Here is a 57,671-nt window from a genome sequence, read left to right as displayed (position 1 = left end):
ACTGGCCACGAGTCGAATCAAAATCGACGGTTTTTTCAAACGTCGTCGAGTTAATCAATTCAGCCTTCAATAGAATAGATGCATAGGATTCATATTTGGGTGTCATCATTAACACAGGCGGAATAGCCAACCCTGTCATGAACACAGAGAAAAGCGCAATTTTCCACCAATTTGTTTTAATGGCTTTAAACAAGCGGGAAAAATCAATAATGCTTTCCAACTTACTTCCGTCTTCCACAAATAATGAATTCATTTAAACAACCTGATTTAGAAAAAACTCTGCCCAACAATGACGACATCACCAGGATATATCACTTCGGTTTCAGTCACATCTTCCAGTAATGTGCCATTAGCACGACGAACATTGATATCATCCCTATCCGCTCGGTCAGTGAAGCCACCTGCTACCGCAATGGTTTTTTCAAGAGTAAATCCCGGTTGATATTCATAACTACCCGGTGTTTTGACTTCCCCTGAAACATAAATTGGCCCAAATTCCAACATGGTTACCGTCACCATAGGATTATTTATATAACCATCTTTTAAGCGCTTTTGGATTTCATTCGCCACCTGCGTGGGTGTTTTACCTTCTAATTGCAACTCACCAATTAGGGGATACATAATCTTACCGCTTTCATCAATTCGCAGCTTGATCGACAAATCGGCCTCATTATAAACGAGAATTTGGATCTGGTCGCCCATACCTAGTAGGTAGTGATTACTATCATTTTTTGTCTCTTCCGCAAGAGCAACGTTAGTCATAAAACTCATCACAAGCACGCTAAGCAAAAGGTATATTTTCTTCATATTAAATTCCCACTTTAAGTGATAACGACACTTCATTTTGCTCATAACCTAAGTCCCTTTTATACTCAGATCCCGCCATATACACTGGATCGGTACGGTCATCACTTGTGAACAATGCGTAACGGTATAAAAGGCTTAACTCCACATTGGGCCGAAATAAGTACCCTAAGCGAAAATCTAAGTAGTCATATTGTTCTTTATTATCTTTAATCTGATATTCATCATTTATATGATTATACGTAATATCACTCGATACGTGACCAAGGAACTCATGCTTCCAAGTCACACTATTTTGGTAAGATTGAATATAATCACCAGTATTATCATTCTCTTTTGCTTCACTCGATGATTTTACGATAAAAGTTGAGTAGTCTACTGGCTTCCATTGGTACATCAAACTCCAGTTAACGCTAGAACTACTGCTGCTTGCCAATTTATTCTCTAGGTAATAAACCCTAGCCTCTAACTTAGATTTCCCTGTGAACTCACTGATAAGAGAAAAAAGAGCGATGTATTCGTCGTTATCACGTTCAGGATCGAGATAATCAAATGTCTTATACATTAGGGTGTAGTCAAGTCGGGTATGCCCTGTTACTTGATGGCGAAAATCAATACTTGCTCTCGTTTCGACTGAATCTTCATTTTTTAAATAATCCTGAAATACCGGATCGTAACTATCCAATATATCGTAATCCAACTCACTTCTTTGAAGCCCAAATATCAAATTTCCTTTCGCGCCTTTTGCCCCATAAGTATATTGGGCGGAAAAATTGCTGCTCTGCGTACCTAGTTCATGAGTAATATTAAAATCACTAAAGGTAGCCTGCTTGTCAGAGGAACCATCTGAGTAAAAATAGAACCCCTTAGTCGCACCGGAACCGCGAGCTTCATGACCCAACTTATAACTTGCACTTAAACTAAGGTGATGGCGGATCCCTAACTCCCAGTCAAAAGCACCATAGACAAAATGGTCATTGTAACTATCGTCTTCAACTTGCTGCTCATTATACTGTCGGTAATCACCTTGATAAAACAGATAAAAATCTTTGGTGTTGCGTTTACCGGCAATCGATAGTTCCGGTTTTAACGCAACATAATCCGAACCAATGACTTGGTTATGCTCTTGATAAAGCACATTATCATTGTACCCATATTCGGCCGCTAGGTTACTTTGGTACTCCAAACCTAGCCAATCAATATGAGTGTTCGAGGAAAACTCAGCAAACGATGGAATAGCAAAAAAAAGCAGTAGTAGTACATACCATTGCTTTTTCTGTAATAAAGCGATGCTACTATTCAACCGCATAGCAAGCCTTTAGTAAGCCGTTTCGCTGACAAAACCTTTAAAAATCGTCAAAAAGATAATTTTAAAGTCATAAATTGGCGTCCAATTTTGCATATAGCGAATATCATACTCAACACGTTTTACCATCTTATCGACCGTATCCGTTTCACCTCGATAGCCTTTGATTTGCGCAAGTCCAGTAATGCCCGGTTTCACTTTGTGGCGAATCATATAGTTATCAACGATTTTTCGATACTCTTCATTATGAGAAACCGCATGTGGTCTAGGGCCGACGATCGACATCGTCCCTTGTAGAACATTAAAAAATTGAGGTAATTCATCTAGAGAAGTTCGGCGAATAAATGAGCCAAATTTCGTCACCCGAGGATCACCTTTGGTGGCTTGAGTCACAACGGCATCATTTTCCATCACTTTCATCGAACGGAATTTCCAAACTTTGATCTTTTTGCCACCTAAGCCATATCTATCCTGCTTAAATAATACAGGGCCAGGAGAACTTAATTTCACCCCTAGAGCAATGACTGCCATCACGGGTAATATCATCAGAGTAATCAAACTACCAACGACGATATCAATGACTCTTTTAATAATGCCACCTAAGCCTTCAAATGGAGAAGCAAACACACTAAAAGACTGTATACCACCGACGTCTCTTAGCTGAGCACTCGATAAATGATAACTATATAAATCAGGGACTATCATTATATCAACCGTACTATCAGATAAAATACGTAAGAAATTTCTAATCCGATCTCGAGCGACCATAGGCAAGGCGATATAAATCTCATCTACTTCATTATTTTTCGCAATAGTAAGCAGATCATCAATCGTGCCTTGATGACTTCCTCTTGTTATATATCCAAATCGACTCTCTGCTCTTTCATCAAAATAAGAGATATTATTTACGATAGAAGAACCATATTTCGCCACTAAACCTTTTTCAACCGATAAGCCAATCGGCGTCATTCCAAGAATCGCAATTTTAGGTTTTGATACTTGTATCTTGGTTAAAACAATACGGCTAGCTAGGATAATGAGATAAGACCATAAAAACTCACTATGGACGATGCTTTCTCTTGCCAACACCTCAATCATCCCTGGGAGAGTTTCAAGTGCATGGCGTAAAGCCCACAGAATGGAAACTAAGCAAACGGAATTAAAAGTCAGTTTAAGTAATATTTTTCTTTTTTTATCATGAATAGAGAGATCATAGAAACCGGTAAAGATCCCTATTGATAAAAACATAAAAGCAATCACCAAAGCGACAGCAATATCCAAAATAGAAATAGTTTGATCGCTAATACATAACAAACCTATATAAGTTAAATTTATAACAGCAAAATCAAACAGCCTCATCACGGTGGTGAAGCTATCTTTATAAACCTTAACAACGTTACGATTCATTATTTCCCACCAAAATAAAATCCCCTATTCTTATAATTATTTAAAGTTGAATCATTCAATATCGACATTCATCAATCGATACCAGTTATTATTATTTTCATTATCAATCGCAATTTTTATTTTAGCATTTCGCGATCCTTGGCTTACCAAACCAACTTCTAGCTGGAATTTTCCAGGCTTAAGGTTTGTTGGTAACCTGAATTTATTCGCTAAGCTATAGACCGTAGGAGCATCGCCATTATACTCTGCCGGTAGCCATTGAGTTATATCATTATTGGCTTCAAAATAAGCAACCGCATTATTCTGACTATCAACTAAACGCCACACTACTGGGTAGTTAGTATAACTTGGTGCACTACCTTTATTGACCCAATTAGACTGGATAGAAATAAAACTACCCGCTCTAAATTTACTTTGTACTGTGAGGTTTTTTAGCACCAATCTATAACCAAGTTTCTTTCTAAACTCATCAAGTGCTTGTTGATATATAGGTGGGATCTCACTTGATTTAAGATTAAGAAGTGAGGCGTGTAAATCAAGTGCAGTATCAAATGTTTGTTGAACCTTTTGCTGAGTGTAAACCTCTGGCTGCTGCGCCCACTCTTGCATGGTATAACAAATCTCAAAATCGACCGGTGCTTGTTTCCAACGAGATAAAATCAAAGGATCGGAAGAATTTTCGATATGTGATAACGCTTGAGGGTAAGCATCTTGCATATGGTTCCAACCGGGCGTCCAATCACCAATACAATCCGCACGCCAACCTAAGCCTTGGCTTGTGGCTGCGCCAGAAAAATCGTCATCAGTGGTGCCCAAATCAATAGTCAACATTTTATCTGGGAACGCTGACTTCATCATATCAATATAAACTTGCAAGTTTTCCGAGGTGTAACCATTCGTACCCAAAGTTGAAGCGTTATCGGGTGCGTGGGAGTACAAGTGCCACTCGCCCCAAGTGCCGACTAGGCCAACATCTAAACGCAACAAATTAGGGTTCGAGTTATATCGAGCGCCCATCGCTTGAAGAAATCGATTTAAATGATCTTGAAAAATAGGGTCATTATAATCAGGGACAAAACTATTATCATCGGCACAAACATCTTGAGTCTCTGGGTCTAATTGTTTCTTCAGCCAGCATGGAATACCGAGTACCTTTTTATATTGCAGTGGTGCTCCGGCATAGTAAGTTTCATCTTTGCCAGCCAGAGTCATAAAGCGAATAACCACTTTTTTATTCAATTTTGCGGCATCTTGAATAGTTTGATCGATAAGCTGGAAATTATATTCCCCTTTTTCTGGTTCTAACTCTTCCCAATACCAGCGAAAATACACAACAGAAGTTTCGGGGTAACTTGGAACATTCCAATAAGGATTATCTTTAATATTGATCGTTTGATGATCAACGATCCCCATATCTGGGTTGACTAAGATTTGATCACTTTCAGTTGGGGAGTAGTCAATTGAACTGGCACAAGCGGTATTAAAAAACAAAAAAGCAGAAGACGAAATAAGGGTAATTAATACCTTTTTCATAGGCAAGCTAAATAGGTTCATCGTAGTACCATTGACCAAACAGATTGTTGAACAGGAATGTGCAACTTGTGCTCAATATTATAGTCTATTTCTGGTCATCATGAAACGCTATTTAACAAGATAACGCCTGATAAACTCTCGTTTTGTAGGCATTATTTACCCTCATAACATAGATTAATACTTATTCTAAAGTGTACAATGATAGCCACACTTAATTAGTCCTCCCTAGGCAAAGGATCCTGTTTTGAAATCATTATTAAGCAAATTTACAACTCAAGACTTTTGGCGAATTGGATTAATACAACACAATCCGATATCCATCATTGAGCACGGCCTGAAAGAATTTGATATCCAATGGTTTAACTTTACCGAAAAAGATTTCGAGGCCGACCCATTCATTTTCATGCTTGGTGAAAAACACTTTATTGCTTATGAAATTTTTGATTACTCTCATGGCAATGGAAAAATTGAATGTGTAGATTTAAAAGGCAAGCGCTATCCTTTTTTTGATGACATCAATACCATCACAGGCCATAAATCATACCCATTCATCTTTGAAGAAGCCGGTGACATTTATTGCATTGTCGAAACGTCCGATTTAAATGAAATCACGCTCTACCAATTTAATGGCTCAAAGTTCGTTAAGCATAAAACGTTACTTAGCGATGGAAAATATATCGACTCCAATATCAAAAAAATAAACCATGTTTTCTATTTGTTTACTTCTACCGCTGATGACCCTTTCAAACAGTTGCTGTTCTACTCGGATACACTACTCGGAGGGTATCAATTACACCCAGCATCGCCTATCGCAAATGATATTAAGAATGGTCGCAACGGCGGTCCAATCATCGAAGACAATGGTCAGTACTACCGTGTAGGACAAAACTGCCAACATACTTATGGTGGTAGTTTGCAAGTAATGAAGATAACGACTATCTCAAACACTGAATACCAAGAGCAGCACTTTAAAGACTTGATGCCTGTTGAACCTTTTTCCGATGGTATTCATACGCTCTCTTATTGGGGTAATACGACGGTGATAGATTCTAAGAATATTTTAGTGAAATACTCTAATATTTATCGAAAGATAAAGTATTTATTCATGGTGAAGCTTGGCATTGAAAAACCTTTTTTTGATAAATAATAAGATAACTAAAGGCAAGCGCTGTGCTATACTCCGCCCTCGCGTAATTTGACGCAATCCACTGATTTAATTTTAGAGTATATGGTGAACACATGAGCCAACAAAACGAACTACAACAACTGAATAATCGACTCGATAAGTGCCGCCATAAACTTGAAGCTGCTCAAAAGCGAGCAGATAAAGCGATGATTTATCAATTTGAAACTGAAATTAATCAACTCAGCAAAAAAGTGGCTCAGCTTAATCACAAAAAAAGCTACGACTTAAACAAAGAACGTAAAGCGTTACTGGAGATGCCATTTAGCCGCGCATTAACCAAAGACGAAAAAGCTGACCAAGGCAAACTGAAAAAATCAGTGAAAGGCCTTGTTATCGTGCACCCTTTAACCAAAATTGGTAAAGAGTTAAAATTAGAAGAAATGACAGGCTTTGCTCCTAAAGAGTTTTAAGCGAGTCACATCACTGACTGTCGAAGGATGATACTACTCACGTTTATCATCCTTTTTTGTGCCTTAATTTTATATATACCCAAGCAAGAAAATCACTATGAACAAAAGCTTTATCACTAACCTTATTTCAATTGTTTTATTAGCGATTGGTTATCAAACTCAAAACACCATTGTGCTCTATGCTGGCTTATTTGCTTTTTCAGGTGCGGTAACCAATTGGCTCGCCATTCACATGCTGTTTGAAAAAGTGCCGGGCTTATATGGCTCGGGCATCATCCCTGCTCGTTTTGAAGAATTTAAAACCGCAATTAAAAATCTCATGATGATGCAGTTTTTTACTAGCCAAAACATCGACAAGTTCTTAAACCAAGAATTAGCAAGCAACGCCTCGTTAGATTTAAAGCCTGTCATCCAGAAAATCGATTTAGAGCCGAGTTTTGATTCTTTAGTAGAAGTGATCACCCATTCTTCTTTTGGTGGAATGCTAGCAATGTTAGGTGGCGCGGAAGCACTTCAACCGCTAAAACAGCCTTTTATTGAAAAGATGCAAGAATCAATGATTGAAATCAGCCAAAGCGATCAGGTGAAACAAGCCTTAAAAGAGCAGCTAGAACAACCGTCAATGATGGATGATATCCAAGCCAATATTGAAAATATTATTGATCAGCGATTGAACGAATTAACCCCTAAGATGGTCAAAGAAATCGTTAAGACTATGATTCAGCAGCATTTAGGTTGGCTTGTTGTATGGGGCGGCGTGTTTGGTGGCCTTATTGGTGTTATTTCAGCTATCGTTAGCGCGGCTTAACAAAAACAGCATCTTGCGTATAGATAATAAAAACAAACTGGATAAGTTATGAAAAAATTTGAATTAAGCGACACCTTAATGGAGTACGAATATGTTGGGTTTTGGTCGCGTGTTGGGGCCAGCATTATTGATAATATTCTTTATTCCTTTGCCTTAGTGCTCATTGCGCTACCGGGGCTAGAGTCTTATCAACAAAGCTTTACTACTCAAACCGAACACTACTCTTATTCTTCTTACTCCACTTCATGGGCTGGTAGTATGCTGTCGGATACTTGGTGGAGCTACATTCCGCTGCTTATCATCACTGTACTATTTTGGAAGTTCCGCGGCGCAACACCGGGTAAAATGCTGATCAAAGCACAAGTAGTCGATGCGAAAACCGGACAACGTTTAACTACCGTTCAGTCAATTATTCGTTACCTAGGCTACTTTGTATCGACGTTCTTATTTATGTTGGGCTTCATCTGGGTCGGCTTTGATAGCAAGAAACAAGGCTTCCATGACAAGATTGCCGGCACTGTGGTGATTCGTCCAAAAGCCGATACTTTCACACCTAGTGCATTTAAAGACTAGATTGATAGATACACACCTAAGCAGCCACTTCATATAAGCGAGCACTCATGGACGAGATAAAATACCAACCTATCGCTTGCTCACAATACGATGAGTTTGAAGTGGCATGTATGCATCATGATAAGCTTGAGATTCATTTACATGACAATCGCACGCTTATCGCTTCAGCCATCAATGTCTATTCAGAAAAAGAAACCGGAGAATGGCTCGAAGTAGAACTGGTCGATAAAAATAAAACGAGACAACGGATCCGCTTAGATCACATTGCCTCGTTCAAGAAAATTTAGACGTCAATTATTTTTCCGCTACCTCACTTCCCCACTTAAAGCGACACACTTCATTACCCGGCTTCGGCATACGCGGAATATTACAAGATAAAATCAACGATACCGCCGCCATCGCAGCACCAATATAAAATACCGCGGCCGGTGAATGCAGCCACAACAAACCAAATGTCACCGGAATCACTACTGCTGCAATATGATTGATGGTAAATGAAACCCCAGCGGTAGAGGCCATATCTTGTGGATCGGCGATTTTCTGCAAATAAGTTTTAACCGCTAATGCTAGTGCGAAGAATAAATGATCGACCACGTACAAACCCGCAGCAATATGTGAATTTTCGACTAGCGCGTAACCAACAAACACACCAATTAAGCCACAATACTCAAAAATCAGCGCCTTTCTCTCACCTACTATGCCAATGAATTGACCGATTTTCTTAGCAAATAAGAAGTTAAACGCATAGTTGATTAAAAACAGTAATGTAATGTCTGCCGCCGAATAGTGAAATTTCTCCACCATCAAAAAGCCCGCAAATACAGTAAAGATTTGACGTCTAGCGCCACTCATAAAAGTAAGCGCGTAATACAGCCAATAGCGCTTTCTTAAGATCAGGTTTTTATGCTGAATGGTTGTCGCTTCAAATTGCGGGAATGCTAACCACATAAAGACTGTAACACCTAAGGCTAAGCTGCCAGTGATTAAATACACATGCCAATAATCAAACTTCAAGATTTCCAGCATGACCCACAGTGCGCCGTAAGTCAGTAATGATGCAAGCGCTCCTACCGAGATTAACTTTCCTAGAAACTCTGGCGCTTCTTCTTTACTCAGCCATTGTAAAGATAAGGATTGCTTTAAGGTTTCAAAGTAGTGGAAGCCTATCGACATCAATAAAGTCGTCATTAGCAAGCCAAGTACCGAAGGGAAAAAGCCGGTGATCGCTACGCCAATCGAGAGCATGGCAAGCGCGACGAGCATAAACTTTTGCTCACGGATGAACAGCAGTACGAAGACGACGGTGAAGGCTAAGAAGCCGGGAATTTCACGCACACTTTGTAGCAAGCCGATATCTGCACCAGTGAAAGCCGCTTTTTCTACCACGAAGTTATTTAATAACGCCATCCAACTAGCAAAGGCAATCGGCACCACGATCGAAATGAGCATCAAAAAGGTTTGTGGTGTTTTCCAAGTTTGAGGTTGCTTAATTTCAAGATTATCTTCTTGAGTGTTTTCTACATGATTCATCTATCATCCCTGATTCAATAACCTCAACGGCGGTTATATATAATAAAAAAGAGCAAGTGCGAAAACACTTACTCTTTAGTCAATGAAACAATTCTATTATTAGATACGATTAATTACTAGCAATAGTTTGTTTGTCAGAGTTCTTCATCGCGACTTGTTCAAACTGCGCATCAACCGCTTTAACTTGTTCTTCAAACGCCGCTTTATCTTCTTTAGAAATCGATGTTGCCATCGGGATCTTAGCGGTTAAGAAGTTCACAGGACGGTTACGAATGATGAATTCATAATGCAAATGTGGCCCGGTTACACGACCTGTAGCACCAGATTTCGCAATCACTTGTCCACGATGAACCGCTTGGCCTTGGCGCACTAAAATTTTGCTCAAGTGTAAGTAGCGAGTTCGGTAAGTAGAACCATGTTGAACCACGACATATTTACCCGCGTAAGGGTGGTTGGTGGTTAGCGTCACGATACCATCACCGGTTGCTAGAACATCAGTCCCAGTAGGAGAAGCGATATCTGCGCCATTATGAGGAGCATGACGATGAGTCACAGGATGTAAACGATTCGCATCAAATGGAGAGCTAATACGGAAGTGCTGTTTCGTCGGCCAACGTAAAAATGCACGCTGCAAGCTATCGCCATTACTATCGTAGTATTGACCATCGCTATGCAGATAAGCACTGATCACGTTACCGCGGTTATAAATACGGATCGCATCAATCTCACGATTCCCGGTTGCGACACCATCGATAAACTGGCGTTTATGCAAAATTTCGAACTTATCACCGGCACGTAAGTCTCGCACAAAATTCAGCTTATCTTTTAATAACTGAGTAATTTGTGCCGTTTCCGCACCCGAAATACCGTATTTATAAACGGATGTGGAGAAACTACCCTGGATTTCACCTACTAGTGGATAAGTTTTCCATACGCCCGGTAGATTCACTTCTTGGAAGGTATAACTTTCATCGTCGTTGCGAGTAAATACCACGCGATCCGCTAGCGTAAATTCAACTTCTAATTTGGTTAAATGTTCTAGATCTTCATCCATCCAAATTTTTAAGGTATCGCCCGGTCTTAAGGTATCAAGTGTTAGGTGGTTTTGGTCGGTATCCATAACGCTGAGCATGTCACCATACGGAACGCCAAGACGAACAAAGATACTACTTAAATTGTCACCATCTTGAATTTCGTATGAATAAAGCGGAACGTTTTCATCCACATGAACAGGCTTGGTAGCGGCAACCGCTTTCGCTTCGTCTGCTAAAATTTTGTCCATATCCATAGGAACTGATTTGCGTCCATCACCAGATTCGGCAATTAAAACAATAATAAATAACACGACAAAAGCCACGCCAATTTTAAGCATCAATGGAAACTTAGGATGCTGGCGAAGTTCTGCAAATTTTTGTTTAGACATAAGGTTTAGTTTCTATAGTTCCCAGCGTAGGGAGTTGTGTGAATCGACCTCAAGAGCCGGCTAAATATCAACTTGATAGAATTGATATGTTATAACAGACCATTTGAAATTGAAAAGTTCAAAAATGTGGCGGCAAATGTAACGTAATATTTCATAAAAAGCGAATTTAACCCGTGAATTAAAACCGCTATCTACTCTATATTTGCTATAAATCAATCAATTAGATAGTTAGAAGCCTAATAACTGATTAACAATAAAAAAGCTTAGCAGCCAAATCGCCACTAAGCTTAGTTTTTATCCAATCTTTACTGCAAGTTAACCGGATTAATATTTCGGCTTCAACATGCCTTCAGTGATAATGAAATCGATAATAGTATCGAGCCCAACACTCTCTTTTAAATTGGTAAATACATAAGGTTTGGTTGGGCGCATGCGCTGAGTATCCGATTCCATTACCTCTAATGACGCGCCAACATACGGTGCTAAGTCAATTTTGTTAATCACTAACAAGTCAGAACGAGTGATACCCGGGCCGCCTTTACGCGGGATTTTTTCCCCTTCAGCTACATCAATGACATAAATAGTTAAATCGGCAAGTTCAGGGCTAAAGGTAGCACTTAAATTATCGCCACCACTTTCAACAAACACCACATCTAGGTTTTTATGGCGCTTAGCGAGCTCTTCAACTGCCGCAAGGTTCATTGAAGCATCTTCACGTATTGCTGTATGTGGACAGCCGCCAGTTTCGACGCCAATAATACGGTCAGCATCTAACGCTTCTGCGCGAGTGAGTATTTTGGCATCTTCTTGGGTGTAAATATCATTGGTCACTACCGCAATATTCAAGCGTTCACGGATAGCTTTACACAAAACTTCTAGTAACGCAGTTTTGCCTGATCCAACCGGACCGCCAACTCCAATACGTAATGGTTGTTTATAGCTTTCATTTTGATTACTTGCTTGAGACATTTTATCTTCCTTGTTTTGTCGGGTTTCGTTCTATTACTGGTGAAAATTAAGAACGAAATAACCTTGTATATTGAATTTCATGACGACTACTGGCAATGGCCACTGCGGGCGTAAAACTACCGATATCGTCATCTTGAATTTGATTGGCTTTGTCTATCGCTTGAGGCAACCATTCTGACAGCGCAATTAAGGTTTTTTGGCCAGCAGTTTGACCAAGTGGCACTAACTTTACCCCTGCCATCACAATGTTTTCCGCCCAGCTCCATAAGTACCCTTGTTGCAAGCTATGCAGTGAAATACCCCACGCTTTTGCTGCGACACAAAATCCTAGCAATTGATTCTGAGTCGCCGCTTTCGGATCATCTTCGGGTTGCCATTCGCTTTTAACGGGTAAATCGAGCTGTTTTAATAAAGTAAAAAGCGCCTTACCTCGTTGCAGCTCTTCTGCGCGTAGCTCACTGGTTTCTCGACACGAATATAAATACTGACTCCAATATTCAATACTCGCATCATCATCACTTTCTAGTGCTTGATAAAACTTCGCCAAGATCGGCAGCTCTAACGTCACTAAGCTGTTATTGAGCATCATTTCAAGCCATTCTATTAACTTAGCTTGATTACTCACCCAACCAGCCTCAACCGCCCACTCCAAACCTTGTGAGTAGGTAAAACCACCAATGGGTAGTGAAGGGCTAATTAACTGAAACAGACGAAAGCAAGCTACCTCAGAAGCACCATGCGGTGACGATGCGACTGAGTTGAGAGCTGAGCTAGATATAGAGTCTATGTCTCTCATATCATTCATAAGCGATTAAGACGCCATCATTAGCGCGGCGCCAGAAGCTGCAATGCCCGCTCCAAGCCACTTATTTGCGAAGAACTTTGTTGATAAGAACTGGGTTGATAAGAAATGCGCCACACGCTCACCGGTAAACATGATGCCAAATGCTGCGACTAGCATACCTGCGCCAAAACCAAATAATCCGCCCGTTGCTTCTACGCCATGAGCAAAACCATGGAAGAACACCAAACCAACAGAAGCGACAACCAAACCTTGAGTCAAAGATTCACGCGCTGAAAATGCATTCCAAATCCCTAATGCAACCACAAAAATTGATGCGGCAATCATTAGCTCTACCCCACTAATCGCACCAAATAAGCTTCCTGCGGCAAGGCCAACCGTTAAGCTAACAAGGGCTGCAATAATCAAAGTAGGCTTAGCTACTGAGCTTGATTTACTTGCCGTAAAATGACTAATCAGCATACCTAGACCAAGGAGCATCACTAAATGATCCAGTCCAGTTAATGGGTGTACAAAACCTTCAAAAAACGCATTGCTTGAGCCGTGATCATGCATATGACCAACATGTGCAAACGCCGCTGGCGCAGCAAAAACAGAAGCAAGTGTGAGTAAGCGAACTAATTTCATGGCAAATATCCTTTTTGTTTTTTCTATTTTTGAATTCAATTTCAAGTTGTCATTAATGAGAGTGATCATGCGAATGATCGTGATGATGGTGCCCCCCTGAACGGCCGCCGTACGCCCCATCTTCAGGTTCAAATTCGGCTTGTTCTACCGTCACTTTGGCACCTAGCCCCACCACCATGTCATCTAATACATGGTCATGCTGATAACGCACCCAACCATCTGCAATTTGTAGAGGAACGTGACGATTACCTAGATGATAAGTCACTCGGTTTAGCAATAACGCATCGTCGCAATACACACTAGAAACGGTTTCCGGTGCTGCGGTCACTTCGATCAATAACCCGCATTCACTTTGCAATAACTGACCACCGCGCAAAATATTGCCGCGAGGTAAAAACAACCCCGCATCACGTCCATCTTCAAGTGATACTTTTAAACGACTTTTGATACGGCTATTAATAGGAAGGCTCAATACACCATCCACATTTCGCTCAGCAATTTGAGTGCTATCTGTGACTATTTTTGTAATTTCAATCATGATTTTTTATCCAATTATTCGTGTCTCGTGTCTCGTGTCTCGTGTCTCGTGTCTCGTGTCTCGAAGGCAAGATTTTAAGAACGTTGATTAATACAAGCTTTTTCGAGCAACGAGAGCGAAGCGTCCGAGCCTTCAAGCTACGTTAACTAAAACAGAAAATACCTTTGCGCCATTGGCAATACTTCCGCAGGTTCACAAGTGAGGAGTTCCCCATCCGCTTTTACTTCATAGGTTTGAGAATCGACTTCAATCTTAGGCTGCCAATCATTGAGTTTCATATCGGCTTTTGAAATGGTGCGGCAGTTTTTGGCTACACCAATTAAGCTGCCAAGCCCTAATTGACCTGCAATGTCTTTGTCTTTAGCCAATTGAGAAACGAATAACATTGAAGTCTTTTTCGAGGCTTTGCCGTAACTACCAAACATAGAACGATAATGAACAGGTTGAGGCGTTGGAATAGACGCATTCGGATCGCCCATTGGGGCCATTGCGATCATGCCACCTTTGATAATCGCGCTTGGTTTTACGCCAAAGAAAGCCGGTTTCCATAAGACAAGATCGGCTAATTTACCTACCTCTACCGAACCCACTTCATGTCCAATACCATGCGTGATGGCTGGATTTATCGTGTATTTCGCAACATATCGACGCAAACGGAAGTTGTCACTTGGCGCTTCATGGCCAAACTTCTCCGCTTGAGCATCAAACGCTTGTTGGTCTTCTTTTAATGAGCCACGTTGTACTTTCATTTTATGAGCGGTTTGCCATGTCCGTAGGATCACTTCACCGACTCGTCCCATCGCTTGCGAGTCCGATGAAATCATCGAGAAAGCCCCGAGATCATGCAAAATATCTTCCGCGGCAATGGTTTCACGACGAATGCGCGATTCAGCAAACGCCACATCTTCGGCAATCGACGGGGATAAGTGGTGGCATACCATCAACATATCTAAATGCTCATCGACGGTATTAATTGTGTAAGGGCGAGTTGGGTTGGTCGAAGACGGTAGAATATTCGATTCACCACAAGCGCGGATAATATCTGGCGCATGACCGCCACCCGCGCCTTCGGTGTGATAAGTGTGGATCACGCGGTCGCCAATCGCTTCAAGCGTCGATTCCACAAAACCCGACTCATTCAAGGTATCGGTATGAATCGCCACTTGAATATCAGTTTGATCGGCAACGGTTAAACACATATCAATGGAAGCTGGCGTCGTCCCCCAGTCTTCATGAAGTTTTAATCCAATGGCACCGGCTTCCACCTGCTCAATTAAGCCTTCAGGCAAGCTGGCGTTGCCTTTACCGAGTAAGCCAAAGTTCATTGGAAATTCATCCAACGCTTCTAACATTCGATGCATATTCCAAGGGCCCGGAGTACAGGTTGTCGCATTGGTTCCGGTTGCAGGGCCGGTTCCACCGCCGATCATGGTCGTCACACCAGAGGTCAACGCTTCTTCAATTTGTTGCGGGCAGATATAGTGAATATGTGAATCAATGCCACCAGCGGTTACTATCGAACCTTCTGCAGCAATCACTTCGGTTCCCGGTCCAATGATAATATCAACATTCGGCTGCACATCAGGGTTACCGGCTTTACCTATGCCACAAATACGGCCATCTTTGACACCGATATCCGCTTTCACTACGCCCCAATGATCTAAGATCACCGCATTGGTTAAAACAAGATCAGGCGTAAATTCAGACGCCAGTTGGCTTTGCCCCATGCCATCACGAATTACTTTACCGCCACCGAATTTCACTTCATCGCCGTAAACCGTGTAATCTTTTTCTACCTCGAGCCATAGCTCAGTATCAGCAAGTCGTAATCTATCGCCAGTCGTTGGCCCAAACATCTCGGCGTAGGCTCTTTTTGAAATTTTTGCCATGCTATTAAATCCTTTTAGCGAACCGTTTATTTTTCAATATCAATCAAGAGAACCCATTACTCGGCCTTTAAAACCATACACTTCTCGTTTACCTGCATACTCCACCAGTTCAACGGTACGTGACTGTCCAGGTTCAAAACGAGTCGCGGTGCCTGCGGGAATATTGAGCCTAAAGCCTTTGGCCGATTCTCGATCAAAATTCAAAGCATCGTTAACTTCATAAAAGTGATAATGAGAGCCAATTTGAACAGGGCGATCGCCTAAGTTTTCGACTTTAATTTTGATGGTTTCACGGCCGACATTCAGCTCAATCTCACCCTTTCCAGAAACAAGCTGACCGGGGATAAAAGCGTTAGGATTGGCATTACTAGTTTTCATGTTTTCTCCTTACACTATCGGATCATGTACGGTGACAAGCTTGGTGCCATCAGGAAATGTGGCTTCGACTTGAACATCAGGAATCATCGACGGCACGCCTTCCATCACATCATCAACCGATAAAATGGTGCGACCAAAATTCATCAATTCAGCAACCGTTTTACCTTCACGCGCGCCTTCTAAAATCGCACTACTGATCAACGCCACTGATTCTGGGTAGTTGAGTTTTAAGCCTTTATCTTTACGCTGCTGCGCTAACATGCCAGCACAAAAGATCAGCAATTTGTCTTTTTCTCTTGGGGTTAGTTCCATCTACATTCGATCCTCGGGTCTCGGGCACTTCGTTTTTCGTCTCTCGAAATGCCCCGTTTAACTCATTAGTATTGATCTGGTTGTCTTTTTCGTAATACGAGCAGCAAAGCGCCCTAGTCGCGCAGCGAGCCGAGCAACGTATTAAGTTGCCCAAATCCTCGGCGGCTCTGGTACATAACCAAACCATTGATGGCGAAATTGTTGCCAAATCAATGCGAACGCTTCCAACATTGGCTCGGTCCATTTGCCTAATGCTCGAACTACGATTAGCTGTTCTATTTGAGTCGCGCCAACCACTAATTCATCATTTGGTGCAAAGTCACGAAGCAAATCCTGTACCATTTCAAGGTCATCTTCCGATTGCGCGGTAATAAACAAACTCCCCATCATGGGGAAAGACTGTAAGCCACTGTTTAGTATTGATTTATCTCCTCCGATCAATTGCACGTTTTCGGTGAGAATATTCTTTCCATCAACAAAAACTTGCGTCTTACCCCACACTTTACCTGCATAGAAGCACTCATTTAGTGCAGGTCGACCAAAACAGTGCATCTCCCAGCCCATAAATAGTGCATCGGTTTCAAGGTGAATTTCGGTATCGACACGCACTTGTCCGGTAGGAAAGAAAATGTTCTCTTGCGGGAGCCATTCCAAACAGCTTCCTGACTTGGCGGTTAAGATTTGTTTTTGACGGGCGATCTTGCCTTCTGAGCGATAAAACTTGGTCGCGCCGGGTGTGGTAACTAAAGCATGCGCTCCAGGATAAGTCGTGGCTTTAATTAACAGCTCATCTCCGCCAACTACCCCGCCAGGAGGGTGAAGCAGGTAGGTATGGCAAACATCGCCTTCAGGATAAAGTGGCCTTTGAATCGCCAACGGTCCTAGTTGAGTTTTGTGTCCAACTACGGTTTTGTCGCCTCGGTCAGTAAAGCCCAAGGTTAATTCTGCTTTCCAGCCACCGCCGCGATTCAATGTGTCTATTGCCGGTGTAGCGACTCCCGCCATATTTAATTCTTCTAGCGCTTCCATTCGTGTTTCTTCCATTTATTGCCGTCTACTATTACTAAAGCAATAACTATGCCGCCTAATGATTTAACTATCAGGAAGTAATTATTTAACTCGGGAATAGTTATCTATACTGAAAGCACGATTGAAAACGAATAAGGAAAGAAAAATGCAGGGACATTGCTTATGCGGCAGCGTGACGCTGACTACCGAGGATAAACAAAGCTTTGAGGCATGCCATTGCGGAATGTGTAGACGCTGGGGTGGCGGACCTTTTATGGGCTTTCATTGTGAAAATGGAGTGCAAATTGAAGGCGGTGAATTTATCCAAACCTTTAAGTCTTCAGATTGGGCGGAACGTGGCTTTTGCAAACAATGCGGTACTCACTTGTACTACAAACTCATTCACGCCAATTTATACACACTACCTATTGGGCTATTTCAAGATCTCGAAAATTTAACCTTTAATGAGCAAATCTTTATTGATAAAAAACCGACATTTTATAGCTTTGCAGAACACACTACTGAAATGACAGAGCAAGAAGTATTCGAAAAATATGCGCCTTAATAAGGTAGTGCTTTCATCGCAAACCTACCCTATTCACTTAAGCTGAACTAGTGCTGTGACCAACAGAGAACATTTAATAGCAAACGATACTACCATTCGCCATTTCATAACTTTTTTGGCCAGCAGCGGCACAATCATGATGAGCCTCTGTTGATTCAGCATTGGTTTGAGAACTTGCTTGAGAATCGTCTTCCGTACTTGCACACCCACTTAGAAATAACGCAGTCGCTAACACAATAAACAATGATTTCCGGCTCGGCATAATAACTCCCTTAATTATTCTTAACGTTAGTTTTAGATAATATTCATTTATGTAAACAATATCGTTCATTCTAGGTCATAAACACGTCAGTTATGTTATAGGATTTGTTATATGTGATAAAAAAACGCCTAAAGACCATAATGGCTTTAGACGTCAATCTTCATATTGCCAATAAGAAAATTAACAGCACCTCTACACCGTCAAATGCTCCTTAATTAACTGCTCATTTAAGGCTTCCATTTGCCCTTTAGCGACCGCTTTACCTCGGTCAAGCAAACAAAAGTTATGACCGACTTTACGAGCAAATGGCAGTTTTTGTTCCACCAGCAATACCGTTAAACCATGCTTATCATTGAGTAGTTTAATAATATCGCCAATCTCTTGAACGATATTCGGTTGAATGCCTTCGGTTGGTTCATCCAAAATTAATAAATCCGGCTCGACGACTAATGCTCGGCCAATCGATAATTGCTGTTGTTGACCACCGGATAAATCACCACCGCGGCGATGCAGCATTTCTTTTAATACTGGGAACAATTCGAAAATAAAATCAGGGATCTTGCGATCGCCACGCTTACGGATAGGCAAGCCGATTTCTAAGTTTTCTTGCACCGTTAGCATCGGGAAAATTTGTCGGCCTTGTGGAACATAGCCGATGCCTAGATGAGGGCGTTGCTCGGTTGAAGCTTTCTTAATGCTTTCACCTTTAAACACGATATCGCCGCTTTTGATCGGATTTAACCCCATAATGCACTTCAGCAATGTGGTTTTGCCTACCCCATTACGCCCCATCAACACAGTACATTTGCCTTTTTCTACCTCAACATCGAGATCCCACAAGATATGACTTTCGCCGTAGAATTGGTTTACGCCTTGTACTTTTAACATCCTTATTCTCCCAAGTAGACGCGTTTTACTTCTGGATGCGACTGGATTTGATCCATATTGCCTTCCGCCAACACATGGCCTTGATGCAGCACGGTGACTTGATCGGCAATCGAGCGTACAAATTCCATATCATGCTCAACCACGACTACTGAATGCTTGCCAGCCAGAGATTTCAATAATTCCGCAGTGCGATCCATTTCTTGATGAGTCATGCCAGTAACCGGTTCATCCACTAACAAAAGCTTTGGTTTTTGCATCAATAACATGCCGATTTCTAGCCATTGTTTTTGACCGTGAGAAAGCACACCAGCTAACAGGTTTCGACATTGCTCAAGACCAATCAAAGATAAAACACCGTCGATCTCATCACTTTGCTCGCCCGTTAATTTAGCGGTAAAAGTTGACCAAACCGAACGAGTGCCGGTCATCGCCAGTTCCAAATTATTCCACACCGTTAAGCTTTCAAATACCGTAGGCTGCTGAAATTTACGCCCCACACCCGCGTTGGCGATTTCCGCTTCGGACATACTCAACAAGTTGGTCTTTGAACCTAACCACACCTTGCCCTGATCCGGACGAGTCTTGCCCGTAATGATGTCCATCATGGTGGTTTTTCCTGCGCCGTTTGGCCCGATGATGCATCGCAACTCTCCTTGTTTGATATACAGATTTAAGTCGTTAATCGCTTTAAAACCATCGAAAGAAACCGATACGCCTTCCATGTACAGCATGATGTTGTGGCGAGTATCAATCAATGGATGATTAACTGGTTTAAGAAAATCGAACACTTCATCTCGACGAGTAAACTTCTCAAAGCCTTCGCCCACTTTTCTGATTGGTGTGACGACTGATTCTAATGCGCTCATGAGCGGCTCTCCTGTGTCGATGATTCATCTTGTTGGCTCGATTTTTTTGCCCATTTTTCTGATAAAGCGCCCATCACGCCTTTTGGTAAATACATGGTGGCAAGAACAAAAATTCCCCCTAATGCAAATAACCAAACCTCTGGGAATTCGACGGTAAACCAACTCTTGGCGTAGTTAATAATTAATGCCCCTACAATTGCGCCAAACAAGGTGGCTCGACCGCCTAAAGCAACCCAAACTACAATTTCAATTGAGTTAATTGGCGCAAACTGAGCCGCACTCGTACTACCAGCTTGCGTCACGTATAACGCACCAGCAATGCCGGCTAGTACAGCAGAAAGCACAAACACCCACAGCTTAATGCTATCGACATCATAGCCAGTGAAACGAGTACGTAATTCTGCATCACGAATCGCCATGGCTACTCGACCTAAACGGCTTGCCACCACTAAACGACAAATCAAATACCCGATGATCAGCGCAGCAATCGTGGTCACTAACAAACCTACTTTGGTAGTGTCTTGCTCTAGGCTAAAACCAAGTACATCTTTAAAGCCCGTCAAACCACTACTGCCGCCAAAACCCATTTCATTACGTGAGAATGCCAGCATTAACGCGTAGGTCAGTGCTTGAGTCATAATAGAAAGGTAAACACCGGAAACACGGGAGCGGAACGCCAGATAACCAAACACAAATGCCAATACGCCCGGCACTAACATGATCATCATTGCGGCAAAAGCAAAGTTATCAAAACCTTGCCAAAACCAAGGCAGTTCTTGCCAGTTAAGCGATACCATAAAATCTGGTAATAATGGGTTACCGTAAACGCCGCGGTCGCCAATTTCACGAGTCAGGTACATCCCCATCGCATAACCGCCTAACGCAAAGAAAGCACCATGCCCTAAACTTAAAATGCCTAAATAGCCCCAGATAAGATCAACCGCCAACGCCACCAACGCATAAGACAGATATTTACCCATTTGAGTCACGGTAAATGAGCTCACATGAAAGGGGTTACTTTCAGGTACCACTAGGTTTAAAAATGGCACCACAATCGCCAGAGCCAATAAAAATACAATCGTGATTTTTCCGCCTGTATCTGAGGCGATAAAAGAACGACGGCTTGCAAAGTTCGACGTACTACTCATTGAATTAGTTGCTACTACACTCGTCATAACGCCTCCTTATTCTGCCGCGCGGCCACGTTGAGGGAACAAACCTTTCGGGCGCTTTTGAATAAATAAAATAATGAAAACCAGAACTAAGATTTTGGCGAGAACCGCGCCAGCCCAAGGCTCTAAGATCTTATTGAATAGACCTAAACTTAACCCTGCCACTAGTGTGCCCCACAAGTTGCCGACCCCACCAAAGACCACCACCATAAAGGAGTCGATAATGTAGTTTTGTCCCATGTTTGGACCTACGTTGGTTAACTGAGATAAGGCTACACCAGCAACGCCAGCAATACCGGAGCCTAAACCAAAGGTCATAGCATCAACACGTTCCGAGCGAACTCCCATAGAACGTGCCATAGCTCGGTTTTGCGACACTGCACGCACCTGTAAACCTAGCGGTGTTTTTTTGAGAATGGCGACTAAGCCAAGAAAAACCATGAAGCAAAAAATGATGATGTATAGGCGGTTATAGGTCAGAGATAACATAGGGTTGAGTTCTAACGCGCCGGCCATCCAATCTGGTGTGCTGACTGAGCGGTTTAAAGGAGAGAAAATACTGCGAACCGCTTGTTGTAAAATAAGGCTGATACCAAAAGTAGCAAGAAGTGTTTCAAGCGGACGACCATACAAACGACGAATAACCGTACGTTCAATCGCGATACCCACTAACCCTGATACAGCAAAAGCCGCTGGAATAGAAAGAAGCAACGCGGCCCCAATATTATTCGGCATTAATTGTTGAATCACATAAGTGGTATAAGCGCCGATCATGATCAACTCACCATGCGCCATATTGATCACACCCATTACACCAAAGGTGATCGCAAGACCAATCCCCGCCAGTACTAACACAGAGCCTAAACTTAAACCAAAGAAGACGGTTTCCATGCCACCGTAAAAACTTTGGGTTTGTTTATACTGATTTAACGCCAGTTGCGCCGCTTCAATCACTTTCTCATCAGCATCACTATTAATCACTTGAGAGAGTGCGCCGTAAACCTCTTGTTGTTTAGACTCACTAATTACTTCAATGGCATCAATTTGTTCAGCCGCATTGGTACTGGTTTTGAGTTGCTGCATTGCTAATGCCAACTCTAAACTGTTTCGAACATCCCGATCGCTTTCTACTTGTAACTGTTGAGTGATTTTTTCGATGGTTTTGGGGCTTGTGGTACCCAGTAAACTATTCACCGCCGACAAACGTACATCCGCATTACTCGACGAAATATCAATACGCGCCAATACATCACGAATATCAGAACGCAGTGAGTTGTTGGTTCTTACCTTTGCAAAATCACGCTTGCCTTCGATAGTCACCACTTGCTCAGAAAGTAATCCATGAGCTTGCCTACCTTCGTCTAAATCCGTGATAACAAATAAAGCATCATCGGATTTTTGATAATATAAATTCCCTTCTAACCAAGGCGTTAATACGGCCTTAGCGACTTCTGCATCAGAAGATTGTGATAACCACTCAATCGCGTCTTGTTTTACCGAACTTTTGTTCGATAATAATGCCACCTGCACATCAGCAAGCGATTGAATAGAAGAAGTTTGCGCAAGCGAAGGCGCACTAAATAAGCTCAAATACAGCATCAGCATAAAACCGATGAATGATGATATTTGAGACGGTAATTGGTTATGTAGATATTGTTTTATTTTCATTATGTCTCATCCCTGACAATCAAAAGCATGGCAGTCAAATATCCGTTATTTTTGAAACGGTTCTTTCTATTAACCCGTGAAGAACTAAAACCCGCGAAAAACTAAAACTCGCTAAGAACCGAAAAAAGCCCCATTGAGTGTATAAAACTCAATGAGGCTAATCGGTTTATTTGGCTTCACCACCTAAACATGCTTTCGTTTGCGTGTTGTAGCTGCCACACATAATTGGCGCCGTCCAATCAGACACTAGGTGCTCAGAAGTTGGTAGGAAATCAGACCATGCATCGCCTTTTACTTCTTGTTCGGTTTCCCAAACCACATCAAATTGACCATCGTCTTGGATCTCACCAATCACAACTGGTTTAGTAATGTGATGGTTAGCTAGCATCGTCGCATTACCACCCGTTAAGTTTGGAACAGACAGACCCACAATCGCATCGCTGACTTTAGACGTATCAGTAGTACCGGCTTTCTCAACCGCTTTTACCCATAAGTTGAAACCAATATAAGTCGCTTCCATTGGATCGTTCGTTACGCGAGAATCATCTTTAATGTACTTATGCCATGTATCAATGAAGGTATCGTTCGCTTCAGAATCAACACTCATGAAGTAGTTCCAAGCCGCTAAGTGACCCACTAATGCTGATGTATCCATGCCAGAAAGCTCTTCTTCACCAACAGAGAAGGCAATCACTGGAATATCTTCAGAAGACATACCTTGCGCCGCTAACTCTTTATAAAACGGAACGTTAGCATCACCATTGATGGTCGAAACGACCGCTGTTTTCTTACCTTCAGAACCGAATTTCTTGATATTAGAAACGATCGACTGCCAATCAGAATGACCAAATGGCGTGTAGTTCACCATCACATCGGCATCCGCTACACCTTTGCTTTTAAGGTAAGCCGCTAAGATTTTATTGGTGGTACGTGGGTAAACATAATCGGTACCGGCAAGGACAAAGCGTTGTACGCCAAGCTCATCAATTAGGTAATCAACCGCAGGAATCGCTTGCTGGTTTGGCGCAGCGCCAGTGTAGAAGATGTTTTTCGAAGACTCTTGGCCTTCATATTGCACTGGGTAGAACAAGATGCTGTCGTTTTGCTCAAACACCGGCAACATGGCTTTACGAGAAGCAGAAGTCCAGCCACCAAACGTGACCGCTACTTTGTCTTTCTCAATTAGCTCACGCGCTTTTTCAGCGTACATTGGCCAGTTTGATGCTGGATCAACCACGACTGGCTCAAGCTGCTTACCTAGTACACCGCCTTTCTTGTTCTGTTCTTCAATCAGCATTAAAACAGTATCTTTTAAAGTGGTTTCGCTGATCGCCATAGTGCCAGAAAGCGAGTGCAGAACACCGACTTTAATTGTATCGGCCGCTTGTACGGTAAAGGCACAGGCACTAATTGCCGCAGTACCCGCCAACAGTTTAAGACGGGTTTTAAGGGATTTGTTATGCGTTTTGTTTTGCATGATAGATATCACTCCTTGATAAATAACCAATTAGGTATTGGTGGTATTATCAATAGAGCAAAGAGCGTGCCAGACAAATAAACACCTTACTTTACAAGCAAATAAAGGTATCAGCACAAATGAGAAGCAGACAAACGATCAATAATAGTGCGAAACATTCCACCGATTCACCAAAAAAGTGATATTGCTCGGAAGGCTTATGAAAGCGTTGAAATTACGCACTAGATTGGTGAAAGAGATCGTTAAATTAGATAAATCCACAGCACTATAAAATAAAATCACTCCATCAGTGCTCATCATTAATCGCAACGCAACAATATAAACATGGCATAATGCCGGATAAATATTACCGATAAGACTAACATCATGACTGAGCTCACTCTCACGCCCCAACAGCAAGCCATCGCCACTTTTAAAGCTAACCTTCACCTACCTAATGGTGGATTTCATAAGTTAATCGTTGAGCTGGCACGTGAGTACTTACTTCCATTCCAAGCGGTGCGAAAGGTGTTAAAGCAGTCTCAAAAAGTCGTTGAGAAGAAAATTAAGCACCAATTTAATGAAGTATCCGATTTCGACCTTACACAAGAAAACTGGCTCAATCTCATCCATGCTTCTCTTGCAGAACAGGCAAAAAGCAACCTGCCTGTGATGGAAAAATTACAACAAAGCCAGCTTTATCAAGATGCCATTCAAGCACTTTCGCAACCTATAGAGAATCAAGATCAGCGCGAAGCCGTACACGAACAATTAGCGATGACCTATGAAATAGAAGTGTATAAGCCTCTAGCCGAAATGCTGTATACCTCGATTTTATATTGGAAGTTGCCGGATGACTTATACCAAATGACACCCGAAAAGCAGCAAGAGTTTGACGGATACCCACAACACATGGAAGCGGTTAGGCATTTATTGGGGTTGAGTGAAAAAGTTAGCCTAAACTAGATAGCCTAGGCTTTTAGTTTCCTATATGTTTAGGAAACTAAGAACCCCCAATATTAATTGCTGAACGACTAGGAAGCAGTTCATAATAGCACTTTGATGCTTTTCTATTTATTTACCAATTTTCTTTATTTGTTTTACCGAATCATACCAACCAAATATTCAAACGCTGCGTTTGGTTTTCTGAGGTTTCAATGCTGTCTGATATCGAAATTTGTCAACAAACTCCACTTAAACCGATTAGTGAAATTGCTCTGCAAGCTGGCTTACAACCACATGAATTTACTACCTATGGCACGTATAAGGCCAAAGTATCGCTAGCAGCAACGCAACGATTAGCTGAACAGCCAGATGGTAAACTTGTAGTAGTCACAGCAATCACCCCAACTCCGCTCGGTGAAGGTAAAACCGTGACTACGCTTGGTTTAGCACAAGGTTTGGCAAAGTTGCAGCAATCGGTGATGGCTTGTATTCGTCAGCCATCAATGGGCCCTGTGTTTGGCGTAAAAGGTGGCGCGGCTGGCGGTGGCTATTCTCAAGTAGCTCCAATGGATGAGTTAAACCTGCATTTAACCGGTGATATTCATGCCGTGACGGCCGCACATAATCTGGCAGCGGCAGCCATTGATGCCAGAATCTACCATGAGCAGCGCCAAGGCTATGAAAACTTTGAACAGCGCACTCAACTGAAAGCATTGCGAATAGACAGCTCGCGCATCGTTTGGAAACGAGTGATGGATCATAATGATCGCGCGTTGCGAATGATCACGGTAGGACAAAACGAAGCAGGCAAAACCATTAACGGCTTTGAGCGCCAAGATGGTTTCGATATTTCTGCTGCTTCTGAATTAATGGCGATTTTAGCGCTGAGCCAAGATTTACACGATTTACGTCGCTGCATTGGAAACATTGTGTTGGCTTATGATCTTGATGGTCAGCCGGTAACAGCGGAAGATCTACAAGTAGCAGGCGCGATGGCCGTAACCTTAAAAGAAGCGGTTGAGCCTACCTTGATGCAAACTCTAGAAGGTGTGCCGACCTTAATCCACGCAGGTCCCTTTGCCAATATTGCCCACGGTAACTCTTCAATCATTGCCGATAATATTGCTACAAAACTTGCCGATTATACAATTACCGAAGGCGGTTTTGGCTCTGATATGGGATTTGAAAAAGCGTGCAATATTAAAGCGCAAGCTTCAGGTAAAGCGCCCGATTGTGCCGTGATCGTAGCAACATTACGTGGTTTAAAAGCCAATTCTGGGCTATGTAACCTACGCCCGGGGCAAGCCATTCCAAAGGACATTATTGAGCCCAATTCAGATGCGCTTAAAGCTGGCTTTGCTAACTTACAGTGGCATATTAATAACGTAAACCAATATGGCGTGCCAGCCGTAGTGGCCATTAACCGTTTTCCACAAGATAGCGATGAAGAGCTGCAACAATTGGTTGAACTGATACAAGCCCTACCTAATCAAGTCGAGGTGGCAATCAGTGAAGGCTTTGCCAAAGGTGGCGCGGGTACTCAAGACCTAGCTGAAAAAGTGATCAAACAATGCCAAGCTTCTCACTCAGCCTTCACCCCACTCTACTCAGCACAAGATAGCCTAGAAGATAAATTACGAGCCGTCGCCTTTAAAGGTTATGGCGCGGGTAGTCTCAGCTTAAGTGAAACTGCTAAAGCGCAGCTCACTCAATACACTCAACAAGGCTTTGGTCAATTAGCGGTATGTTTAGCAAAATCACCACTATCAATTACACCCGATGGCAATATCAAAGGCGCACCAACCGGCTTTGATGTGCCAATTCGTGAATTGAAATTATGTGCCGGAGCGGGATTTATTTACGCGCTATGCGGTAATGTGATGACCATGCCGGGACTACCCGACAAACCTGCTTTCATGAATATTGATATCGATGAAAACGGCGAGATTACTGGGTTAAGCTAACTTTTTCGCTCAGCCACAACTATCAAGCCTATAGAGACAAAAATGCCAGTCAAAGAATCACTCTGACTAGCATTTTTAATATCTACTTTTTAAAGCAACTTCGACTAGAAGACTATTCCTAAAAGCTTTGTTCGAGAAAGAACGCTCTTAGAAACCCTGCTGTTTCGCCATCTTCATCGCAATTTGTGGCGCGTTCCAAAGAGATGGTAACAAAATAAACGATACTGGCACTGCGGTGATCACAATGAAAGATTGCAACGCAGAAATGCCGCCCGAGCCTAAAGAAATCAGAATCAAGGCAGTCACGCCCATCATCACGCCCCAAAAGGTACGGATAAAGGCATTCGGTTCCGTTTCACCACTTACCACCACGCTAATGGTATAAGTCATTGAATCGCCAGTCGTGATAATAAACACGGTAGTCAAAACGATAAACAAAATAGAAACCAAAGTTGGCATTGGGAATTGTTGAGTGATCGCAAATAGTGCACCCGGAAGATTAAAACCTTCAAATGCCCCACTGATACTACCTGGGTTTGCAATTTCAAATGCTAAACCACTACCACCGATGATCGTAAACCAGAAACAAGTCGCTAAAGGCGCGATCACGCTAATAGTGCCAATCAGTTCACGGATAGAGCGGCCGCGAGAGATACGTGCGATAAAGATCGCCATCATCGGGCCATAACCTAAGAACCAGCCCCAGAAGAAAACCGTCCAGCCACTGAGCCAAGCTTCATCACCACGATAGGTCGCCATTGGGATGAAGTTATCAATCATAGTGCCCACACCTTGAATGTAACCATTGAAGATGAAGTTAGTTGGGCCAAAAATCAGAATATAAAACATCAATGCGGCGGCTAAAATCACGTTATAGCGACTTAACATTTGCATGCCTTTATCCAAGCCGCTTAGAGCCGACAAGGTATAAAGTACAATCGCAAATAAAACGATGATCATTTGAGTGGTAAAACCATCAGGCACAGCAAATAACAAGTTCAATGCATAGCTAATTTGCAGACCCAGAAAGCCAATCGGCCCAATCGTACCTGCTGCCACTGCAATAATGCAGCATGCGTCAATCAACGCACCTAGGTGACCTTTTAATGCTCGTTCACCCAGTACAGGGTAAAGCAAAATTCTTGGCTTAAGCGGTAGACCTTTATCATAATGTAAGTGCATGACCACTATCGTCGTTAAGCTGCCGACAATCGCCCAAGCTAAAAATCCCCAGTGCATAAAGGCTTGAGAAAGTGCATTAATGGCACGTTGCTGAACATCGTCAGTGGCACCATAAATTGGTGGCGCACTCACAAAGTGAGCAATCGGTTCAGCCGCCGCCCAAAACACACCTCCACCAGCCAGCAACGTACAAAACAAGATCGCCATCCAGCGAAAGTTGGGTAATTCCGGGGTATCAATACCGCCCAACACCACTCGACCAGTACGTCCAATCGCAAGTGCTAGACCAATAAGAAAAGTAAGAAGCAGTAAAATTTGCCAAAATGGACCAAACACTTTTACCGACCAAGCGAAACCGACATTCACTAGGTGAGACAATATTTCACCATCGAATAACGCTAATACAACGAAAAGCGCAATAAAACCACCGCTATACCAAAGTACAGGGTTGTTCAGACCTAATTTGTCTGAGGTCGATACAGGTTCTTGAGTTGCAGAATTATAAGTTGCGGAGGGAGATTTTATCGAGTTGGTTAAATCAGACATTCTGACTCCAATTTTCTTTGCAAAACAACCACAAAGTTCTAAAGAGCTTTGCATTGCAAAGATGTATTTACACCCGATGTCATCCTTTCCAAACAGGCAGCGTATCTTTAACTGCTAGCAGGTTCACTCTAATAAAGAGAATAAAACCTAAGCGCAGTGAAATTTAGCCGCCTAAGGGTATAGATTTATGCCATAAGTGCAACCGATGCGATTTATTTATTAAAGCTATAGATTCTCATCACTTACCATTCACAATCGGTATTTACCCCAATGTAATGATGATAAAAACCACAGCAAGATATTGATCTTCATCACATAAAACATCAACATAATCCATCAAGCAAATACTAAGCTGCCATCTTAGCTATCAGGTGAATACAAAAACAGAAAAAACAACAGTTAACGAACTTAAGATAAATTAGCCGAACATAACAACACGATAACAACATCTCACCAAAATGCGGTCACTTTTCACCCAAACAGTAAAAACACAACTCAAGCGATTAAAAAACAAACAACCCTATCGATAATTTCACCTTCAATACTTTTAAAAATACCTCCACTCAACATATTTCAATTTATAAATTAACTATCACTGAACTAGGCTACTTTTCAGATCTCGAATATGAAAACCATATTAACTATTGATTTATATATAAAATAAAAACCATTTCTTATTTTCAGCCATCAATACTCTCAAGGCTTATTGCCAGCCACCAGCTAAAAACCATTTAACATATTGATTAAACGTGATTTATATCAAAAAACAGAAATGTCAGGATAAGTCAAAACATGTCCTCAAAAGCAATTTTCAATGTCTTGTTGCATAGAATTTGGAGAATTTTTCGAGTCGGTATCGAATTCTCACAAAATTTAAGTGTGTATTACGTCAATTATCCTACAGTTGTTTCGCAGGGGAATGAAAGTTCTCACCTTCAATAAAGTTAGAAAAATTTAATTTTATAACAACAAGTTAAGGATAATTTATTATGGCTATAAATCGAAATAGCTTAGGGAAAAATGCCTTTAGGCTAAGCGCTTTAGCCGCTTCATGCCTAATGGCGTTTAACAGCTACGCCGCTGTTGATTGCGGATCATTAGACTCTTGGGATGCCGGCACGGTTTACAATGGTGGTGACCAAGTACAACAAGATAATAATGCCTATAGTGCAAAATATTGGACACAAGGTAATAGCCCTAAAGAAGCTGGCGAATGGGGTGCTTGGGCACTGGTTGATGCTTGTACCACTGACGTTGTAGACAATGAAGCGCCAACCGTTGATCTTACCTCTCCAACCGCAAGTACTTCACTCACTGAAGGTGATGAAGTGACATTAACAGCCAATGCAACCGATAGCGATGGCACCATTGCTCGCGTTGATTTCTTAGTCGATGGTGACGTGATTGGGCAATCAACCAGTGCGCCATTCTCAGCCACTTGGACAGCGGTTGCCGGTACACACTCCTTTAGTTCAATTGCTTACGATAATGAAGGCGCGCAAAGTACTCAGAGTACAGTCTCGCTTGAAGTACAAACCTCTCAAACTGACGCTAACCAAGCTCCAAGTGTGTCTGTCGCACTTTCTAGCAGCAGCGTAACCTTAGGTGAAGTGGTCACATTAACCGCCACTGCCGCAGACTCAGATGGCACTGTAGATAAAGTCGACTTTTATGTTGGTGGCAGCCTAGTTGGAACCGTCGCATCTTCTCCATACACTCTTAACTACACGACGACTCAAACTGGCTCTGTTTCTGTTTTTGCTAAAGCGACAGATAATGAAGGCGCAACCACAGACTCTGCTGCGGCAAGCTTACAAGTGACAAGCGATCAACCCGTTGCGGCAACTTGTCACCCAGATGGCCTATATCAAACCGAAGGCGTGAATGTGCCTTACTGTAATGCTTACGATGAAGAAGGGCGTGAGTTAATGGGTGCCGATCACCCTCGTCGTGTTATCGGTTACTTCACTAGCTGGCGCTCGGGCGATAACGATCAAGCGGCTTACTTAGTGAAAGATATTCCTTGGGAACAATTAACTCACATTAACTACGCGTTTGTTAGCATTGGTTCTGACGGTAACGTTAATATTGGTGACGTTAACGATCCTGAAAATGCCGCGGTGGGTAAAACTTGGCCGGGTGTTGATGTCGATCCAGCACTAGGCTTTAAAGGTCACTTTGGTGCATTAGCAACTTATAAAGAACGTTATGGCGTGAAAACCTTAATCTCGATTGGTGGTTGGGCGGAAACCGGTGGTCACTTCGCCGATGACGGTTCACGTGTTGCTGATGGTGGTTTCTACACCATGACGACCAATGCGGATGGCTCAATCAACCATGCTGCAATTGAAAAATTTGCCGATTCTGCTGTTGAATTAATGCGAAAGTATAAATTTGACGGTTTAGATATTGACTACGAATACCCGACTTCAATGGCTGGTGCGGGTAACCCTTACGATAAAGACTTCATGGAACCACGTCGTGAACATTTGTGGGCTTCATACCAAGTATTAATGAAAGTGTTACGTGAGAAAGTCGACCGCGCATCAGAAGCAGACGATAACTACTACATGTTAACCATTGCTGCACCATCATCTGGTTACCTACTACGTGGTATGGAAACCTTTGATGTGACGAAATATCTCGATTACGTCAACATCATGACTTACGACTTACATGGTGCTTGGAATGATCACGTTGGTCACAATGCCGCGCTATACGACACAGGTAAAGATTCTGAGCTTGCACAATGGAATGTTTACGGAACTGCCGCTTACGGTGGCATCGGTTACCTAAATACTGACTGGGCTTACCATTACTTCCGTGGTTCTATGCCAGCTGGCCGAATCAATATTGGTGTTCCTTATTACACCCGTGGTTGGCAAGGCGTCACCGGTGGCGATAACGGCCTATGGGGTCGCGCTGCACTACCGAACCAATCTGAATGTTCAGAAGGTACTGGTGAAGGCGAGAAAAACAACTGTGGCCATGGTGCAATTGGTATCGACAACATGTGGCACGATACTGATCCGAAAGGCAACGAAATGGGCGCAGGCTCAAACCCAATGTGGCATGCGAAAAACCTAGAGAAAGGCATTTGGGGTTCTTACGCTGATGCTTATGGTTTAGATCCACAAAACGATCCAACCGATGTACTCACAGGTACTTATACTCGTCATTACGATGAAGTGGCGGTTGCGCCTTGGTTATGGAACGCAGAGAAACAAGTCTTCCTATCAACCGAAGATAAAGAGTCCATCACCACCAAAGCGCAATATGTTATCGACCAAGGTATTGGCGGTATCATGTTCTGGGAACTGGCGGGTGACTACAGCTGTTATGTCCTTGATGAAAATGGCAACCGTACAAGTGTCGATCTAACGGAACAAGCGTGTGCATCTGGCAACGGTGAATACCACATGGGTAACACTATGACCAAGACCATCTATGATGAGTTTAAGTCAGCAGCGCCTTATAGCAACAAAGTGGCAACCGGAGCAATGCCTGACCAAGTCGTCGATATTTCAGTCAGCATTGGCGGATTTAAAGTGGGTGACCAAAACTACCCTATCAATCCGAAAATCACCTTCACCAACAACACTGGTCAAGATCTGCCAGGTGGAACCGAATTCCAGTTCGATATTCCAACTTCTGCGCCAGATAATGCCAAAGACCAATCTGGTGGTGGCTTAGCGGTGATTAGCTCAGGTCATACTCGTGCGGATAACATCGGTGGTCTAGATGGCGACATGCATCGTGTTGCCTTCACTCTACCAACATGGGAAGGCTTAGCCGCAGGTGAGAGCTATGAATTGGATATGGTGTACTACCTACCAATTTCAGGCCCAGCCAACTACACCGTAAATATTAATGGTGTGGACTACGGCTTTAAGTTTGAGCATCCAGAACTGCCATTAGGTGATATTTCATCAAGCACTGGTGGTGGCGATAATGGCAACGGTGACGGAACTTGTGATAGCGCAGGACTGGTTACCTACCCTGATTTCCCTCAAACCGACTGGCAAGGTAACCCAAGCCACGCTAACCAAGGTGACAAAGTCATCAACGACGGTGTGGTATACCAAGCAAACTGGTGGACATCATCAGAGCCGGGTAACAACGCTGACTGGACAAAAGTCTGTACTCTATAAGCTTAAGCCCGAATAGATAAGACAAAATAAAACCAAAACGCACGCCGATATCAAAATCGACGTGCGTTTTTATTTTTATAACCTAGTTCGTTAAGAAGGATAGGTTTAATCTTTCTTTAATGCCGCTGTGACTATCAATTCCACTTTTAATTCTGGACGCGCCAATTTTGCTTCACCGCACGCACGAGCTGGAGCAAAACCTTCTTCAAAAAATTCATCCCAAACGGCGTTCATTTCTTGAAAATCAGCCATATCCGCAAGCCAAACGATAGTTTGTAGTACATGCTGCTTATCCGACCCTGCTTCAAGTAATAAAGTCTCAACACGGCGTAATGCTTCTGCAGTTTGTTCAGCAACACTCGTTCCTGCAACACCCACTTGGCCACAGAGATAAACCGTCTCGTTATGCACAACAATTTTACTCATTCTTTGATTGGTTTGTTGGCGATCAATTGTTCCCATGGCTACTACTGCTCCTAATTAATAATTAAAAATAACGAACTTGTAAAATTCAAAAAATATCCGTTCGCTTAAAAAAAATATCCGTTCGCTTAAATAGTTTGATGACAGAATAACGGATTGATAAAAATATTAGTATACCCACCTTTCAATATCTAAATCATACTTTGCATAAATAATTTCAGCCTGAACATTTGAAATTTCAATACCATAAATATCGGGCATATTGAATTCAACATTCTGCATTCATAACCTTAAACTTCAGCTACTTACCTTTATTCAGTAAAAACTTTCTTGAACCCAAAACACCCGACAATAATCACAGTTTTGTTAATTACATCAACTTGTGCGCTTTGTCTAACTTTTGCAATTTCATGACAAATTGTTTAGGGTACTAAACAGTTTGCAAAGCATTTGTGTATTAGTTTTGCAAAAAAATAGCCAAGGATGCTAAATAATGACAACGAAATTAGAAGTAAAAAACCTCTATAAAGTGTTTGGCGAAACACCCGATGAAGCCTTTACTCTCATCGATAAAGGTTTAGATAAAGATGAAATTTTTGAAAAAACTGGCCTCACTGTTGGGGTAAAAGATGTTTCACTTTCGATTAATGAAGGAGAAATATTCGTCATCATGGGCCTTTCTGGCTCAGGTAAATCCACCTTAGTTCGACTATTAAACCGTTTAATTGAGCCTACTCGTGGCCATGTATATTTAAACGGTAAAGACATTGCGGTTATTTCGGATGAAGAATTACGTAATGTACGACGCAATAATATCAGTATGGTTTTCCAAAACTTCGCCCTAATGCCACACATGAGCGTGATTGAAAACGCGGCTTTTGGCTTAGAACTTGCCGGCGTTGATTTGGATAAACGTAATGATGCCGCACGTAACGCACTGGCACGAGTAGGTTTAGAAAGCCAATGTGAATCCTATCCTGATGAATTATCTGGTGGTATGAAGCAACGTGTTGGCCTTGCTCGAGCTTTGGCGACAGACCCAGATATTCTATTAATGGATGAAGCCTTCTCAGCGCTCGATCCCCTTATCCGTACTGAAATGCAAGATGAGCTTATTCGTCTACAAAATGATGACCGACGCACTATTGTCTTTATCTCGCATGATTTAGATGAAGCAATGCGTATTGGTGATCGTATTGCCATTATGCAAAACGGCGTGGTGGTACAAGTCGGGACACCCGATGAAATACTGCAAAACCCAGCCAATGACTATGTAGAATCTTTCTTTAGTGGTGTAAACGTTGCTGATGTTTATTCCGCCAAAGATATTGCACGTAAAAAACCTGCCGCGGTATTTAAAAAAGGTGAGACCGATGGCCCTGCAGCCGCAATGCAAATTCTATCGGATCATGACCGCGATTATGGTGTGGTGGTTGATAAAGCCAATAAATACTCAGGAATAGTGTCACAAGACTCTCTAAAAGCAGCCTACAAAGAAAAACGCCCTCTTAGCACTGCGCTATTAGAAGGCACCCTTTCTTTACATGCTGATACCCCAGTTAGCGAACTGATCAGCCAAGTTGCTGAAGTACCTTATGCGGTACCTGTAATCGATGACGACGGGACATATCACGGGGTTATTACCAAAACCCGTCTGCTTCAAACTTTAGATAGAGAGTAATTATTATGACAACTGAAACAACCGTAAGTGCAGCGCAAGCCGCTGATCCATGGGCTTCAGCTGCCTCAACCACATCAAGTGATCCTTGGTCAACCGCTAGCTCTGCTGAAAGTACTAGCTCATGGCTGAGTAACGCGCCAACTCAACCAATAGACCAACCTATTGATTGGGCTCACCCGTTTAAAGATGCGGTGATCCCATTCGATCATTGGGTTGAAAGTGGTCTTAACTGGCTAGTTATGCATGGTCGCCCTGTCTTCCAAGCCATTCGAGTGCCTATTGATTTCATTTTGACCTCATTTCAAACCGCCTTGGTCTCAACACCATCGCTAATCATGATCGCGTTACTCGTGCTAATCGCTTGGCAACTTGCCGGTAAAAAAATGGGATTTGCAACGTTAGTATCGCTGGCCATTATTGGTTTTATCGGTGCTTGGTCGGAGGCGATGGTGACATTGGCTCTGGTTCTCACCTCGGTCTTTTTCTGCCTATTAATCGGCCTCCCCATGGGAATATGGTTGGCCCGTAGTCAATCTGCAGCCAAAGTCATTAGGCCGATACTTGATGCAATGCAAACCACACCAGCCTTTGTGTACCTAGTGCCAATCGTAATGCTGTTTGGTATCGGTAACGTACCGGGCGTAGTGGTGACGATTATCTTCGCCCTACCGCCAATCGTGCGTTTAACTATTTTAGGTATTCAACAAGTACCCGAAGAGCTCATCGAAGCCGGTCACTCATTCGGTGCTAGCCCGAAACAAATGCTGTACCGAATTCAATTACCACTGGCGACACCGACCATTATGGCGGGTGTGAACCAAACCTTAATGCTATCGCTTTCAATGGTAGTAATCGCATCAATGATTGCCGTTGGTGGTTTAGGTCAAATGGTATTACGTGGTATCGGTCGATTAGACATGGGTCTTGCCGCAGTTGGTGGTTTAGGGATTGTGATCCTTGCCATCTTGTTAGACCGCCTAACCCAAACCATTGGCATCGCATCACGCGATAAGAAAACCCGCTGGTATGAAACTGGCCCAGCATCACTGGTGTATCGATTAACCAAAGGAAAACCAAGCAAGTCTGATGATATTAAGGCTTCTTAATCCCGACTCAAGTTCAGCTCCACCGCTGGAGCAATGAATGTTCCAGCGTTCACAAATAAGCGTAAAAAAGAAAAAACAGGAGAAATGATGAAAACAACACGGATGAAAACTTTACTTACGACTACCCTACTGGCTTCTGCAACTTCGTTTGCCGTCAATGCTGAAACCCTACCGGGTGAAGGCGTGAGTGTACAACCTATTCAATCGACAGTTGCAGAGGAAACATTCCAAACGCTGATCATTGATAAAGCACTCGAAAAACTTGGCTACGATGTAAAACCGATTAAAGAAGTGGATTACAACGTAGGCTACACCTCAATTGCCAATGGCGATGCAACCTACCTAGCGGTTAACTGGGCACCATTGCATGATGATAAATACAAACAAGCCGGTGGCGATGATAAATTCTATCGTGAAGGCACTTATGTCACAGGTGCAGCACAAGGTTACTTGATTGATAAGAAGACCGCCGACAAATATGGCATCACCAATATTGGTCAGTTAAAAGATCCAGAACTGGCGAAGTTGTTTGATACCAACGGTAATGGTAAAGCTGACCTAACAGGTTGTAATCCGGGTTGGGGTTGTGAAGAGGTGGTCGCTCACCAAATGAAAGATTTTGGTTTAGAAGGCACTATCGATAACAACCAAGGTAACTACGCGGCGATCATCGCTGATACCATTTCTCGCTACAAAAACGGTGAGTCGATTCTTTACTACACATGGACACCTTATTGGGTAAGTGGCGTATTGGTTCCGGGCAAAGACGTAGTATGGCTAGAAGTACCTCATTCATCTCTACCGGGTGACCGTAGCGATATTGATACCACACTACCAAACGGTAAGAACTACGGCTTCCAAATGAACTCTATGCACATCATTGCTAACAAGCAATTCGCACAAGAGAACCCAGCGGCCGCCAAACTGTTTGCTATTATGAAGTTGAATATCAACGATATCAGTGCTGAAAACCTAATGATGCAAAAAGGCCAAAACAAGCCTGCAGATATTGAAGCGCATGCTAATGGCTGGATCAAAGCACACCAAAAGCAATTTGATGCTTGGGTAGCCGAAGCAAAAGCCGCCGCTAAATAATCATGACTCAACGGTAATCTATCAAGCTGCCACCTTTGGCAGCTTTCTCTTAGGCAATCAGTAGAGCAAGGAAAAAGCACTTAAATAGCACGTTTTTTCGTAAGATAAACAATTCACCACTTAAACGTAATTAATCCTTTGCGCACATAAGGAAATAATGTATTTTCTGCTCTCCAAAACAGGGGCAATAACATGGATAAACACGAAGAAGTTCTGATCGCCATTCGACAAATTATTCGCGCGATCGATCTACACTCACGACAACTCAATAAAGAGCTTGGTTTAACTGGGCCACAACTCCTCCTCATGCGTTCAATTCGTGACTCAGGTGAAGTAACGATCCGTCAGTTATCCATGAACACCAATATGAGCCAAGCGACCGCGACGACCATTATTGATCGCATTGAAAAACGTGGTTTAGTTCAGCGCCAACGCAGCCAGCTTGATAAGCGTAAAGTGCATGCCTACTTAACCGAAGAAGGTGCAGAGCTGCTAGAAAAAGCGCCGCTACCATTGCAAGATCACTTTATTCAGCGTTTCCAAAATCTCGACTCATGGGAACAATCGCTACTGCTTTCATCGGTACAACGTATTTCAAAAATGATGAATGCAGCCGATCTTGATGTAGCACCGCTATTGGAAGTAGGTAATATCGCGCACCATCAAGGTACGCCGAGTAGTTAATCTAAAACGTTACCATTCTTACTGTTTTCATTTCCTAGGCAGTGTTTCAAATTCCTGCCTTTTAATACTTATCTCATATCATAGGAAGCAACCATGAAGTACGACTGGATTTTCTTTGACGCCGACGAAACCCTTTTCCATTTTGATGCATTCAAAGGCATGCAATTGATGTTTTCTCGCAAAGGCGTCGACTTCACAGCGCAAGATTTTGCCACTTATCAAGAAGTGAATAAGCCGCTTTGGGTTGATTATCAAAATGGCGATATCACGGCCGACCAACTCAAGCACACTCGTTTTGATTCATGGGCGCAGCGACTAAACACCACGCCAGCGGAACTGAACTCTGCATTTTTAGAAGCCATGGCTGATATTTGTTCTGTTTTACCCGGTGCCAAAGAGTTAATGGAAGCGATTACGGGCAAAGCCAAAGTTGGCATCATTACTAATGGCTTTACCGATTTACAAGCGATTCGACTGGCTCGTACTGGAATGGATAGCTACATAGATCAAGTGATCATTTCAGAAGAAGTCGGCATGGCAAAACCGGATAGCATCATCTTTGAACATGCTCTACAGCGCGCGGGTAATCCATGTAAATCTAAAGTGCTGATGGTCGGTGATAACTTGCATTCAGATATTCTTGGCGGCATCAATTTCGGGATTGAGACTTGTTGGCTAAATCCACACGGCGCAATGGCAACCGATGGCATTACTCCACACTACACCGTGAGTTCGTTAACCGAATTACAAGCGATTTTAGAAGCATAATACCGTCTTCAAATATCAGTGAACCAAAACGACAGAGCCACCGATTCTCTATTCATATCAAAATAGAAAATCGGTGGCTCAATGTTTAATTCTCAATAACGTCAAACAACCTATTATTACTCCAATACTTAGTGAGAGATCGATTGATTAACTTTCTGCTCGGTATACCAAATAACCACCGAGTTCCCCAATCAAGTCAAAATAGTGATTATTTACCCAAAACAACCATTACTTTGCGTTTCTTATCACCAGAGAAAGGGCGACGACCATGCATAGCAAGATTGTTATCGACTATCACAACATCTCCTGCCTGCCAATTAAGGTCGAATGTTAGATCCGCTGATATCTTAGAAATGACTTCTAAAAATGACTTAGGGATGTCAGTGTCATCACCAAAACAAAGAGCTTTCGACGGATTATCTTTTACTCCTTCCCAACCTTCAAATGCTGCGATAATTTGATTAAAGAAAACCTTACGACCATCAGAAATTGTTTTTATACCAGGAAGTGCAGCCGTTTGAGCTAGTAAATCACCGTTTTCTTTCCACACCCAAGAATAACCTAACTCTTTCAATTTAACTTCCGCTTGCTGTTCATTATCAACACTCAACGTGCTCAACCAACTGCGGCCTTGAGCTGATTCCGCACAATCACCACCAGGCATTGTGGTTGTGTACTTAACCCCAACTTCCTCCAACTTATTTGTAAGCTCAGGTTCAATTTGAATAAGTTCGTTGTAAATCATATCTGAACGACACAAAACCGTTGCTCCCCCCTGTTCAGCTGGACTTTCACAAAATAATGAAATCCGGTTAGGGTAAATTGGTGTTTGTGCCATTTCATTATGTAGGTGAATTGGGAGTTCTTTAGGCCCTTCATTTGCCGTAAAAACAAACTCCGTAAAGTTGATACGAACCGCATTCGATAATGACTCTTTGTAAGTAAAATTGTCATAACCAAATGAAGCAAAGAAGGCATCGTAGCTTTCAGCATCAATAACTGGGAAACCTCGAAATAAAAGAGCCCCTGTACATTTTAATTCTGCTTCTAAGTGCTCACGATTCTCTTCTACCCACAACTTAGCTTCTGCCAAGGTCTTAACAGAGCCATCATTTTCAATAACCGTTGGGAAATTACTTACTTTAAATTCGAATGCTGGTGACATTTTGTTTAACATGCTCATGTTTATCCCTTAATCGTAAATTGGTGTGAAATGGTTAAATGCGGCTTCACAAAAGTCCCCAGGATCATTAAATCTGCGGTTAATATTCAATGCTGATATTGACGTCATTTCACTTTCAGTTAATTCAAAATCGAATATTGAAAGATTCTCCTTCAAGCGCTCCACCTTAGAGCTCTTTGGAATGATGGTGCAGCCACGCTGAACCCCCCAACGCAAAACCACTTGAGCAGGAGTTTTGTTATGGTTTTTAGCTGCGCCACGCACCACTTCTTGCTCCAATACAGACTCCAATTGATCAGCCATATTTAGCTCTAGATAAGACAATGCACCAAGTGGCGAAAAGGTTGTAACTGAAACGCCATAATTTTTAGCAAGCTTAATTAATCGCTCTTGTGTTAGATATGGGTGAGACTCAATTTGTAATTCACTCGGCTTGATTTTTGCGTAAGCCATAAGGTCATGTAACAACCCTGAATTGTAATTACACACTCCAATATGTTTAACTAATCCGGCCTTAACAAGATCTTCCATTGCCTGCCAAGTTTCAAATAAAGGAACAGGTTCTATCATCATCTTCGGCTCATCCGCTTGAGGATCAAAAATCCATTCCGGAGGGTAACGAGTCTCAAATGGTACATATGGTTGAGCGATAGGAAAATGAACGAGATAAGAGTCAAGGTAATCCAAACCTAGATCTTCAAGTGTGCGTTCGAGAGCTAGACGAACATGCTCAGGTTTGTGATAAGTATTCCAAAGCTTTGACGTTACCCAAAGCTCCTCACGCTTGACTAGTCCATCTTGAATAGCAGATCTAATCCCCAGACCAACTTCCTTTTCGTTCCCATAGTCACACGCACTATCCAACAATCGATAACCAATTTTTATTGCGTCATAGACTGTTTGTGCACATTGGTCTTTCTCAATCTTCCACAAACCCAAACCTACTTTAGGGATTTCATATTTATCGTTCATTTTTATCCTACCTGCCTTCTTTTGCTATTTTTGTTATGAACTTAATTTCCATTTACTATTGTTAATCGGCCTGATCATCACGAATCGACTATTTCTCTTAATTGTTCAGCGATTTCATGCACATTAAGGAATACAACCTGAATATGATTATCTGGCAATCGAATAAACCCAAGCGCACCTTGCTTACGCAATGATTTGTCATCAATGAGCTTAAGATCTCTTATCTGAATTCGAAGTCGCGTTGCACAATTATCAATGTTCCCTTTGACGATATTATCCGCCCCACCAAGAGCTAAAATTATCTTGGATGCCTTAATCTTGATGTCACCTTTATCTCTGATCATATCAACCTCACAATTTGAAAAGCGCCCTAGCACAACGTTGATTTCAAGCTTTTGTCACATTATTCCAACTAGCTTTGGAAGACCTATCACCAATTGAGGGAAGCATGAAATAACAAAAATAATAGCCATCTCGACGAACAGGAATGGGATTATCTTCTTAGATATTTCCGAAATAGGTACCTTTGAAACACCAGATGCAACGAAAAGAACCAAGCCCATCGGCGGAGTAGTTAAACCGATTGATAAGTTTGCAGTCATCACAACACCAAAATGCACAGGATCAACACCAGCACTAATCATGATTGGCGCAAAAATCGGAGCAAAAATTAAAATTGCAGGGCCAGCATCCAAGAACATACCAATAACAAACAACAGCACATTGATAATCGCAAACAACAAGTACGGGTTATCCGTAATGCCAACCATAAAGTCAGCCACAGTACCTGAAACACCAGACAAGCTGATCACTGAAGCAAAACCACTTGCGGCTGCGATAATGATAAGAATAGAGGCCGCATTCACTGCCACTTTTGCGAACAATGCGTAAGTGACTTTTATGTTAGTTGCACGAATAATAAAAATAGATACGAAGATAGAATAAGCCACAGCAACCGCTGCCGCCTCCGTTGGCGTGAACACACCACCGTAAATACCACCTAAGATTATAATAGGGGTCATTAAAGGAAGAATCGCTAACTTGAACGCTTGGTTACGCTCCATTGCTGGTGCCTTCTCCATTGACTGAACTGAAGGATACTTACGGATCTGATAGCGATTCATCACCATTAAACCGAGACAAAAAATAATTCCAGGAGTGACACCTGACAAAAACATAGCAGAAACAGATGTGTTCATTACAAACGCATAAAGAAGCATTATTCCCGAAGGAGGAATGATGTTCCCTAGCACGGTAGCCGCTGCTGTCAGTGCTGCTGCATACCCAGTGTCATAGTTGTACTTTTTCATTTCTGGAATCAACATCCCTCCAATAGCAGAGGTTGCTGCTACAGCTGAGCCAGTTAATGCACCAAAGAGCGTCGAAGCAAGAATAACCACATGACCCAAACCACCTCGAAGGTGCTGAACCATAGTTTGAGAAAAAGCGATGATACGCGGTGTAATACCGCCGATCGTCATACATTCCCCTGCAAGCATGAAGAATGGAAGCGCTAACAGTAGAAAGCTGTCCAATCCTGAATACAAACGCTGGTAAAGCATATTGGCGAACAACATTTGATCATTCTGAAACAGGCTTATTATTGGCGAGAGCCCTAAAGTAAAAATAACAGGAACGCCAATTACTAACAGCGCCAGAAAATATATTAAGAAAACCGGTGACATCATGTTCTGTTCCTTCCCTTAGAAGCAAATTTCAATTCAAGGTGATACGCTTTTAATCTGTATGATTTTCGATTTAGAGAGATTCAAACATCCTTTCTGTCTCACTTATCTGAGATACGTCTTCAAAATCACCTAAAAGAGCACGCAAGCAAGCAATAATTTTTTGAATTGCATATAACATAGTGACAACCATCATTATTGGCGGTGCTATATATACGAAGTACATTTGGATTGGCAAACTATCTGCATGTACCGATCCTGTACTTAAGAACGCCCAACCGAACTTAACCCAAATAGCAAACACAAGGATCGCGGCTATATGGCCGATAAGAGACAATAAAGCGAATATACGAGGAAACTTTTTCTCAACAATCTCCGTCACAAAAGTCATCGCTATATTTTTATCGGTTAAATAAATAAAAGGCAGGCACAGGTACGTCATATAAATCATCAAAAATCGAGACAGCTCATCCGTCCAACTAAGAGGTAAATTAAATAAGTAGCGGAATAGCACCTGCCCAAAAACCACCACCACCATGATAAGCAATAAGATGCCCGCCGTATGACGGAGAAATTTCGCTAATGGCGTTGTGATGACATTGAGAGATCTTTCAATAGTTCGTAACATAGAATTCCTGTTTGGTTAATTATAATAATGATTAATACCATGAACGCGTATGCTGATTCTCCATCTAAAACTTAAACAAGAAAGAAAGGCTTGCAGGAAAGCACCTATAAAAGAAATTAAATAGAACTTTCACCGGCATCCAACTTGTTACAGTTATGCTGCATAAAAGTTACTATAAATCGCTCATTAAATTAGTTATAGTGAAACAAATTCAATTTTCGATTCCAGAATAGAATGGATATAGCTTTACTTCGCACTTTTTGCCAACTCGCTGATGACAAGAACTTTCGAGTCGCATCAGAACACCTTCATATAAGCCAGTCTGCGCTGACAAAAAAAATGAAGCGTCTTGAAGATAACCTTAATGTGGTGTTGTTTGATCGCGGCCGACATGGCGCAGAATTAACCCCAATGGGTAGAATTTTATTGCCAGAAGCGAGACGTCTCTTAAAAGGATTTGAGTCTTTTAAGAGATTGTCTACATTTGTTGCAGAAGGAACATCCGGTCATTTAAATATTGGCTTTGGTATTTCATCTCTCCACGAAGCCCCAAATTACATAGCTCGCTTTAAGCAAGATCACCCAAATGTGCATGTCAGCTTAAATGACTACCCATCCCATATTCTTACTGAAGAGATGCTACTAGGTAACTTACAACTTGGCTTTGACCGACTACCTGTGCCTCCCCCTTTAAAAGCTATCCCACTTTTTTCAGACCGCCTAGCAATAGCCATTCATAAAGATGAAGTAGTGAATGAAGATAATCTATGGGCATCACTAAGCCATATTAACTATCTAGCACTCAGTCGAGGTAAGAATCCGACAATGAACAAACATATCACCTCTTACTTATGGGAGGTACAGCAACGGCCACCAATTGCCGAAGAAGCTGATGATATCATTACATTACTCGCCCTTGTTTCTGCACGACTAGGCTACACAATTATACCGGCTAGTGTTGCTCGGATTAGCCAGCCAAAAATCAGGTTTATCCCATTGACTGGCGAGCATGCCGAATGGTCAGTAGGCCTATCATGGAACTCTAACTTTGTTGATCCAGCAAGCCTAGCTTTCATTCAAAGTGTCGAGAATAATATCAGCCCCGATTGCGATGACTAATTCCCTATAGAGAATCACCAGTAGAAACCAAGTCACCTCAATTAAGGATAAGAGTGTCAACAAACAAACCCAACTCTCTGCTATATCGGATGATATCTAAATTTCGATAGTAAATATTCGTACACTTTGACACAGAACCTCTACCATCAATATTAATTACATAGCTTCTAGATTAACTACGCCCAAGTCCTTGTGATTGATCGTTCTAAACAAATCTAATCACGACTTGGGCATTTAGTTTATTTATCATCCACAGCTCAGCTTAAATATCCTTAAGCCCTGATAAAAGTGCTATATCTTGTGAACTTTTTCGATAAAACACCGGGGGCTGACCAATAGGTGCATCAACACTAATCCAACCACCAGTGAAAGTTTCCCCACTCCACACATGAACCCATTGATCTTGTGGTAGATAAAGCTCCTTAGTCAACTCACCTTGGTTATATACTGGAGCTACTAGCAGGTCACGCCCAAACAAGTATTGGTACTGGATGTTGTAAGCCTCCGTGTCATCCTCGTAGTGCATAAAAAGAGGACGTTGAACCGGTATACCTAGAGAAGCATTTTCCTCGACTGCCGCTTTTATATACGGCTTAAGATATGCGTAAATCTTTGTCATACGGGCAAGATGATCGATAGTCTCAGAATCAGTATCAAACTGATGGTTATCATCAGGGCGGTTACCTTCATGACTACGCATAATAGGAGTAAATGCTGCCATTTCTGCCCACCGCTGAAATAATTCTTTTGATCGCTTATTTCCATGCAACGTGGTGTATCCTCCAATATCACTATGACTGATTCCATTCCCCATTAACCCAGCGGAAAGTGCTGCTGGAATAACTGACGCTAGCCCGTCATCTTTCTCCCAAATCACTGATTGATCACCTGCCCACAAAGCATGACAATAACCTTGTATTCCCGTTGTGCCTGCGCGCATAAAAAAGAGAATATCATTGGTCTTTCCTGCTTCTTCAATTGCTTCATGCTGTACTTTAGCCCAGCGATAAGGCCACTTGTTGTGTTCAATCTCAGCACTAACACCATTATGTAAAGAACAATCTGTTGGTAAATATTCACCAAAATCGCCCATCCAACCATCAAGACCAAAATCTATCAAGTTTTGCTTAATAACACCTTTGTACCACTCGCACGCCTCTGCATTTGTAAAATCAACGACACCACAATAGAACTCGCCAAAATCAACCAAATATTTTGAACCATCCTCTTTTGTTGCCAGGTAGCCTTTCTTTTGTGCTTCTTCATATAATGGGAAATCAGATAAAACGTACGGGTTTATATACCCAAGAAAGCGAATACCATCTTCTTTCATCTTATAGATCTTAGTATCTAGCTCTGGATATAACCCCTCATTCCATTGCCAATCCCACTGCAAACGCTTACCAAACGATGTCTCTTTAATACCTTGCCAGTCCTGACACCAAACACCAGACACTGCAACCCCTGCTTCTCGAGCTGCTGAAACTTTATCTAATGCAACCTTAGTACCACCTTGAATCCCTAAAATCACCCCATCATAAACCCACTCAGGTAAAGCAGGTTGGCGACCAAACACATCAGTAATATTTGTCATAAGCGCAGGAAAGGATTCCTCTGAATCTAATAAGAGGTATTCTGGAATACACCAACAGTGTAATTCGTGGTATTCATGATGAGTGAAATCAAAATCAGCATACGCTGTTGTCTCGAGGTGACAAAAATATTTCTTATCAGACACGAACGTAGGTTGAGGGTAGTTAGTAGTGTAATAATCACCACCAGCTTTGTCGTTCACATCCGCTTGCCACGTAGTATAGGTATTTTTATTTCGACCAACACCAGGCTCCGAACTCCATAATGGGAAGTTCTTGCCTCGCAAGTTAAGATGGCTTAACTGTTCACCACAACCATAAACCATTTCATTTTCTGTAGCAGGAACACGAATCCAAAAGCGATTATACTTAGCGACCAAACTGGCAAATTCAATTTTCAATCGCGCCTCAACAGTTTCAAAAAACCTCACTTCAAGCACTGGCTCATTATCAAGAATAAAAGTCACAACAACGACATTTGACTCTTCAACAATCGATAATTCCTTTAGTGGCAAACGTTCCGAAACGTAATCAAAAATATCAAAGTTACCTCGATACATATCAAAAGTACCTTGACCAATACCTAGATATATCGAAGGATTTATTTTTGAATGTTCGAATACAATTCTATTTTTGTGGCTAATAGTAAAACCGGTTGTAGTTTGAAAAAATTCCATTTAAATAGCTTCCAAAATTGAAAAATATAATATTAAGCACATAGGAATATGTTTGTTCTTTTGTACTGCTGTTTTTAAAATGATGGGCATGAGCACACCAAGAGTGCGCTCACTTTAATTTGTATCTAATGCTTTTTTAGTTCAATTGAATATCGTAGTTAGCTTGAATTTTAACTTTGCATTTTTTAATTTCAGTTTCGAAGCGATCTAGCCATTTCTGACCTTCAGCACCAGTGGACTCTAGGAGTGCAGTTTTAACTGGAAGAACTGCAGTTTTAAATGCCTTTTTCTCTTCTTCAGTTGGATTATAAATAACACCATCCGCTTTTTTAAATTCTTCGTATGCTGAATATTCCTTGTGTTTTGGGTAAGCACGAAGATATTGATTTTGAGCTGCCACCCCATCGATAATTATTTTTTTAATATCATCTGGGAATGACTTGAATTTTTTGTCATTAAAGACCCAAGCTCCCCCCATATAGCCGTGACCATCAAGAATTATATAATTCAAGCTTTCATGAAACCTATTCATAACAATATCAACAATACCGTTCTTCGTACCATCGACCATCTTAGTTGACAGAGCCGTGTACACTTCAGGCCATGCGATAGGTGTTGGAGTCGCACCTAATGCCCTAACTAAATCTTGCTGCACCTTTGCAGGAACGGTACGGATCTTAAGACCTTTCATATCATCAGGAGTTTTAACTTGCTTGTTCGTCGTGGCAATATTACGCCAACCACCTGAATTCGACACAGCCATCAGACGTATATTGGGGGCTTTTTTAATCAGCTCGTTGCGTACATCACTAATAAACTTCTCATTACTATAAACACACTCAGCAACACGGTCATTTGGTAACATGTAAGGTAAATCAAACACACTTACTGGTTCCCAGTAGTTACCTAGCTCAGGAATCGTTGTTTGGAAGTAATCAAACATACCAACCTGAACACCAGCTATACACTCTTTCGCACTCGAACACAGTTGACCTGAAGGATAGATAGCCACTTCAATCTGACCGTTAGAACGGACTTCAACGAAGTTCTTAAATACCAGTAATGATTGGTGGTTATACCCATCGATTGTCGTCACATGAGGCACTGTTAACTTATAGGTAGCCGCGTTCGAAGTTCCAGCAGCAAGAATAGATACAGCAGCAAGTCCCAAAATTATTTTTTTCATAATATTTCCTTTATCATTATTATATTTCACGTTTTTTATTCTTTTTTAAAGGGATCCTTTCATAATATTAACGTACCAAAGCGCCTTACTATTTGTTATTAGCCATTAATATTCTCAAGCCATAATACCCACAATAATTAAAAGGCTTAATTACCCTCATGATATTTACCATTTAAGCCAGGCGTGAAAATATAATAACCACGTATAAAAGTGTGATATAAGCTCAATTAATAAGACAAAACACCTTGTTACATACAGCCTTTATTCCTTTGCATATGACTGACTATAAAGTGCTTATTCGATTAATTATAGTGAAAGAAATTCAAGGTTAGATTCCGTTTAGGAATAATTACTGCTTTACTTCTCACTTTTAACCAACCAGATTATCGACCATGTTGAATTCATTGATAGTATTGTGCTCAATCTAACTACACACTTCCTTCTCTTACCTGTAAATTCACTTACCAAGTCGTTCTCACCGATGGCATTACTCCACACTACACCGTAAGTTCGTTAACCGAATTACAAGCGATTTTAGAAGCATAATAGCTAATTTTAAAAGTATAACTGCGAGAATTTCCATTCAAATAGCACTGAACAAAAACGACTGAGCCACCGATTCTCTATTCATCAAAATAGGAAATCGGTGGCTCAATGTTTAATTCTCAATAACGTCAAACAACCTATTGCTTAACCGACACGCCTTCTACTTGCATGACGGATTTAGCATCTGCGCGGTCAATAATTTTAATCAAGGCTGATTGGATCACTTCATGCTCTCGAACATCGGTTTCACTCGAAAAACGCTCTTCTTGAACTTCCGCACCTTCTTCTAAAGTAAAACTGACTACCACCTCGGTAGCACAATCTAGGTTCGGGCCAAAATATTGCAGGGTAATTTGTGGGTATCCTTTAAAGCCTCGTTTAACCAGCTTTGCGATGCGTTTTTTTGCTTTATCCACGTTCATCTTTATCTACTCCAACCAACGGTAACTCATCGTCACGTCTAGTATGCGGTGTCTAGTAAAACGAACAGGCATAATTAAACGAATATAAAATCAGAGTACCATGCGGTCATCAGATCGGATACGGAATGTTGCAGTGATTACTTTTTCTTGCTCAGTTGCACTAAGGTTTCATGCCAAGCGGCGCTACCGTCTTTCTTTGTCACATCATACTCAGCGCAGAATTGCGATATCGTCATATTGCTATCACCCGTCGCCAATTTTAACGCCAATTGAACTTGCTGAAGTTTGCTTTGCAGACGCAGCACTTGCCCAGCATTGGGGTTCTTTTCTTTGGCATATTTTAGCGCCGCATGTTTACGCTCAGCAGCCCCCGCTCGACGGTCAGCTTCTGACAATAAATATTTCAGCTGCGCAACGCTCTTTCCTTTTTTAAAGGCAGGATCGATCAACTCAACACATTCATCAAATGACGGGTTGACGACGTATGGGTCAATTTTACGAGCTTGTTGGCGCATCCACTCGAGCGCGAGTTTTTCATCAGACATAACGGGATCTTTACTTAACAACGGACTTGCATGGTATCGCTCAATAGCAAAGCGTTGCAATAAAAAGATAATTAAACACACCACCTATTTTAGGAAGATCTTCAAATAGGTGGTGTTTCATTATTACCCTTTCAACTATTGAAATGAATATTACCTATAGCGTTATTTTTTTGACCATCCCCGCTTCTGCATGACCTGGAATATTACACGCAAATTCGACATTAGGATTGCCATGGAAGTGCCATAGCATTTGCTTAGCTTTACCGGGTGCAACGGTGACGCTATTTCCTGAATCATGGTCATGACTCATTCCTGCCATATTTTTCATCATTTCACGATGTTCAGTTTGCTCTTTTTCACTGCCAATCGTGAATTCATGGTCGATCTTGCCTTTGTTCATAATGACAAATTGCACCACATCATTCGGTTGTATATCGGCATTTCCAGCGAAGGTGATGCTCATATCATCAGCAAGGATCACTTGAACAACCTTATTAGGTTTCACGCCTTTGGCTGGCATGCCCACCTCGGTCATGCCCTTCATGTCCATTTCACTCATATCCATACCATCCATATCCATGCTTTCCATGTTCATTGAATGACCTTCCATGTGTTCTGAGCCCATGTTGTGATCTTTCATGTCAGCCATAACAAATGAAGATGTCATGACTAGGCTAAGCGCGATGGTCGTTGTGATTAGGTTCTTTTTCATTTTATTTTCCTTTTAAATGACTAGGCAGTGATACCCGCCTAGTTGATTTATGGTTAATGATTAATGTCAGTTTTTCAGAGCTATGATTTTTGATGCCTAGTTAATTGGTGCTTGGTTTTTGGATACTTGGTTAATTGGTGTGAATGTTGTTTCCATAATTTAAAAATGGCGGGGAGTACTACTAGTGTCAGTATCAATGCCGATGCCATGCCGCCAATCATAGGTGCGGCAATTCGTTGCATGACTTCTGAGCCAGTACCTGATCCGTACATAATGGGTACTAGACCGATAATGACCGTCAGTACCGTCATCATGACTGGGCGAACACGTAATCCGGCACCTTGCTTAATTGCCGTAATGAGTGACTGATGGGTAAGTGGTTTATGGTCTCTTTCAGACTCAATAACGGCTAAGTGCCAAGCTTGATTGAGGTAGACCAGCATGATCACGCCAATCTCTACCGCCACACCAGCCAGTGCAATAAAGCCGACTCCGACAGCAATCGAGAAGTTGTAGTTGAGCTGCCACATCAGCCATAAGCCGCCAACCATCGCGAGAGGTAGAGTCGCCATGATAATGAGCACTTCGCCAACACGTTTAAAACTTAAATACAGCAACAACATAATGATGATTAAGGTCACCGGAACCACAACGCTTAGTCTTGCTTTGGCGCGTTCCATATATTCATATTGCCCAGACCAAGCTAAAGAGTAGCCAGCAGGAAGCTGTACCTCTTGCGCGACAATAGCTTGAGCTTCTTGCACGTAAGAGCCTAAATCTCGGTTATCAATATCAACAAATACCCAACCATTCGGTCGTGCGTTCTCGGTTTTAATCATTGGTGGGCCATCTTCATATCGAATATCAGCAACATCACCAAGTGCGATACGAGCGCCATTCGGCGTAACCAAAGGCAAGCTTTGCAGTTTGACCACCGAATCTCGATAAGATTGAGGGTAACGAACATTGATTGGATAACGCTCTAGACCTTCAATGGTTTCCCCAACATTCATGCCGCCCACCGCAGTAGAAACAACGCGCTGAACATCTTGGATACTTAAACCGTAACGAGCCGCTTGACGACGTTTAATATCAATCGTGACATAACGACCACCAGCAACGCGCTCGGCATAGACGGATGTAGTGCCTGCTACTTGATTTAAAACCGGTTCAAGCTCAGCACCAATCTTTTCAATAACCTTAAGATCTGGGCCGGATATTTTGATCCCAATTGGCGTTTTGATCCCTGTGGCAAGCATATCGATACGAGTTTTGATTGGCATAACGAAAGCATTGGTGAGTCCGGGGAATTGAATCAAAGCATCAAGCTCTTTTCGCAAAGATTCCGAGGTAACTCCAGGTCGCCATTCTGATTTAGGTTTTAATTGAATGGTGGTTTCAATCATAGTGAGCGGTGCAGGATCGGTTGCGGTTTCCGCTCGGCCAATTTTTCCCCATACCGTTTTCACTTCGGGTACGGTTTTGATCAACTTGTTGGTTTGTTGCAATAGCTCACGCGCCTTACCAATGGAAATACCTGGGTAAGTGGTTGGCATATACATCAAATCCCCTTCATCTAACGGTGGGATAAACTCACTACCAATTTTACTGATTGGGTAATAAGTAGATGCCATTAGCGAGATAGCGATAACCACAATCGTTTTAGGATAAGTCAGGCTCAAGTTGAGCAATGGGCGATAGAGCGCAACTAGCCCTTTATTAACCGGATTCTTATGTTCTGGAAGAATTTTTCCTCGAATAAAATAGCCCATTAACACGGGTACTAAAGTTATAGCCAAGGCTGCGGATGAAGCCATCGCAAAGGTTTTAGTAAAGGCTAATGGAGAGAACATTTTGCCTTCTTGTCCTTCAAGGGCGAAGACTGGAACAAAACTCAAGGTAATGATCAGTAATGAGAAAAATAACGGTGCGCCCACTTCTGCGGCTGCATCACCAATCACTTGCCAGCGGTTTTTATCGGTGAGCGGAGTGCGCTCCATGTGTTTATGAACATTTTCGATCATAACAATGGCACCGTCGACCATGGCACCAATGGCAATAGCGATGCCGCCTAAAGACATAATATTGGCGTTGATCCCTTGCCAGTGCATGATGATAAAAGCCGATAAAATACCGATAGGTAAGCTGATTGCGATAACCAGAGATGAGCGAATGTGGAATAAAAACAAGGCACAAACCACTGCCACGACAATGAATTCTTCCGCTAACTTCTGCCATAAGTTTTTGACTGCATGATCGATCAAATTGGAACGATCATAAGTCGGCACAATTTCAATACCATCAGGTAGGCTTTTTTCTAAACGCTTAAGCTTAGCTTTAACATTGGCGATCACTTGGCTCGCATTTTCGCCATAGCGCATGACCACCACACCACCGACGGCCTCACCTTCGCCATTTAATTCAGAAATTCCACGACGCATTTGTGGGCCAATATTAATATCGGCAATATCGCCCAACAACAAAGGCGTGCCTTTTTCTGTAACTTTAAGAGGCAAAGCTTTGATGTCTTCCACGCTGCTTAAATAGCCGGTGGTTCGTACCATGTGCTCAGCTTCAGCCACTTCAATAACGGATGCTCCCGCTTCTTGATTACCTTGAGAAATAGCAGAATTGACTTGCTGCAGTGTTAAGTCGTAAGCACGTAATTTTGCGGGATCAATTTGTATTTGATATTGCTTCACCATGCCGCCGACAGTGGCGATCTCCGATACTCCATCCACGGTTTGCAGCTCATATTTCAAAAACCAATCTTGGTAGCTACGTAGCTCTGAAAGATCGTGCTTACCAGTCTTGTCTTGTAGAACATAGCTGTACACCCAACCAACGCCTGTAGCATCAGGCCCTAGCGTGGGTTTCGCTTGTGGTGGAAGCTTAGGCGCAACTTGGCTTAGGTATTCTAAAACTCGTGAACGAGCCCAGTACATGTCGGTATCATCGTTAAAAATGATATAAACATACGAGTCTCCAAAGAATGAATAACCTCGAACAGTGACGGCTCCTGGGACAGCGAGCATCGCAGTAGTTAAAGGGTAAGTCACTTGATCTTCTACTACCTGTGGCGCTTGTCCTGGGTACGAAGTTTTGATGATTACTTGCACATCAGATAGATCTGGCAGTGCATCAACCGGAGTATTTTTGACGCTATATAAACCCGCTGCGGTCAATAAAATGGCAGCGATGATGACCATAAATCGATTTTGAATCGACCATCGAATAATCGCCGGGATCATGATTGACCTCCTTGAGCTTGAATATCAATAATGCGGTAATCATCTTTGACTTTTTCAATCAGAAATCGAATGGTTTGACCGGCTTTAAAAGGCGATAGATCAAGGTCATCTGACGTTTCAAAACTCATTTGGCCAGCTTGCCAGTGCCATTTATCAATCGCGTTAAAATCAATGATGACCATGCCAAAATCGGCCATTAAGGTATTAATGTTCCCCTCTGCCCAGACGGTTTCTCCTTTCGGTTCTGAGCCATTGATTCGGCTTAACTCTGCATTTTGGCTAGATTCAGAATCCAACATGAATTGAGCGGAAGTGACGACTTTATCTTGAGTCGTTAATCCTTCTAACACCTCCACTCTATCGTCGGCTTCACGGCCAACTTTTATACGAGCAGAGCGATATTTCCCTTCGCCTTGCGCTAATACTACCCGAGTCATATTGCCTGAGCGGATCACCGATTCGCGCGGAATATTAATCACCTTGCCATCGGTTTTCGGTTTCAGGCTGATATTGGCAAACATATTGGGTTTGAGCTTGCCATCGGGATTATCAAACTTTAAACGAACTCGCAAAGTACGAGTTTTTGGATCGAGTATTGGGTAAACGTAATCCACGATCCCTTGCCATGATTGCCCCGGAATGGAATCCAATGTCATGTCAGCGGTCGTACCCGCAGTAATCCAATGTCCTTGACGTTCAAAGACTTCCGCATCAACCCAAACTTGTTGGATTGGCCCTGCGCTAATGACCGCTTGCGCTGGAGATAAATAGCCCCCTTCACGAACATTTAAACTGGCAATGATCCCATTATTAACGGCTTTAACTTCAACAGATGTCACTGCTTTACCACTACGAACAATTTGTTTTATCTGTTCTCTATCCACCCCCAACGTCACTAAACGCTCAGTTGCGCCTTTAATTAGCCCTTGGCGTTTAGTTCGGTAAGCATTGAGTAATTCCTCTTGTGCTTTAATCAATTCAGGTGAGTAAAGAGTAAATAACACATCGCCTTTATTAACCTTCTCGCCTACTGCATTAATGTTGAGCTTTTGTACCCACCCACTAACACGGACGTTGGTTTGCCATAATTTACTTTCATCAAAAGCGATATAACCCACTGTTTGGATCCGTGGAGACAAAGGGCTAAGCGTAACGTCCGCCACCTTAACGCCAAGGTTATTTTCGACAGCCGATGAAATGATGACTGTTCCGGCAGGATCATCGGCGGTATTGGCTTCTTCATATACCGGCACTAAATCCATACCCATTGGGGATTTGCCAGGCTTATCGCGACGATAATTGGCATCCATTGGTGCAACCCAATAAAGAGGTTCATTTTTATTGCTTGCTTTTGCATTGCTAGCAGAATGATTAGCGCTCATTGATGACATGTGACTATTTACATAGTAATAACTCGCGGCGCCACCGACTGCTAAGCTGATTAATGAGGTCAGAGCTAAGGTTGAAAAATATTTCATCGGATATCCTATTTTTGTTCGGTTGGCAATGTTGGAGCGTCGATTTGGTAATCGAACCCATTGAAGAGAAAGGCCAAGTTACTATTGGCGATGTTGAGATCGGCGCTGAGCCTCTGTAACTCAAGTTTTAAACTGAGCTCATCACGAATCGCAGCAACCACGTCATTAAATTGACTAGTATTACTTTGATAACCACGCTCAACGGCTTGGGTTCTCGACTTAGCTTGAGGTAGTAGGCGGGATTGATAACGATCGAGTCGTTGCTCCAAATTGCTACGATCAACCATGATCGCATTAGCTTTGGCGTTTAATTGCTGTAATAGGACATCACGTTGGGATTTTGCCGCCCCCACTTGATATTGAGCCGCCGCATATTGTCGGTCTTGTCGTTTATCAGTGAACAGTGGTAAATCCATGGTGAGATAGGCACTAACCAAATCGGAAGCTGGTTCGCCATTCATGCCATTAGCTTGACGGTAGCCATACATCACCTCGACACCAAATTTTGGCTTATAAGATTGATCCGCAATATCGACTTGAACCTTATTCGCTTCAATATTAGTCTCGGCCATTTGAACACTAGGGTGTAGCTTCAAAAGGTCATAGAACTCGGTTTTCTGTGGGGCTTGATGGGATTGGAGGACTAATATTTGCTCTAACTTACTCCAGTTTAGGCTTTCTAACTTGTGATTAGATCGCTGTTTTGATAACCAGCTTGAGCCTAGCCATTCTGAAAGTTGAGCGAATATTCGCTGTTGGTTTTGTTGATTTTGTTGGAGTTGGTCATTGAGTTTTTCAAGCTGAACTATTGCTTGCAGCACATCCTGTGATTCACTTCGACCCATTGAATAATTGGTATCCGTAAACCTTATTAGCTCTTTTACCAGCTTGGTATTTTCTTTGATGATATCTTCAGCTTGTTGCTGATAGATCAGTTCAGCCCATAACTGAGTAATGGTATTGGCAATAGTGAGCTCACGAATTTTAATTTGCCATTCATTACCGTCGGCTTGTTTATTGGCCATTTCGGCTTGTAAATCTAAGCTTGAGCCACGTCCAAACTCTTGCATTAAGCCGATAGAAATATTGGTCATAGGGTCGCTATCTAAGGACCAACTATCAACTGGCATTCCGCCAACCCCTAGTTTTATTTTGGGATCAGCTTGGGTGGCACTAGCAATGCCATTTTCACGTATGGCTAGTGATTGAGCCAAAATTTGTTGTCTACCAGCGTCGATGGTTAAAGCTTGTTCGATCACACTGGTTAGCTGACTTTGCGCCCAAACAGGAGTGCAAAATCCAGCCATTAACGCGTAAAGCGTCCATGGTTTGAAAGTCATAATGTAACGTTCCAATAATTACAGAAAAACAACAGCACATGGAAATACCATGGCCGTGATTGACATAACGCAGCGAGAAAACTCGTGCGATTGGGACGTTAAGCTATCGGTGGTCGATAAAGGGAATTAGAGGGGCGAGAAATCACGAAAGGTAGAGAAGGTTCAATCAGTAATAAACTAGATTTTTCAATAAGTTGAGCATTGGGTGCTGGCAAATAAACGTAGCTGGCGACACAAGTAGAATCGCAGCAATTATCAGTCATAGAATGTTTATGATGATTTGAATTATCCGCTTGAGCCTTGATTGAGTGACAATCATTTTTTACAAGAGAGGATTCTGAGAGGTTGGAATGGTCGAGCATACTCGAAACGTGGTTCGTAGATTGATGCTGCATGTTATCTGAGTTGCATTGAGTAGCGGTTAACATTAATACAGGCATGGTCGCAGCGCTATAGCTTGAAAGCAAAAGCGAAAATAAAGCTGCAAATGTAATAAACCATGTGCGTATCATTTCAATACTCAATAACCCCTAAACATGGCAAGCACTTTAAATTGAAAAGACACAACAATCAAGAAAGAGATCCAAGTTGTTAATCAATATAGCTTTATAGTGCTTGCCAATTCAGAGGAATGTACCAGCTATGAGACAATATAAAAGAATTCATGACTTCAAATATGCCTGTGAATTTAAGAACTCAATTCATCAGTGATAGATAGCCATGAATCCCCATATACAAACCAACCGCGGTAATCAATACTCCCGACAAATAGGGCGCTCGACGTGCCACGTCATTCAGACCACTCCATTTAGACGTCGCTTTTTGCACACCAACCGCAGCCACAACACCGACTGTTACTAACGTCAATGCAAGGCCGATACTAAAGGATACAACCAAGGTCGCACCAAGCGTCATGGCCTTAAGTTGTAAACAGATAAGCAAAACCGTGACCGCTGCTGGGCATGGAATCAAGCCACCGGTTAAACCAAAAAGAAGTATTTGCCCATTGGTCACACTTTTGTTTTCAAAGCGTTTTTGAATATCTTGAGCATGAGCGAGTTCATGTGCATCTTGGTATTCTTTCGTTTCAGCTTCACTATGTGGATGAGCTTCAGAATTAAAATGTACAGCAAAATCATGAGAATGATCGTGATGTCCAATGCTTAGTGTAATTGAAAAATTATCAGAGGATTCAAGGCAAGAGTCTGATTCCAAGTACCCTTCACGCTCAACAAAATGATAAGTCTCAGTTGGTTGACCATTTATACTTGGAACTGAAATGTTAACGCTTTCCGCTGTTAAAGGTTTACCGTCGAGTGTTCGCAAATGAAAGCGTTGACGATCCTCCTCCTCAACAATAGAGAGTGAAATGTGCCCATGACCTGTATCGACAACTTGGGTAGTCCATTC

52 protein-coding genes (2 of these 52 only partly in view) are annotated in these 57,671 nt (G+C 42.2%); 15 read left to right on the top strand and 37 right to left on the bottom strand.

All coding sequences use genetic code 11. From position 1 onward, the window contains the following. The 5 genes in view from L3V25_RS02495 to L3V25_RS02475 are tightly spaced (at most 51 nt apart) and all read right to left on the bottom strand, a layout consistent with a single transcriptional unit that may run on beyond the window. Positions 1-253, bottom strand: partial view of a polysaccharide biosynthesis tyrosine autokinase gene (locus tag L3V25_RS02495; protein WP_237293918.1) — the 5' portion only. Its footprint begins 1,856 nt before the window's first position; 253 of the gene's 2,109 nt are visible here — the first part of the coding sequence; the start codon lies at positions 251-253; its stop codon lies beyond the left edge, outside the window. 14 nt (positions 254-267) lie between these two features. Beyond that, positions 268-807 carry a polysaccharide biosynthesis/export family protein gene (locus L3V25_RS02490; protein ID WP_237293917.1) on the bottom strand — a complete coding sequence of 180 codons (540 nt, stop codon included), beginning with the start codon at positions 805-807 and terminating at the stop codon, positions 268-270. Between the two features lies 1 nt (position 808). Then, positions 809-2,113 carry a hypothetical protein gene (locus L3V25_RS02485; protein ID WP_237293916.1) on the bottom strand — a complete coding sequence of 435 codons (1,305 nt, stop codon included), beginning with the start codon at positions 2,111-2,113 and terminating at the stop codon, positions 809-811. A gap of 9 nt (positions 2,114-2,122) precedes the next feature. Beyond that, entirely contained in the window at positions 2,123-3,517 is a 1,395-nt protein-coding gene (locus L3V25_RS02480) for an undecaprenyl-phosphate glucose phosphotransferase (protein ID WP_237293915.1), read from the bottom strand. Positions 3,518-3,568: 51 nt separating this feature from the next. Further along, complete coding sequence (locus L3V25_RS02475) at positions 3,569-5,071, bottom strand: DUF4832 domain-containing protein (RefSeq protein WP_237293914.1); 1,503 nt, start codon at positions 5,069-5,071, stop codon at positions 3,569-3,571. A gap of 223 nt (positions 5,072-5,294) precedes the next feature. On the opposite strand from L3V25_RS02475, the gene L3V25_RS02470 reads away from it, so the two are divergent. The 5 genes from L3V25_RS02470 to L3V25_RS02450 all read left to right on the top strand — a co-directional run bounded on the left by L3V25_RS02470 (position 5,295) and on the right by L3V25_RS02450 (position 8,314). Further along, on the top strand, positions 5,295-6,197 hold the full coding sequence (locus L3V25_RS02470) for a hypothetical protein (protein ID WP_237293913.1): 903 nt from the start codon (positions 5,295-5,297) through the stop codon (positions 6,195-6,197). A gap of 92 nt (positions 6,198-6,289) precedes the next feature. Beyond that, positions 6,290-6,646, top strand: a complete 357-nt coding sequence (locus L3V25_RS02465; RefSeq protein ID WP_237293912.1) for a YibL family ribosome-associated protein — start codon at positions 6,290-6,292, stop codon at positions 6,644-6,646. A 97-nt stretch (positions 6,647-6,743) separates the two neighbouring features. Further along, a complete protein-coding gene (locus L3V25_RS02460; protein ID WP_237293911.1) occupies positions 6,744-7,454 on the top strand; it encodes a DUF445 family protein in 711 nt (236 codons plus the stop codon). A 48-nt stretch (positions 7,455-7,502) separates the two neighbouring features. After that, entirely contained in the window at positions 7,503-8,027 is a 525-nt protein-coding gene (locus tag L3V25_RS02455; protein ID WP_237293910.1) for an RDD family protein, read from the top strand. Between the two features lie 47 nt (positions 8,028-8,074). After that, complete coding sequence (locus L3V25_RS02450) at positions 8,075-8,314, top strand: Rho-binding antiterminator (RefSeq protein WP_237293909.1); 240 nt, start codon at positions 8,075-8,077, stop codon at positions 8,312-8,314. A gap of 7 nt (positions 8,315-8,321) precedes the next feature. On the opposite strand, the gene L3V25_RS02445 is transcribed toward L3V25_RS02450, so the two are convergent. The 10 genes from L3V25_RS02445 to L3V25_RS02400 all read right to left on the bottom strand — a co-directional run bounded on the left by L3V25_RS02445 (position 8,322) and on the right by L3V25_RS02400 (position 17,500). After that, complete coding sequence (locus tag L3V25_RS02445; protein WP_237293908.1) at positions 8,322-9,557, bottom strand: MFS transporter; 1,236 nt, start codon at positions 9,555-9,557, stop codon at positions 8,322-8,324. Between the two features lie 109 nt (positions 9,558-9,666). Then, entirely contained in the window at positions 9,667-10,980 is a 1,314-nt protein-coding gene (locus tag L3V25_RS02440) for a peptidoglycan DD-metalloendopeptidase family protein (RefSeq protein ID WP_237293907.1), read from the bottom strand. 324 nt (positions 10,981-11,304) lie between these two features. Then, entirely contained in the window at positions 11,305-11,949 is a 645-nt protein-coding gene (ureG, locus tag L3V25_RS02435; protein WP_237293906.1) for an urease accessory protein UreG, read from the bottom strand. Between the two features lie 46 nt (positions 11,950-11,995). Beyond that, positions 11,996-12,745 carry an urease accessory protein UreF gene (locus L3V25_RS02430; protein ID WP_237293905.1) on the bottom strand — a complete coding sequence of 250 codons (750 nt, stop codon included), beginning with the start codon at positions 12,743-12,745 and terminating at the stop codon, positions 11,996-11,998. Positions 12,746-12,760: 15 nt separating this feature from the next. After that, positions 12,761-13,378 carry a HupE/UreJ family protein gene (locus L3V25_RS02425; protein ID WP_237293904.1) on the bottom strand — a complete coding sequence of 206 codons (618 nt, stop codon included), beginning with the start codon at positions 13,376-13,378 and terminating at the stop codon, positions 12,761-12,763. A gap of 52 nt (positions 13,379-13,430) precedes the next feature. Next, a complete protein-coding gene (gene ureE, locus L3V25_RS02420; protein ID WP_237293903.1) occupies positions 13,431-13,916 on the bottom strand; it encodes an urease accessory protein UreE in 486 nt (161 codons plus the stop codon). Between the two features lie 146 nt (positions 13,917-14,062). Then, on the bottom strand, positions 14,063-15,805 hold the full coding sequence (gene ureC / locus L3V25_RS02415; RefSeq protein ID WP_237293902.1) for an urease subunit alpha: 1,743 nt from the start codon (positions 15,803-15,805) through the stop codon (positions 14,063-14,065). Positions 15,806-15,844: 39 nt separating this feature from the next. Beyond that, positions 15,845-16,183 (bottom strand): urease subunit beta, encoded by a 339-nt coding sequence (locus L3V25_RS02410; protein ID WP_237293901.1) that lies wholly within the window; start codon positions 16,181-16,183, stop codon positions 15,845-15,847. 9 nt (positions 16,184-16,192) lie between these two features. Further along, on the bottom strand, positions 16,193-16,495 hold the full coding sequence (ureA, locus tag L3V25_RS02405; RefSeq protein ID WP_027695010.1) for an urease subunit gamma: 303 nt from the start codon (positions 16,493-16,495) through the stop codon (positions 16,193-16,195). A 141-nt stretch (positions 16,496-16,636) separates the two neighbouring features. Further along, positions 16,637-17,500 (bottom strand): urease accessory protein UreD, encoded by an 864-nt coding sequence (locus L3V25_RS02400; RefSeq protein WP_237294332.1) that lies wholly within the window; start codon positions 17,498-17,500, stop codon positions 16,637-16,639. Positions 17,501-17,669: 169 nt separating this feature from the next. Here L3V25_RS02400 and L3V25_RS02395 point away from each other — a divergent pair, with 169 nt between their 5' ends. After that, entirely contained in the window at positions 17,670-18,068 is a 399-nt protein-coding gene (locus L3V25_RS02395) for a GFA family protein (RefSeq protein ID WP_237293900.1), read from the top strand. A gap of 73 nt (positions 18,069-18,141) precedes the next feature. On the opposite strand, the gene L3V25_RS02390 is transcribed toward L3V25_RS02395, so the two are convergent. The 6 genes from L3V25_RS02390 to urtA all read right to left on the bottom strand — a co-directional run bounded on the left by L3V25_RS02390 (position 18,142) and on the right by urtA (position 24,401). Beyond that, complete coding sequence (locus L3V25_RS02390) at positions 18,142-18,330, bottom strand: hypothetical protein (protein WP_237293899.1); 189 nt, start codon at positions 18,328-18,330, stop codon at positions 18,142-18,144. Positions 18,331-18,522: 192 nt separating this feature from the next. Next, the gene (gene urtE, locus L3V25_RS02385) at positions 18,523-19,218 is read right to left on the bottom strand and encodes an urea ABC transporter ATP-binding subunit UrtE (protein ID WP_237293898.1); all 696 of its coding nucleotides are present in this window, start codon (positions 19,216-19,218) and stop codon (positions 18,523-18,525) included. Positions 19,219-19,220: 2 nt separating this feature from the next. Continuing rightward, positions 19,221-20,084, bottom strand: a complete 864-nt coding sequence (gene urtD, locus L3V25_RS02380; protein WP_237293897.1) for an urea ABC transporter ATP-binding protein UrtD — start codon at positions 20,082-20,084, stop codon at positions 19,221-19,223. Next, on the bottom strand, positions 20,081-21,232 hold the full coding sequence (gene urtC, locus L3V25_RS02375; RefSeq protein ID WP_237294331.1) for an urea ABC transporter permease subunit UrtC: 1,152 nt from the start codon (positions 21,230-21,232) through the stop codon (positions 20,081-20,083). The genes urtD and urtC overlap by 4 nt, the downstream gene beginning before the upstream one ends. A gap of 36 nt (positions 21,233-21,268) precedes the next feature. Continuing rightward, positions 21,269-22,924 carry an urea ABC transporter permease subunit UrtB gene (gene urtB / locus L3V25_RS02370; protein WP_237293896.1) on the bottom strand — a complete coding sequence of 552 codons (1,656 nt, stop codon included), beginning with the start codon at positions 22,922-22,924 and terminating at the stop codon, positions 21,269-21,271. Positions 22,925-23,090: 166 nt separating this feature from the next. Next, positions 23,091-24,401, bottom strand: a complete 1,311-nt coding sequence (gene urtA / locus L3V25_RS02365) for an urea ABC transporter substrate-binding protein (RefSeq protein ID WP_237293895.1) — start codon at positions 24,399-24,401, stop codon at positions 23,091-23,093. A 366-nt stretch (positions 24,402-24,767) separates the two neighbouring features. Between urtA and L3V25_RS02360 the strand changes: the two genes are divergently transcribed. Both L3V25_RS02360 and L3V25_RS02355 read left to right on the top strand, forming a co-directional pair. Then, positions 24,768-25,346 (top strand): hypothetical protein, encoded by a 579-nt coding sequence (locus tag L3V25_RS02360; protein WP_237293894.1) that lies wholly within the window; start codon positions 24,768-24,770, stop codon positions 25,344-25,346. A gap of 191 nt (positions 25,347-25,537) precedes the next feature. Continuing rightward, the gene (locus L3V25_RS02355) at positions 25,538-27,289 is read left to right on the top strand and encodes a formate--tetrahydrofolate ligase (RefSeq protein WP_237293893.1); all 1,752 of its coding nucleotides are present in this window, start codon (positions 25,538-25,540) and stop codon (positions 27,287-27,289) included. Positions 27,290-27,436: 147 nt separating this feature from the next. Here L3V25_RS02355 and L3V25_RS02350 read toward each other — a convergent pair whose 3' ends face one another. Then, positions 27,437-29,017, bottom strand: a complete 1,581-nt coding sequence (locus tag L3V25_RS02350; RefSeq protein ID WP_237293892.1) for a BCCT family transporter — start codon at positions 29,015-29,017, stop codon at positions 27,437-27,439. Positions 29,018-30,006: 989 nt separating this feature from the next. Between L3V25_RS02350 and L3V25_RS02345 the strand changes: the two genes are divergently transcribed. After that, positions 30,007-33,168, top strand: coding sequence for a glycosyl hydrolase family 18 protein (locus L3V25_RS02345; RefSeq protein ID WP_237293891.1), 3,162 nt, complete (start codon positions 30,007-30,009; stop codon positions 33,166-33,168). 105 nt (positions 33,169-33,273) lie between these two features. Here L3V25_RS02345 and L3V25_RS02340 read toward each other — a convergent pair whose 3' ends face one another. Further along, positions 33,274-33,630 carry a RidA family protein gene (locus L3V25_RS02340; RefSeq protein ID WP_237293890.1) on the bottom strand — a complete coding sequence of 119 codons (357 nt, stop codon included), beginning with the start codon at positions 33,628-33,630 and terminating at the stop codon, positions 33,274-33,276. A 454-nt stretch (positions 33,631-34,084) separates the two neighbouring features. On the opposite strand from L3V25_RS02340, the gene proV reads away from it, so the two are divergent. The 5 genes from proV (at position 34,085) to yjjG (ending at position 38,925) form a co-directional block, all read left to right on the top strand. Beyond that, the gene (gene proV, locus L3V25_RS02335; protein WP_237293889.1) at positions 34,085-35,272 is read left to right on the top strand and encodes a glycine betaine/L-proline ABC transporter ATP-binding protein ProV; all 1,188 of its coding nucleotides are present in this window, start codon (positions 34,085-34,087) and stop codon (positions 35,270-35,272) included. A gap of 5 nt (positions 35,273-35,277) precedes the next feature. Further along, entirely contained in the window at positions 35,278-36,378 is a 1,101-nt protein-coding gene (gene proW / locus L3V25_RS02330) for a glycine betaine/L-proline ABC transporter permease ProW (protein ID WP_237293888.1), read from the top strand. 102 nt (positions 36,379-36,480) lie between these two features. Next, positions 36,481-37,473 carry a glycine betaine/L-proline ABC transporter substrate-binding protein ProX gene (gene proX / locus L3V25_RS02325; RefSeq protein WP_237293887.1) on the top strand — a complete coding sequence of 331 codons (993 nt, stop codon included), beginning with the start codon at positions 36,481-36,483 and terminating at the stop codon, positions 37,471-37,473. A 192-nt stretch (positions 37,474-37,665) separates the two neighbouring features. Beyond that, positions 37,666-38,157 (top strand): MarR family transcriptional regulator, encoded by a 492-nt coding sequence (locus L3V25_RS02320; RefSeq protein ID WP_089123859.1) that lies wholly within the window; start codon positions 37,666-37,668, stop codon positions 38,155-38,157. A gap of 93 nt (positions 38,158-38,250) precedes the next feature. Next, positions 38,251-38,925 carry a pyrimidine 5'-nucleotidase gene (gene yjjG, locus L3V25_RS02315; protein ID WP_237293886.1) on the top strand — a complete coding sequence of 225 codons (675 nt, stop codon included), beginning with the start codon at positions 38,251-38,253 and terminating at the stop codon, positions 38,923-38,925. 208 nt (positions 38,926-39,133) lie between these two features. On the opposite strand, the gene L3V25_RS02310 is transcribed toward yjjG, so the two are convergent. The 5 genes from L3V25_RS02310 to L3V25_RS02290 form a co-directional block, all read right to left on the bottom strand. Then, positions 39,134-40,108, bottom strand: a complete 975-nt coding sequence (locus L3V25_RS02310; RefSeq protein ID WP_237293885.1) for a TauD/TfdA family dioxygenase — start codon at positions 40,106-40,108, stop codon at positions 39,134-39,136. Between the two features lie 9 nt (positions 40,109-40,117). Further along, positions 40,118-41,080: an aldo/keto reductase gene (locus L3V25_RS02305; protein ID WP_237293884.1), complete on the bottom strand. Its 963-nt coding sequence runs from the start codon at positions 41,078-41,080 to the stop codon at positions 40,118-40,120. A gap of 77 nt (positions 41,081-41,157) precedes the next feature. After that, entirely contained in the window at positions 41,158-41,424 is a 267-nt protein-coding gene (locus L3V25_RS02300) for a PTS transporter subunit EIIB (protein ID WP_237293883.1), read from the bottom strand. 54 nt (positions 41,425-41,478) lie between these two features. After that, on the bottom strand, positions 41,479-42,768 hold the full coding sequence (locus L3V25_RS02295; protein ID WP_136978741.1) for a TRAP transporter large permease: 1,290 nt from the start codon (positions 42,766-42,768) through the stop codon (positions 41,479-41,481). A gap of 70 nt (positions 42,769-42,838) precedes the next feature. After that, a complete protein-coding gene (locus L3V25_RS02290; RefSeq protein WP_136978743.1) occupies positions 42,839-43,393 on the bottom strand; it encodes a TRAP transporter small permease in 555 nt (184 codons plus the stop codon). A gap of 234 nt (positions 43,394-43,627) precedes the next feature. Here L3V25_RS02290 and L3V25_RS02285 point away from each other — a divergent pair, with 234 nt between their 5' ends. Beyond that, positions 43,628-44,512: a LysR family transcriptional regulator gene (locus tag L3V25_RS02285; protein ID WP_237293882.1), complete on the top strand. Its 885-nt coding sequence runs from the start codon at positions 43,628-43,630 to the stop codon at positions 44,510-44,512. Between the two features lie 262 nt (positions 44,513-44,774). Here L3V25_RS02285 and L3V25_RS02280 read toward each other — a convergent pair whose 3' ends face one another. The 9 genes from L3V25_RS02280 to L3V25_RS02240 all read right to left on the bottom strand — a co-directional run. Continuing rightward, a complete protein-coding gene (locus L3V25_RS02280; protein WP_237293881.1) occupies positions 44,775-46,781 on the bottom strand; it encodes an alpha-glucosidase in 2,007 nt (668 codons plus the stop codon). Positions 46,782-46,917: 136 nt separating this feature from the next. Next, complete coding sequence (gene dctP, locus L3V25_RS02275) at positions 46,918-47,967, bottom strand: TRAP transporter substrate-binding protein DctP (protein ID WP_237293880.1); 1,050 nt, start codon at positions 47,965-47,967, stop codon at positions 46,918-46,920. Positions 47,968-48,650: 683 nt separating this feature from the next. Next, complete coding sequence (locus L3V25_RS02270; RefSeq protein WP_237293879.1) at positions 48,651-48,935, bottom strand: hypothetical protein; 285 nt, start codon at positions 48,933-48,935, stop codon at positions 48,651-48,653. 137 nt (positions 48,936-49,072) lie between these two features. Continuing rightward, positions 49,073-49,480 (bottom strand): hypothetical protein, encoded by a 408-nt coding sequence (locus tag L3V25_RS02265; protein ID WP_193000293.1) that lies wholly within the window; start codon positions 49,478-49,480, stop codon positions 49,073-49,075. A 154-nt stretch (positions 49,481-49,634) separates the two neighbouring features. After that, positions 49,635-50,192 carry a copper-binding protein gene (locus L3V25_RS02260; RefSeq protein WP_237293878.1) on the bottom strand — a complete coding sequence of 186 codons (558 nt, stop codon included), beginning with the start codon at positions 50,190-50,192 and terminating at the stop codon, positions 49,635-49,637. Positions 50,193-50,272: 80 nt separating this feature from the next. After that, the gene (locus tag L3V25_RS02255; RefSeq protein WP_237293877.1) at positions 50,273-53,443 is read right to left on the bottom strand and encodes an efflux RND transporter permease subunit; all 3,171 of its coding nucleotides are present in this window, start codon (positions 53,441-53,443) and stop codon (positions 50,273-50,275) included. Further along, positions 53,440-54,921, bottom strand: coding sequence for an efflux RND transporter periplasmic adaptor subunit (locus L3V25_RS02250; RefSeq protein WP_237293876.1), 1,482 nt, complete (start codon positions 54,919-54,921; stop codon positions 53,440-53,442). Before L3V25_RS02250 ends, L3V25_RS02255 begins: the two co-directional genes overlap by 4 nt. 8 nt (positions 54,922-54,929) lie before the next feature. After that, positions 54,930-56,261 carry a TolC family protein gene (locus tag L3V25_RS02245; protein ID WP_237293875.1) on the bottom strand — a complete coding sequence of 444 codons (1,332 nt, stop codon included), beginning with the start codon at positions 56,259-56,261 and terminating at the stop codon, positions 54,930-54,932. A gap of 696 nt (positions 56,262-56,957) precedes the next feature. After that, positions 56,958-57,671, bottom strand: partial view of a nickel/cobalt efflux protein RcnA gene (locus tag L3V25_RS02240; RefSeq protein ID WP_237293874.1) — the 3' portion only. 369 nt of this gene lie beyond the right edge of the window; the window shows 714 of its 1,083 coding nt (coding positions 370-1,083); its start codon lies beyond the right edge, outside the window — the gene reads right to left on this strand; the stop codon is at positions 56,958-56,960.

The sequence above is a fragment of the Vibrio sp. CK2-1 genome (assembly GCF_021726515.1).
Taxonomy (GTDB): domain Bacteria; phylum Pseudomonadota; class Gammaproteobacteria; order Enterobacterales; family Vibrionaceae; genus Vibrio.
The sequence above is the reverse complement of the archived record's forward strand: the minus strand, read 5'-3'. Positions and strand labels throughout refer to the sequence as shown.

Bases quoted from the DNA above. Each gene is read 5' to 3' on its own strand.
- L3V25_RS02490 (WP_237293917.1), bottom strand. From the start codon at position 807: ATGAAGAAAATATACCTTTTGCTTAGCGTGCTTGTGATGAGTTTTATG.
- L3V25_RS02485 (WP_237293916.1), bottom strand. From the start codon at position 2,113: ATGCGGTTGAATAGTAGCATCGCTTTATTACAGAAAAAGCAATGGTAT.
- L3V25_RS02480 (WP_237293915.1), bottom strand. From the start codon at position 3,517: ATGAATCGTAACGTTGTTAAGGTTTATAAAGATAGCTTCACCACCGTG.
- L3V25_RS02475 (WP_237293914.1), bottom strand. From the start codon at position 5,071: ATGAACCTATTTAGCTTGCCTATGAAAAAGGTATTAATTACCCTTATT.
- L3V25_RS02465 (WP_237293912.1), top strand. From the start codon at position 6,290: ATGAGCCAACAAAACGAACTACAACAACTGAATAATCGACTCGATAAG.
- L3V25_RS02460 (WP_237293911.1), top strand. From the start codon at position 6,744: ATGAACAAAAGCTTTATCACTAACCTTATTTCAATTGTTTTATTAGCG.
- L3V25_RS02455 (WP_237293910.1), top strand. From the start codon at position 7,503: ATGAAAAAATTTGAATTAAGCGACACCTTAATGGAGTACGAATATGTT.
- L3V25_RS02450 (WP_237293909.1), top strand. From the start codon at position 8,075: ATGGACGAGATAAAATACCAACCTATCGCTTGCTCACAATACGATGAG.
- L3V25_RS02445 (WP_237293908.1), bottom strand. From the start codon at position 9,557: ATGAATCATGTAGAAAACACTCAAGAAGATAATCTTGAAATTAAGCAA.
- L3V25_RS02440 (WP_237293907.1), bottom strand. From the start codon at position 10,980: ATGTCTAAACAAAAATTTGCAGAACTTCGCCAGCATCCTAAGTTTCCA.
- ureG (WP_237293906.1), bottom strand. From the start codon at position 11,949: ATGTCTCAAGCAAGTAATCAAAATGAAAGCTATAAACAACCATTACGT.
- L3V25_RS02430 (WP_237293905.1), bottom strand. From the start codon at position 12,745: ATGAGAGACATAGACTCTATATCTAGCTCAGCTCTCAACTCAGTCGCA.
- L3V25_RS02425 (WP_237293904.1), bottom strand. From the start codon at position 13,378: ATGAAATTAGTTCGCTTACTCACACTTGCTTCTGTTTTTGCTGCGCCA.
- ureE (WP_237293903.1), bottom strand. From the start codon at position 13,916: ATGATTGAAATTACAAAAATAGTCACAGATAGCACTCAAATTGCTGAG.
- ureC (WP_237293902.1), bottom strand. From the start codon at position 15,805: ATGGCAAAAATTTCAAAAAGAGCCTACGCCGAGATGTTTGGGCCAACG.
- L3V25_RS02410 (WP_237293901.1), bottom strand. From the start codon at position 16,183: ATGAAAACTAGTAATGCCAATCCTAACGCTTTTATCCCCGGTCAGCTT.
- ureA (WP_027695010.1), bottom strand. From the start codon at position 16,495: ATGGAACTAACCCCAAGAGAAAAAGACAAATTGCTGATCTTTTGTGCT.
- L3V25_RS02400 (WP_237294332.1), bottom strand. From the start codon at position 17,500: ATGGCGGGAGTCGCTACACCGGCAATAGACACATTGAATCGCGGCGGT.
- L3V25_RS02395 (WP_237293900.1), top strand. From the start codon at position 17,670: ATGCAGGGACATTGCTTATGCGGCAGCGTGACGCTGACTACCGAGGAT.
- L3V25_RS02390 (WP_237293899.1), bottom strand. From the start codon at position 18,330: ATGCCGAGCCGGAAATCATTGTTTATTGTGTTAGCGACTGCGTTATTT.
- urtE (WP_237293898.1), bottom strand. From the start codon at position 19,218: ATGTTAAAAGTACAAGGCGTAAACCAATTCTACGGCGAAAGTCATATC.
- urtD (WP_237293897.1), bottom strand. From the start codon at position 20,084: ATGAGCGCATTAGAATCAGTCGTCACACCAATCAGAAAAGTGGGCGAA.
- urtC (WP_237294331.1), bottom strand. From the start codon at position 21,232: ATGAGTAGTACGTCGAACTTTGCAAGCCGTCGTTCTTTTATCGCCTCA.
- urtB (WP_237293896.1), bottom strand. From the start codon at position 22,924: ATGAAAATAAAACAATATCTACATAACCAATTACCGTCTCAAATATCA.
- urtA (WP_237293895.1), bottom strand. From the start codon at position 24,401: ATGCAAAACAAAACGCATAACAAATCCCTTAAAACCCGTCTTAAACTG.
- L3V25_RS02360 (WP_237293894.1), top strand. From the start codon at position 24,768: ATGACTGAGCTCACTCTCACGCCCCAACAGCAAGCCATCGCCACTTTT.
- L3V25_RS02355 (WP_237293893.1), top strand. From the start codon at position 25,538: ATGCTGTCTGATATCGAAATTTGTCAACAAACTCCACTTAAACCGATT.
- L3V25_RS02350 (WP_237293892.1), bottom strand. From the start codon at position 29,017: ATGTCTGATTTAACCAACTCGATAAAATCTCCCTCCGCAACTTATAAT.
- L3V25_RS02345 (WP_237293891.1), top strand. From the start codon at position 30,007: ATGGCTATAAATCGAAATAGCTTAGGGAAAAATGCCTTTAGGCTAAGC.
- L3V25_RS02340 (WP_237293890.1), bottom strand. From the start codon at position 33,630: ATGGGAACAATTGATCGCCAACAAACCAATCAAAGAATGAGTAAAATT.
- proV (WP_237293889.1), top strand. From the start codon at position 34,085: ATGACAACGAAATTAGAAGTAAAAAACCTCTATAAAGTGTTTGGCGAA.
- proW (WP_237293888.1), top strand. From the start codon at position 35,278: ATGACAACTGAAACAACCGTAAGTGCAGCGCAAGCCGCTGATCCATGG.
- proX (WP_237293887.1), top strand. From the start codon at position 36,481: ATGAAAACTTTACTTACGACTACCCTACTGGCTTCTGCAACTTCGTTT.
- L3V25_RS02320 (WP_089123859.1), top strand. From the start codon at position 37,666: ATGGATAAACACGAAGAAGTTCTGATCGCCATTCGACAAATTATTCGC.
- yjjG (WP_237293886.1), top strand. From the start codon at position 38,251: ATGAAGTACGACTGGATTTTCTTTGACGCCGACGAAACCCTTTTCCAT.
- L3V25_RS02310 (WP_237293885.1), bottom strand. From the start codon at position 40,108: ATGAGCATGTTAAACAAAATGTCACCAGCATTCGAATTTAAAGTAAGT.
- L3V25_RS02305 (WP_237293884.1), bottom strand. From the start codon at position 41,080: ATGAACGATAAATATGAAATCCCTAAAGTAGGTTTGGGTTTGTGGAAG.
- L3V25_RS02300 (WP_237293883.1), bottom strand. From the start codon at position 41,424: ATGATCAGAGATAAAGGTGACATCAAGATTAAGGCATCCAAGATAATT.
- L3V25_RS02295 (WP_136978741.1), bottom strand. From the start codon at position 42,768: ATGATGTCACCGGTTTTCTTAATATATTTTCTGGCGCTGTTAGTAATT.
- L3V25_RS02290 (WP_136978743.1), bottom strand. From the start codon at position 43,393: ATGTTACGAACTATTGAAAGATCTCTCAATGTCATCACAACGCCATTA.
- L3V25_RS02285 (WP_237293882.1), top strand. From the start codon at position 43,628: ATGGATATAGCTTTACTTCGCACTTTTTGCCAACTCGCTGATGACAAG.
- L3V25_RS02280 (WP_237293881.1), bottom strand. From the start codon at position 46,781: ATGGAATTTTTTCAAACTACAACCGGTTTTACTATTAGCCACAAAAAT.
- dctP (WP_237293880.1), bottom strand. From the start codon at position 47,967: ATGAAAAAAATAATTTTGGGACTTGCTGCTGTATCTATTCTTGCTGCT.
- L3V25_RS02270 (WP_237293879.1), bottom strand. From the start codon at position 48,935: ATGAACGTGGATAAAGCAAAAAAACGCATCGCAAAGCTGGTTAAACGA.
- L3V25_RS02265 (WP_193000293.1), bottom strand. From the start codon at position 49,480: ATGTCTGATGAAAAACTCGCGCTCGAGTGGATGCGCCAACAAGCTCGT.
- L3V25_RS02260 (WP_237293878.1), bottom strand. From the start codon at position 50,192: ATGAAAAAGAACCTAATCACAACGACCATCGCGCTTAGCCTAGTCATG.
- L3V25_RS02255 (WP_237293877.1), bottom strand. From the start codon at position 53,443: ATGATCCCGGCGATTATTCGATGGTCGATTCAAAATCGATTTATGGTC.
- L3V25_RS02250 (WP_237293876.1), bottom strand. From the start codon at position 54,921: ATGAAATATTTTTCAACCTTAGCTCTGACCTCATTAATCAGCTTAGCA.
- L3V25_RS02245 (WP_237293875.1), bottom strand. From the start codon at position 56,261: ATGACTTTCAAACCATGGACGCTTTACGCGTTAATGGCTGGATTTTGC.